Source organism: Streptomyces sp. NPDC004732 (assembly GCF_040609235.1).
Classification (GTDB): Bacteria; Actinomycetota; Actinomycetes; order Streptomycetales; family Streptomycetaceae; genus Streptomyces.
The window spans coordinates 1-40,581 of record NZ_JBEXJR010000027.1; the positions used below are offsets into that span (position 1 = coordinate 1).

A 40,581-nucleotide genomic window follows, 5' to 3' on the forward strand; every position below is an offset into this window, starting at 1 on the left:
CCGCCAGCCGCGAATACACCAACCCCATCGAACACATGCGCGCCCTCAGCATCGACACCCCCCACATCAAACGCGACTGGATCCCCTCCTGACCCACCCGCCGCACTGTGGCCGCGCATACGCGTGGGGGCCGCCGACCAACAGGTCGGCGGCCCCCATTCACCTGCGAGCCCGCGGGGGAGCGGGGGCTCAGAGCATCTCGCTGCGGCCTGCCTTCAGCGCGGCCGCGGTGTCCACCACGCGGCGCGCCTGGTGCCGGGCGGCCTGCAGCGCCACGTCGCCGGGCGCACCCTCGGTGGCCACGTGCGAGGTGCCATACGGGTTGCCGGACTGGAACTGGATGGGGTCGGTGTAGCCGGGGGGCACGATGATGCCGCCCCAGTGGTAGAAGGTGTTCGACAGCGCCAGGATCGTCGACTCCTGCCCGCCGTGGGCGGTGTTGCTGGCCGTGAACGCGGAGAACACCTTCCCGGCGATCTTGCCCGCGAACCACAGCGGGCCGGTGGTGTCGATGAACGCCCGCAGCTGGCTGGCCGGGTTGCCGAACCGGCTCGGGGTGCCGAACAGGACCGCGTCCGCCCAGGACAGGTCGTCGTGGGTGGCTTCCTCGACATCGGTGGTGGCCGCCCGGTGCTCGACCCAGGCCGGGTTGGAGCTGATCGCCGCGTCCGGGGCGGTCTCGGCGACCTTGCGCAGCCGCACCTGGGCGCCGGACTTCTCCGCGCCCTCGGCCACCGCCTGAGCCAACGTGTGCACGTTGCCGGTCGCGCTGTAATAGATGATTGCAACGTTCACAGGTTCCACAGCTGTTTCCTTTTCTTTGCGTGCTCTATCAGGTGGTGCCAGGGGCGGGCCGCCCGAACGGGACGAGGCCGCACCCCTGTTGGGGATATTCGACCGGCAGTGGCCGGCCGGTGGAGCAGTCGGTGAAACGGTAAAACGGTAAAAGCGGAGAAAAAGATTGCGGGGCCCGGCCGGGCCGCCGCGGTCCGGTTCGCGGGGCGCCGCCGGCTGTGCTGCACCGTCGGCGGCCCCCGCCAACCGGAGCCTGCACGGCCCTGGTCAGCCGCAGGCGCCCCGGCTCCGGGGCGAGGCCTTGCTCCCCGGGCGCCCGCCGCATACGGCGGGCCCCGGCCCGGCTGGTGAGCCGCGGATCGAGATCAGATGCACGGGAATTCTCCTTCGCGGACGGTGTGCGGCTTCGAAGAGCCCGAAGCCGCAGCGGAGAGCGGGGATTCCGGCACCGGACAACCGGGGGATGGGGCCCGGGAGGAATTCGATCTCCAGCCATACGACGACGCAGCCCGTTGTAATGTGAGGTGACGCGCGCCACCCTCAGGGCGACGCCTGATCGAACTGGTGAAGGCAGGGCGCAGCCAAGGGAGTTGGCGACACCATGAGCATGCATCTGGAGCCGGAGGACAGCCGGCTCGAACCGGGCCTGCGGGCCGTTCTCAGCGAGCGCCGGCAGCTGATCAACCTCGCATACCGCTTCCTCGGCTCGCTGGCCGACGCCGAGGACGTGGTGCAGGAGACCTACGCCCGCTGGTACGCGATGTCCGAGGAGCAGCGCGACGCCGTCGCCTCGCCCGGCGGCTGGCTGACCACCGTGGCCAGCCGCGTCTGCCTGGACCTGCTCGGCTCGGCCCGGGCCCGGCGCGAGCGGTATGTGGGCGAGTGGATCCCCGAGCCGCTGCCCGACCGCATGGAGTGGATCAGCGGGCCCGCGGGCGGCACCGGCGACCCGGCCGACCGCATCACCCTGGACGAGTCGGTCAACATGGCCTTCCTCGTCGTGCTCGACGCGATGACCCCGGCCGAGCGGGTCGCGTTCATCCTCCACGACGTCTTCCACTACTCCTTCGCCGAAGTCGCCGAGATCGTCGGCCGCAGCCCGGCCGCCTGCCGCCAGCTGGCCTCCTCCGCGCGCCGCCGCATCAGCGCCGCCCGCCGCCTCCCGGCGGCCGCCACGGCCCAACGCGCCGACCTGGTCCGCGACTTCAAGCAGGCCTGGGAGGCCAAGGACATCGAGGCCCTCATCGGGCTCCTGGACCCCGACGCCACCACCATCGCCGACGGCGGCGGCCTGGTCAGCGCCCAGCTGCTGCCGGTCACCGGCGGCGAGCAGATCGCCCACGTCTTCGCCGACGTGCTGGGCCGGGCCCCGGACCTGACGATCCTGGAGCGCACCGTCAACGGCCAGCCCGGCCTGGTCGCCCAGCAGGACGGCGTCACCGTCTCGGTGCTGGCCTTCGACTTCGACGGCGACCGCATCAAGCACATCTGGGCGGTCCGCAACCCCGAGAAGCTGCGCCCCTGGACGGCGGGCTGACCCGCCCTCAGCACATCCGGCACGGCCCCGGCCCCGGCACCACGCCGGGGCCGGGGCCGTGCCGGGGCCGCGCTCAGCCCTGCGGCGGCGGGGCCAGACTGACCTTGTAGCTCTCCAGGTGGCTGATCGCGTCCCCGACGAAGGTGAACACGTCGCAGAAGAGGAACTCCGCCTTGGCGCCGGTGGGCAGCGGCAGCGCCGCCCGCCCGGTGGCCACCACGGTGTCGCCCTCCTCGATCAGCCGGTCGACGGTGATCTCCGGCCGCTGCACGACGCCCTGGGCCGCGACCCCGTCCTTGTTCTGCACCACGCCCCGCAGCGCGTCCTTGCCCTGCACCCGGATCTGGCCCAGGCTCTCCCACACCACGTCGTCGCTCACCAGGGACAGGACCAGCTCGTGGTCACCGCTGAGGACCCCCTCGCGGTACCGCTCCACGATCGCTTTGTGTTTGCTCATGCCATATGACTATTTGATACGGCTAGGAGAGCGCTGGAATCCTGCCAGAAGGTCCGCCCCGCCGGGGCAGGGTGACCTCACATTCCCACCGGCTGTCTCGTCGTAGGGATGACGGCAGATTCCGGCCAAGGGAGCAAGCGAGACGATGAGGACGCAGACCGCGCCAGAGGACGATCGGCTTGAGGCGGACCTGAGTACGGTCCTGAGCGAACGGCGTCAGCTGATCAACCTCGCGTACCGCTTCCTGGGCTCGCTGGCCGACGCCGAGGACGTCGTGCAGGAGGCCTACGCCCGCTGGTATGCCATGTCGCCCGCCCAGCGCGAGGCCGTCGCCTCGCCCGGCGGCTGGCTCACCACCGTGGCCAGCCGCATCTGCCTGGACCTGCTCGGCTCCGCCCGGGCCCGGCGCGAGCGGTACGTGGGCGAGTGGATCCCCGAGCCGCTGCCCGACCACTCCGAGTGGATCAGCGGCCGCTCGGTGGGCACCGCCGACCCGGCCGACCGGATCACCCTGGACGAGTCGGTCAACATGGCCTTCCTGGTCGTCCTGGAGTCCATGACCCCGGCCGAGCGCGTCGCGTTCATCCTCCACGACGTCTTTCGCTACTCCTTCGCCGAAGTGGCCGAAAGCGTCGGCCGCAGCCCGGCCGCCTGCCGCCAGCTGGCCTCCTCCGCGCGGCGCCGCCTGCGCAGCGCCCAGCAGCCCCCGGCCGCCGCCACGGCCCGGCGCGCCGACCTGGTCCGCGACTTCAAGCAGGCCTGGGAGGCCAAGGACATCGGCGCCCTCATCGGCCTCCTGGACCCCGACGCCACCGGGCTGGCCGACGGCGGCGGCCTGGTCAACGCCGCGCCCCCCACCGGCGGCAGCGAGCAGATCGCCCGCTACCTGGTCACCATCACCGCCAAGGCGCCCGCCATGACGATCCTGGAGCGCACCGTCAACGGCGAGCCCGGCCTGGTGGTCCAGCAGGGCGGCGTCACCGTCTCCGTGCTGGCCTTCGACTTCGCCGGCGACCGCATCAAGCACCTGTGGGCCGTGCGCAACCCCGAAAAGCTCCGCCCCTGGACCACCGGCTGACCCCTGCCCCCTGCTGCAAGGTGCGGGGAAACGGGCAGGTCACCGGGGTGACTGTCACATCCGCGCGGGCCATCTGGTCTCAGCTGTGTACGCACCAGCACGGCAGAGGAGCCCACCATGGACGCTCGCTTGAACCTCTTCGACAACCCCGTCTCGGCCAAGTTCCTGAAGTACCTGGCCGCGGCGGGCAAGGCGGCCGCGGACTCGGAGCTGCCCGCCTCGACACAGGAACTGGTGCGGCTGCGCGCCAGCCAGATCAACGGCTGCGGCTTCTGCATCGACATGCACACCAAGGAGGCCGCGCACGCCGGGGAGAGCGCGGTGCGCCTCAACCTGGTCGCGGCGTGGCGGGAGGCGACGGTCTTCACCGAGGCCGAGCGCGCCGCACTGGAGCTGGCCGAGCAGGGCACCCGGGTGGCCGACGCGGCCGGCGGCGTGAGCGATGAGGCATGGGCGAACGCCGCCCGCCACTACGACGAGGACCAGCTCGCCGCCCTGCTGTCCACCATCGCCCTGATCAACGCCTTCAACCGGCTCAACATCCTGGCCCAGCAGCCCGCCGGGCACTACCGGGTCGGCCAGTTCGCCTAGCCGCCCCCGCACCCGGGGGGGAGCGGGGGAGCGGGCGGCCGCCCGCGGCCGGCCCGGCCGCGGGCGGCCCCACCTCAGCTGATCTTCATGGTGGCCATCATGCCCATCGCCGAGTGGTCCAGCATGTGGCAGTGGTACACGTACGTGCCCCGGTAGCTGTCGAAGGTCGCCTGCAGCTTGACCGTCTCGCCCGGCGCGACGATCACGGTGTCCTTCAGCCCCGACTCATTGGGCGCCGGCGGCTTCCCGCCCCGCTCCAGCACCCGGAACTGCACCAGGTGCATGTGGAAGTTGTGCGGCACCCGGGGGTTGGCGTTGGTGACCGTCCACACCTCGCTGGCCCCGAAGCGGATGCTGGAGTCGACCCGCGCCGGGTCGTACATCTTGCCGTCGATGTACCCCTTGGGGTGTGCGACGCCCTCCTCCATCTTCAGCACGATGGTGCGCTCGTTGGTCGGCGTGGGCAGCGCCGGCAGGGACCGCAGCACCGTCGGCACCGAGCTGGTGTCCACGGCCGTGCGCACCACGTCGAACCGCATCACCTGGCCGACCTGCTCGGCGGAGCCGGCGAAGATGATGGTGTTCTCCAGCACCACCTTGTCGCCCACCTTGTAGCGGGAGAAGTCGACGACGACATCGACGCGCTCGCCCGGCGAGAGGGTGACCGAGTTGGTGGCGTACGGGCGGGGCAGCAGACCGCCGTCCGAACCGATCTGGACGATCTCGCTGCCGTCCGCCAGCCGCAGCCCCAGGAAACGCTGGTTGGACATGTTCGCCAGGCGCAGCCGGTACTTGCGGGCGGCGACCTGGAAATAGGGGTAGGGCGCCCCGTTCACCAGCAGCGTGGAGCGCTGCTGGTCGTCCATGACGTACACGAGCTGCCCGGCCGCGTCGAAGTGCGCGTCGCGGATGGCGACCACCACGTCGTACTCGCCCTTGGGCAGCGGCAGCTTGTCCTCGATGCTGTCGGTGAGCAGGTAACTGCCGTGCAGCCCGCGGTAGACGTTCTCCGACTCCATGTGGTGGGCGTGGTCGTGGTACCACAGCGAGGCGTGCGGCTGCTTGTTGGGATAGGTGTAAAGACGGTCCCCGCCCGGGGCGAGGGTGTCCATCGGGTCGCCGTCGTTGTCCTGGGTGACCGAGGCGCCGTGCAGGTGCGACGAGGTGGGCACGTCCAGCTCGTTGCGGTGGCGCACGACCACGGTGCGGCCGCTGCGCGCCTTGATGGTCGCGCCGGGGAAGTTCCCCTCGTAGGTGAGCAGATCGGTCTGGATGCCCGGCAGGATCTCCTTGCGGACCCGGCGCATCGCGACGTCGTAGTGGTCGGTGGTCGCGGTGCGGAAGGTGGGTCTGAGCACCGGCATCTGGGGCATGGGTACGGCGAACAGCTCGGGTATCGCGGTGGCCGCGGCCGGACTGGCCTTGGCGCGGTCCACGCCGAGCAGGGGGGTGAATGACGCCCCGGTGAGCCCTACGCCCGCGGCGGCGAGTCCTGTGCCGAGCAGACGGCGTCGGGTGACCATGGTGCCCTCCTCTGTACGTGAGTGAAATGGGGGCATCCGCCGGGGCAGCCGCGTGCGTGACAACGAGCGCGGCCGCGTCAAGCCGTGCGGTGCCAGCGGTAGTTCACCAGGGGCAGCTAGAGATTCACTCGGATCCGCTTTGTACCCACCCGCCCCCCACGGCGCTGCGGTGACAGGAGCCCCTCGCTCCGGTGACGCCGGGACGGCCGCGGGAGGGCGAAACGGAACAGCAAGCGGAACAGCAAGCGGAACAGCAGGGCCGGGACAGGAAGCGGTACAGCAGCGTGAGCAGGAAAGAAGGACGGCGTATGCCCATGACCGAGCCCGGCGCCCCCGCCCCGGTCTTCCTCGGCCCCGAACAGACCGGCGCCCCGGGCCGCGGACCGGTCAGCCTGGTGTGGTCGCTGGGCGGCGACGCCCGCGACCTGGACGCCGCCGTCGTCCGGCTGGCACCCGGCGCGGACCTGGGCGAGCCCGCCGGGAGCGGGCACGGCATCCTGCTCACCGTGCTGGCGGGCAGCGGCGAACTCCGCCTGCCCGACGCCCTGTTGCCGCTCGCCCCCGGCGCCCTGGCCTGGCTGCCCGCCCGCACCGCCCACACCCTGCGCGCCGGTGCGCAGGGCCTGACCTACACCACCGCCCACCGCCGCCCCGCCCCGGCCGCCCCCGCCGCCGGTGAGCCCGTCTGCCTGCTCGACCGGGTCTGCCCGCAGTGCGGCCGCCTGGCGGCCGACCGCGAGGCCCGCTTCTGCGCCCGCTGCGCCACACCACTGGAGGGGGCCGGGTGAGCCCTGCTCTTCTCATCTGACGCGCTCGGCCCCACAATCACCCCGGCGCCCGCGCGTGCCGCGGCGCCGTGCCGTGTCGTGCCGTGTCCGGTGTTGGGTGAGGAGGCCCTGGTGGCGATGGAGAAGCGTGCCCGGCGGTTGCTGCTCGGCTGGCTGTGCGTGCTCGCCGTGCTGCTGCCGGCCGCGCCCGCCGCGACGGCCCAGGCCCCCGCGCCCCGGCCCGTGGTGTTCGTGCACGGCTACAACGCCGACCCCGGCGTGTGGGGGTCCCTGCGGGCGGACTTCAAGGCCGCCGGATACGGCGACGGCGACCTCTTCTCCTGGGGCTACGACACCAGCCGGTCGGTCAACGAGGACCTCGCGGGCCAACTGGCCGCCTACGTCGCCGAGGTGCGCACCCGCACCGGCGCCGACCGCGTCGACCTGGTGGCGCACTCCTTCGGCAGCCTGGTCACCCGCTGGTATGTGAAGTTCGGCGGCGGCGCGCCCGCCGTCGCGCACTGGGTCTCGCTGGGCGGGCCCAACCACGGCACCACCACGGCCTGGGCCTGCGCCCTGTGGTCGCAGGCCTGCCGGGACATGACGCCGGGCTCCTACGTCACCGACCGGCTCGCCCAGGGCGACGAGACGCCCGGCCCGGTGGCGTACGCGACCTGGGCCTCGGCCTGCGACGAGGTCATCAACCCCGACGACAGCGTCCCGCTGGCCGGGGCGGCCAACCACGGCGCCGGGTGCCTGGCCCACAACGACCTGCTGGGCGACGACGCCGTCTCGCAGGGGGTACGGGCCTTCCTCGCCGCCCCCGCCCCCTGAGGCGTGCCGCCCGCCGCTCCTTATGCGGGTGCGGGCTCGAAGACCAGGATGAAGAACCGGGCGCCGGGCGAGCCCAGCGGCACGGCCGCGCACATGGTGACCTGCCCGGCCCGGGAGGGCAGATGCCGCGCGCAGCACCGCTCGGCGCCGCCCCGCGGGTCCGGCGGACCGGTCCAGGGCATGCGCACCGGGCGGGTGGCCCCGCTGGGCTGGACGTAAGTGACCGGGTCCGTGCGGTAGATGGGACCGGCCACCGGGTCGGCCTCCACCTCCTTGTCCAGCTCCTGCAGGTCGCTGTTGCCCGGATACAGGGCCACGGCCTTGCGCAGCTGGGCGGCCAGCGGCCGGGCCCACTGCGTCTCCCAGTCCATCAGGTGGTGCTCGCGCGCCGCCTCCCGCAGCAGCATGTAGCGCATCAGGTTCCGGTCCGGCAGGGCGGGCGGGGCCCCCGGGGCGCGCGGGAACATGGCGAGGAACGCCTCGTTGCAGGCCAGCACGTTCCAGGCGACGTCGTTGACGTAGCAGGGCCGGGTGACGCTGCGCACCGCCTCGTGCCAGGCGCCGTGGATGTCCTGCCCGGCCAGCGGGTCCTGCGGCCGGGGCGGCTCGTGGCCCAGCGCATAGACGTACAGCGCCGTCCGCTCGCCCTCCTCCAGGCGCAGGACGCTGCAGACCCGGTCCAGGAAGTCGGCGGCGGGGGAGGGCATTTCGCCCCGCTCCAGCTGGGCGTAGGTGCGCTCGGAGACGTACAGGAGCTGGGCGACCTGCGCCTGGGAGAGCCCCGGGGCGCGCCGCCCGCGGCCGGTGCGCGGGCGCAGCCCCACGGACGCGGGCTCCAGCCGGCTCCGCTTCCACCGCAGCAGCTGCCGCAGGGCGGCCTTATTGTCCACCGCTTGCCCTCCTGCCTGCCCCGCCCGCGGCCGGTCCGCTTACCGGCAGGGCTATTTCCTGAAATTCGGCCACAGGAAGAAATCCGTCCTGGCACCGGCCCCCGGGCGGCCCCCACAATGACGGCCTGGATCTCGCCGTACGGCGACCGACGCGGCATTCCCCGGCCGCCGGGGGGTGTTGACGTTGTCGCAGCGCGCTCGTCGCGCACCGGCGGCGCACCCCGGCCGTGCCCCCGCACGCCGCCGGTACGCCCTGGCCCTGAACCAGGCACCGCATCCGTTCTCCACTTTCCCCCAAGGCTCCGCGCGCGCCCCAACCGGCCCGGGAGCCACCCCTGTTCGTACTGAGCGGATCAGCTTGCAGGCCGCTCCTCGAGCGCCGCTGGAGGCGCCGTGCCGCGCGGCATCACGCGCGGCGCGCAGAGTACCCCGACACCTGCAGAGAGGTCACCCGTGTCCCGTTCCGTCCTCGTCACCGGCGGCAGCCGCGGCATCGGCCTGGCCACCGCCCGCGCCCTGCAGGCCGCGGGCGACCGCGTCGCCGTCACCTACCGCAGCGCCGCACCCCCCGAGGGGCTGCTCGCGATCCGCTGCGACGTCACCGACACCGCCCAGGTCGACGCCGCCTTCAAGGAGGCCGAACAGGCCCACGGACCCGTCGAGGTGCTGGTGTGCTGCGCGGGCATCACCCGGGACCAGCTGCTGATGCGGATGAGCGAGGACGACTTCACCGCCGTCCTGGACACCAACCTCACCGGCACCTTCCGGGCGGTCAAACGCGCCAGCCGGGCCATGCTGCGCGCCCGGGCCGGGCGCGTGGTGCTCGTCTCCTCGGCGGTGGCGCTGCGCGGCGAGGGCGGCCAGGCCAACTACGCCGCCTCCAAGGCCGCACTGGTCGGCTTCGCCCGCTCCATGGCCCGCGAACTGGGCTCCCGCAACATCACCTTCAACGTCGTCACGCCCGGCCTGACCGACACCGACATGATCAGGACGCTCAGCGACGAGCAGCGCGCGGGCATGGTCGGCCAGATCCCGCTGGGCCGCCTGGGTGCCCCCGAGGAGACGGCCGCCGCCATCGCCTTCCTCGCCTCGCCGCAGGCCGGGTACATCACCGGCGCGGTCCTGCCGGTGGACGGCGGCGCCGGGATGGGGCACTAGGGCGCCCCGCCGCCGCCCTCCACGGATGAATACGGGCATATGGGTACGGTCGGGGCAGCGGGACGCCGGATGCGGTCCGCCCGCTGTCCCGACCCCACCGCTGCTCCCTTTCCCTCGTCCTGCCCGTGTGCTGCCGCCGCGCCCTCACCCGGAGGGCTCCTCCGGCGCCGGGTCCTGGGACGGCGCGCCCGTCTCCCGGGCGCTGCCGCGCCGGCCGGTGCCTGCCTCGTCGGTGTCGGGCACGTCCGTGTCCGCCCCGTCGTCCGCGTCCGCCGCGGAGGGCTCGCTCCGGGCCGCCTCCCAGGGGTCGGGCGCGCCGTCGGCCTGCTGGTCGGGCGGGTCCCTGGGCACGGGCGCGCTGCCGTCCGCGCCGGGGGATGCCGGTACCTGTCCGCTCACGATGTCTCCTCTCGACCGCCGGGCCCCGGAATGCCTTGCCTTCGGCCCGGCCGGGCCGCCCGGAGCTGGGGGGCAGGTACCCGCGCAGGGCGGGACGACTCGTCCTGATCACCGTGGACCACCCGCGGCGGACCGGCGACACGGCGGCCCTGCGGCAGGCATGTCCCGCGCGATCGGGGACAACCGGGACCTATGAAGATCCTCCTCGTCCTCGTCGTCCTTGCCGTCGCCGCCGCCTGGTACCTGAAGTCCCACAAGCGCCGCTGAGCCCCGCTGAGCCCCGCCGGGCCGGGCGGGGCCGGGCGGGTTCAGTCCTGCCCGATGCGGAAGCCCACCCCGTGCACGGTGACGATCCACTCCCGCGAGCCGAGCTTGGCGCGCAGGCTGCTGACGTGGGTGTCCACGGTGCGCCGGGACCAGGAGCCCGCCCACACCTCCCGCATCAGCCGGTCGCGCGTGATGACCGTCCCGGGCTGCGCGGCCAGCAGGTGCAGCAGGTCGAACTCCTTGCGGGTCACCGCGATCCGGCGCCCGCCCAGGCGGACCTCGCGCAGCGCCGCGTCGATGCGCAGCGCCCCGATCGACAGGACGGGGGAGGGCGGGCGGGGTCGCACCCGGCGCATCACCGCCTCCATCCGGGCCTGCAGCTCCCGCAGCCCGCACGGCTTGACCAGATAGTCGTCGGCCCCGGCCCGCAGGCCCCGCACCACGTCCAGTTCGTCCCCGCGGGCGGTGAGCGCGAGGACCCCGGTGCGCCCCGAGGCGCCCAGTTGGCGGCACACCTGCAGCCCGTCCACGTCCGGCAGATCCAGGTCGAGCAGCGCCACATCGACGTCGATCGCCTCGTACGTCTCCAGCGCGGCGAAGCCGTCGCAGGCCTGCTCGACCTGGTGCCCGTACCGGCGCAGGGCCTCGGCCAGCGGCCGGGCGTCCTCGGCGCGCGCGTCCACGAGCAGGATCCGCCAGGCCGGGTGCGCCGGGTCCCCGGCACTGGCCCCGGGCAGCGGCAGCTCTCGCCGCGGCACCGCGCGGGCGCTGGTCACGTCGGCCGGCGCCAGGCTCATGGCTCGCCTCCCAAGCGAAACAGACGTCAAAGACGGTTACGGGACGTCGGCCACCGTAGGAAACGCCGTGCCAGCTCCGGGTCAGCGCACCCACAGCACAACCCCAACTCCCCGCAGGGAACGGGCAACTGCGGGCACGGGTTCGGGCAGGTGCCGGGCCGGCCGCCCGATGTGGGGCACCGGGAAATTGCTGCCGCGCAGCTTGTGCCCGGCCCCACAACCGCCCTGAGCCCCCCAGTGCGCCGGACACTGACCCCTACAGCCAGGGGGGGGCGCAATGCTGCCAGTCGAACTCGAACGCGAGCCACAGTGGGGCCGGTTGCAGGAGGCATGGCGACGCTGCACGGCCGGGCAGACGGCCGTCGTGCTCGTCGAGGGCGCGGCCGGGTGCGGCACCACCCAGCTGCTGCGCCGCCTGACCCGGCACGCCGCCGACAGCGGCGCGCACATCCTGCACGCCCAGCCCGCCCCCGGCGCCGCGCCGCCGCCGCACGGCGTGCTGCGCCGCCTCCTGCACGCCCTGCCCGCCGGCCTGCTGCCCCCGCACGCCGCGGCAGCGCGCTGCACCCCCGAGGAATTCGGCACCGCCGTGCGGACGCTGGCCGCCCGGGCGCCCGTCGTGGTGTGCGTGGACGATCTGCAGGACTGCGATGCGGCCTCGCTGGAGCATCTGGTGCACCTGAGCCGGAGCCCGCACCGCGCGCCGGTGCTGCTCGCCCTGGGGCAGATCCTTGGCGTCCGCGGGCCCCACGCGCCCGCGCCGGGCGCCCCGTTCCTGCACCACGAGGACTTCTGCCGGATCCGCGTGGACCGACTGAGCCCGCGCGGCACGGCCCTGGCCGCCGCCGCCGCGCCCGGCCCGGCCCCGGCGCTGCCTGCCGCCCGCCTGTACGAGCTGACCGGCGGCAGCCCGCTGTTGTGCAAGGCCCTGCTCGACGAGGAGGCGACGCCGCCCGGCGAGGGCGGCGGGCCGGAACGGCCCGCCCCGGACGGGCCGTTCCTGCAGGCGGCCGCCGCCTGCCTGCGGCGCAGCGGCCAGGCGGCGGGCCGCCTGGCCGAGGCCCTTGCGGTACTGGGCCAGGACGCGAGCGCCGAACGGGTCGCCCAGACGGCCGGGATCACCTCCCGGACGGCCGCCCACGCCCGCGACGTCCTGGACAAGGCGGGCCTGGTCACCCAGTGGCACCTGCGCCACCCCGCCGTCGCGGCCGCGGTCCTGGCGGCAGCAACTCCCCACGCCCGGTCCGCCCTGCACGCGCGGGCCGCGCGGGTCCTGCACGCCCACGGCGCCCCGGCGGCCACCACGGCCCGCCGCCTCCTGCTGGCCCACGGCCCCTTATACGGTGCCGCCCCGGGTCACCCCGGCAGGCCGGAGCCGGACGGCTGGGCGGTGGCGGTGCTCGCCGAGGCCGCGCGGCAGGCGTTGGTGGAGGACGACAGCGTCGGCGCGGTGGACTGTCTGCGGCTGGCCCGCCGGCTGAGCGCGCCCGGCACCGGCCGCCGGGCCCTGGACCTGCGGCTCGCGGAGCTGGTGCGCCGCACCGATCCCGCCCGGGCCGAACAGCACCTCGCCGAGCCCCTCCAGGCCCTGGACCGGGGCGAGTTGGGCTACGGCCAGGCCGCCCTGCTCGCCCGCACGCTGCTCGCCCAGGGCCGCATCGAGCAGGCCGGAGCGGCGCTGGAACACGCCGAGCGGCGGCGGGCGGCGGGCGACCGGGGCGAGGACCCACTACGCGACCTGCTCCCCCTCACCCCAGCCCACGCCGGGACCTCCGCCCGCACCGCTGCCCACGTCCATGCCGACGCCCGCGCCGCTGCCGCTGCCCGCACCGATGCCCGCGCTGACGCTCGTGCTGACACCCGAACCCGCGCCGATGCCCGCGCCCGCGCCGCTGCCCACGCCCGCGCCGCTGCCCACGCTGACACTCGCGCTGACGCCCACGTCCACGCCGAGGCCCGCGCCCGCGCTGACGCCCACGTCCACGCCGAGGCCCGCGCCCGCGCTGACGCCCCCGCCCGCACCGACACCGATGCCCGCGTCCGCACCGATACTTACGCCGACGCTGACACTCGTGCTGACGTCCGGGCCCGCACCGGCACCGATGCCCGCACCGGCACCGACACCGATGCCCGCACCCACGCTGACCCCCGCACCCACGCTGACACCCGCACCCGCGCCGACGCCCGCCCCCAAGCCCCCGCCGACGTCCACGCCGTACCCGCCCCGGACACCGCCCGCCTGCGCGCCGCCACCGCCGCCCTGTGGCCTCCCGCGCCCGCCGGGCGGGACGAAGCGGTCGTCGAACGTGTCCTGAAGGACACCCCGTTGACGCACCACACCCTCGACCTGGTGCTCCGCGAGATCCGCAGCCTCGTACACGCCGATCACAACGACCGGGCGCTCGTGTGGTGTCAGAAGCTGCAGGCCGAGGCGGACCGCCAGCGTGCCCCGGGCTGGTTCGCCGCCCTCGGGCTGCTGCACGCGCAGGCCCTGCTGCGCCTGGGCGATCCCCGAGGGGCCCGGCAGGCCGCGGCCGCGGCCGCCGAGGCCGTGGAGGAGCGCGGCGGGCTGCTGCGGTCCGCACTGACCGCGGTGGAGATCGCCGCGTACACGGCCACCGGGGAGTACGACGAGGCCGCCCGGCGGCTCGAACCGCCGCTGCCCGACGCGCTGTTCGACAGCGTGTACGCGCTCGACCAGCTGCGCGCCCGCGGCCACTACTACCTGGCCACCCACCGCCACACCGCCGCCCTCGCGGAGTTCCTCGACGCCGGCCAACTCGCCCGGCGCTGGGGTCTTGACCACCCCCGGCACCTGCCCTGGCGCAGCGACGCCGCCCGCGCCCTGGTGCACCTGGGCGAGCGCGAGCGGGCCGCGCGCCTCATCGCCGAGCAGGCGGACCTGCCCACCGGGCGCGACCCCCGCCCGCAGGGCGCCGCCCTGCGGCTGCGCGCCGCCCTGGCCCCCCTGGCCGAGCGGCCCGCGCTGCTCTCCCGCGCCCTGGAGGAACTGCGCCGCTGCGGCGACCGGCTGGAGCACGCACACGCCCTGGCCGACCTGGCCGACGCCCTGCAACTGGCCGGGGAGGGCAACCGGGCCGGGATCCTGGCCCGCCGGGCCTGGCACCTGGCGGCCGACTGCGGGGCCCTGGCGCTGTGCGAGCGCATCCTGCCGGGCCGCACCGACCTGCGAACGGCCCGCACCACGGGCCCCGGCCCCTCGCCCGCCGGGTCGGCCCGGCTCACCGCACCCGAGCAACGGGTCGCGGCGCTGGCCGCGTTCGGCTACACCAACCGGGAGATCTCGGCGAAGCTGTACGTCACCACCAGCACCATCGAGCAGCATCTGACCAAGATCTACCGCAAGCTGGGCATCAGCCGCCGCAGCCAGCTGCCGCCGGATCTGGAGTACGACGGGTCGTGAGCGGGCCCGCGGACCAGGCGCCGGGGCGGACCTCGGCCCAGGCGGGGTGGGGCGGTCCGGCCGCGTGCAGCCGGTCGAGCCAGCGCCGCGCATAGGCCTCCAGCCGGCGGTCGCCCAGGACGCCCGCCAGCGCCAGGCAGTGCTGGAAGTGGGGGCGGGCCGCGGCGCTGCCGGTGGTGTGCAGGGCGTGCAGGGCCAGGACGCGGCGGGCCTCGTAGCAGCCGCGGGTGTCCTCGGGCGTCTCGCGCAGCACGGGTGTGACCAGGCGGGCGGCGCTGGCGGCGGCCCCCGCCTCCAGGTGCAGGTCCGCCAGGCCCGCCAGGATGCGCCCGCGCTCGTGGGGGGCGGCGCCGCTGTCCGCGGCCCGCAGGGCACGCCGGTAGAAGTCGCGGGCGGCGGACGGGCGGTGGCGCTGCCAGGCCAGATCGCCCAGCGAGCGCAGCAGCCCCGCCGCCGCGCCCTGGTCGCCCAGGCGGTCCGCGGCGTCCAGGGCCAGGGTGTGGGTGTGCTGCCAGGCGTCCCAGGCGGCCGAGGTCTCCAGGAAGGCGGACATGGCGGCGGCCAGCCGGACGGTCTGGGCCCACAGGCCCGCCGCATGGGCCTGGCCGGTCAGGGCGGCCAGCGCGTCCCGGCGGTCGGCCGACCAGGCGGGCGCGGGCAGTTCGCCGTGCCCGGCGGGCCGTGCGGCCAGCGACCGGACGGCGGCCGCGCACAGGCGGGCCAGGGCAGCGCGCAGCGGGGCGCCGGGGCTCTCGGCCGCGCGCCGCTCGGCGGCCAGCAGCCGGGTCAGGGCGGGGAACTGGTGGCCGTGGCCTTGTGGCCCGGGCCCCAGCAGGCCCGCCCGGGTCAGGGAGTTCAGGGTGTGCTCGGCGGCCTCGGGCCGGATGCCCAGCACGGTGGCGGCGTCCTCGCGGGTGAAGGTCCCGGCGGGCAGCAGGCTCAGCAGCCGGGCCGCGCGCAGGTCGGCCTCGGGCGCCGCGTCGTACACCGCGCACAGCTGGCGGTGGCCCGCCTCGTCCAGGGCGTGCAGCTCGCCCAGGCGGGTGCTCTCCGGGCGCAGCCGGGTGGCCAGCAGGGCGGGGGAGTGGTGGGGGTGGGCGGCCAGGTGCCGGCCCAGGGCGCGCAGCGGCCCGGGGAAACGCCCGCACAGTGCAGCCAGTTCAGCCAGTTCGGAGTGCTCGGAGTGTTCGGCCGGGGGCTCGGCCGGTGCCGCCCGTCCGGTGTGCTCGGGGTCCGGGGCGGGGGCGCCGGGCGGCGGGGTGCCCGCGGCCGTCAGCAGCTGCCGGGCCTCCGGGGCGTCGAGCGCGTCCAGGGCCAGCGCGGGGCCCGGCAGGTCGGGCAGGGCGGGGCGGCAGGTGACCAGGAGCACGCTCTGCCCGACCAGCGGGGTCAGGGCCCGCAGCGGCCCGGCATCGGCCGCGTCGTCCAGGACCAGCAGGATCCGCCGCCCGTACGTCAACTGCCGCACCGCCTCGCGCAGTTCCTCGCCGGAGCGGGGCGCGGGCCCGGCGGCGCCCAGCGCGGCCAGGAGCTGGACCAGCACCTGCGTGCTCTCCAGCGGCCGGCCGTCGCCGCCGCGCAGCCGCACCAGCACCCGCCCGTCGGGAAACGCGGTCCGGGCCCGGTGCGCGGCGGCCACGGCCAGCGCGGTCTTGCCCGCCCCGGCCGGTCCGGAGATCTGCAGACAGCCGCCGCCGGGCCGGGCCAGCCACGCGCCGAGCCGCGCCAGCTCCGCGGCCCGCCCGGTGAACCCCCCGTCCGCGGCGGGCAGTTGCTCCACGGGCGCCGGGGCCGGGGCGGGCGCCGCGGCCGCGGCCCGCGGCAGGTCGGCGGCGGCCGGGCGGGCGGCGCCGGGGCGCAGCAGGGCCCGGTCGCCCGCCAGGACGCGGTGCTGCAGCCGCCGCAGCCGCAGGCCCGGCTCGATGGCCAGCTCCTGGACCAGGGTGTGCCGCAGCCGGCCGAACACGTCCAGGGCGTCCGCGGGCCGCCCCGCCCGGTACAGGGCCACCATCAGATGGGCGTGGAACTCCTCGTGCAGCGGCAACTCGGCGGCCAGCACCTGCAGTTCGCCCAGCAGCTCCTTGTGGTGGCCCAGCTGCAGCCCGGCCCGCATCCGCTGTTCCAGCGCGGCGATGCGCACCTCGTGCACCCGCACCGCCGCGGCGGCCAGCACGGCGCCGTGCGCGGTGTCCGGCAGCAGCGGGCCGCGCCACAGGGCCAGCGCCCGGCGCTGCAGCGCGGCGGCGGCCGCGTACTCGCCGCGGTCCAGCGCCTCCCGGCCGCTGTGGTGCAGCGTCTGGAAGGCGGCCAGGTCCAGCTGGGCGGGGTCGACCTGCAGCAGATAGCCCGGGGCGCGGGTCAGCAGCGCCGCCCCGCCGGACTCCGGCTCCACCTGCCGCAGGAGCTTGCGCAGCTGCGAGATGTAGACCTGCAGGGTGGTCAGCGCGGTGCGCGGCGGATGCTCGCCCCACAGCTCGTCGACGAGGGTGTCCACCGACACCACCTCACCCGCCCGTACCAGGAGGGTCGCCAGCACACCGCGGACCTTGGCCGCGCCCGGCGTCACCGGGTGGCCGTCGGCCGCGCGGCGCACCTCCAGTGGTCCCAGCACCCTGAACCGCATCCGCCCCCCGCCCCCTTGCCCGCCCGGCGCGGGACGCCCGGCCCGGCGGGGGGCCACCGTAGCCGGGCCGGGCCCCCCGGCATCGGACGCCGGTGCCCCTGTCCGCCCGCCGGGAGCCCCCTGACCCCGGGCGCGGCAGCCGACGCGGGCGTGCCGTGCCGCAGGGCGCCCCCAACCTCCACAAGCCTCCCTTTAGCCGAACTGGGCAGGGTACGGAACGTCACCACCAAAGTGCCCGGCCCCGGCCGGGCAGCTCCGCGGGGGCCGGTGGGCCGTGGGCCGGCCGACGGGCACGCCGCGGCCCCGGTGGCGCCCGCGACCCGGGGGCGCGCACGTGGCACCGGGCAGGGCCGCCCGCCCCGGCCCGCCGCCCGCCTCTGCTGCCTCCCGCCGCAGCCGGGATCCGAGGAGTTCACCGAAGGAGACACCGGCCCATGACCACACCGCCGCGGCCCTCGCCCGCCCAACGGCTGCACGCCCTGCACACGGACGGCCGGCTGGCCGCCCGCTGGCCCGAGGTGGCCCCGCTGCTCGCCGAGGCCACCGACCCCGGCGGCCGCGACAGCGCCGAGGTCCTGGAGGAACTGCTGGCCTGCGGCCGGATCCTGGCGGCCGTGGACCCGGCCGAGATCCTCGCCCGCCACCCGGGCACGCCCCTGGCCACGATCACCCTCACCGGCCACGCCGCCCTGCCCGACCTCGGCGGCCCGCTCGCCGCCGAACTGGCCCGGCACGGCATGCCGCTGCGCCTGGTCACCGGCGAGCGCGGCGCCTATCTGCGCGACCTGGGCGATCCCGGCGGGCAACTCACCCACGTACGCGCCGATCTGACGCTGTGTCTGCTGGATGCCGGTGCCGTCTTCGACGAGCTGGGCGTGCCCTGGAGCCTGGAGGACGCCGAACCGGCCTGCGCCCGGCTGGCCGCCCGGCTGCGGGCGCTGGCCGCGGCCCACGCGCAGCACGGGCAGGGCACCCTCGTCCTGAACACGCTGCCGCTGCTGCGCCACCACACCCACCAGCTCACCGACGAGCGCCAGCGCACCCAGCTCTCGGCGATCTGGCGCGACCTCAACGCCGGGCTGCTGCGGCTCGCGGCCACCCATCCCCGGCTCGCCGCCGTGGACCTGGACCCGCTCATCGCCGAGACCGGCCCGGCCCGCGACGCCCGCACGGCCGCCCGGACCGGCACGCCCTTCACCGACGCGCTGGTGGCCGCCTACGCCCGCGAGGTCGGCCACCTGCTGCGCGCGCGCCGCGGCCCGGCCCGCACCTGCCTCGTCCTGGACGGCGCCCTGTGGGCCGGACTGCTCGACGAGCCGACGGGCGGCCCCGGCCCCGGCGGTGCTCCCCACGCCGCGCTGCACTCCACCCTGCGCCAGCTCGCCGCCCAGGGCGTCCTGCTCGCCGTCACCGGCCGGGGCGAGCAGGGGCCGGACCGCCAACTCCCGCCCGCGCGGCCGGACCTGCACCCGGACGGGGGCGAGCCCGCTGCCACCGAGGCGGGTGCGCGGCCCCGGGACGCCGGTGTGCGCGAGGTCGCGCGGCGGCTGGGCATCGACATGGCCGGTCTGGTCCTCGCCGACCCCTGCGAGAACGCCTGCGCCCGGGTCCGCGACCGCCTGCCCGCCGTCGCCGTCATTCCCCTGGGCGCCGACCCGGCCCTGCACGTCGAACGGCTGCTGCAGGACGGCTGGTTCACCGCCCCACTGCCCGCCCCGCCGGGCCCCACCGGCGCACGCCGCGCCCCCGAGGGCCCGGAGGCACCAACCGGCAGCCCCCGCCCGGCCACACCCGCCCGGCCCCGCCCGCCGCGCACCACCACGTCCCGCCCGTACGAGGCAACGCTCCCCACCCTCCGCCCGGTTCGCCCCGCCCCGGCCGACGGCTGAGCGACCGGCCACCGGCCCGTCCGGTGGGCCCCGTCCCCGCGGCCGCCGGGCTGTGCGCCTTCGCCCGCGCGGCACCGCGTCCCGCCCCAGGTAGCAACGCCGCACGTCCACCGCCCGGTTCGCCCCGCCCTGGCCACTGGCCTGCCCGCCGGGCCCCGTCCCTGCGGCTGCCGGGCCGTGTGCCCTCGCCCTGCGCGGCACCGCGTCCCGCCCCCCAGGTGGCAACGCTCCACGTCCACCGCCCGGTTCGCCCGGCCCCGGCCGACGGCTGAGCGAGCGCCACCGGCCCGCCCGCCGGACCCCGCCCCCGCGCCCGCCGGGCTGTGCGCCCTCGCCCCGCGCACCGCCACGTCCCGCCCCCAGGTGGCAATGCTCCACGTCCTGCGCCCGGTTCGCCCTGCCCTGGTCACCGGCTTGCCCGCTGGACCCCGCCTCCGCGGCCGCTGGGCTGTGCGCCCTCGCCCGACGCAGCACCGCGTCCCGCCCTCATGTGGCAATGCTCCACGTCCACCGCCCGGTTCGCCCCGCCCTGACCACCGGCCGCCCGCCGGGCCTCGTCCCCATGGCCGCCGGGCCGTGCGCCCTCGCCCCGCGCAGCACCGCGTCCCGCCCCCCCAGGTGGCAACGCTCCCCGCCCTCCGCCCGGTTCGCCCCGCCCCGGCCACCGGCCTGCCCGCCGGACCCCGTCCCCGCGCCCGCCGGGCCGGGCGCCGTCAGAAGTCCTCCACCACCGTGACGACCGCCTCCAGGACGGCCCGGCCCGTCTGTGCCAGCGTCAGGGTGACGGGCACCTGGCGGCGGCCCTGGGCGTCGCGGTCGCACGGCCCGGCCACCGCCGCGCACCGCATCGGTGCCGCGGGCTCCGCGTAGCCGCGGAAGTGGACCTCCAGCGAGGACAGGGCGCAGCGGTCCGGGGCGAACCGGTGGCTGCGCCCGGCGCACAGCAGGGCCGTCTGGCGCAGCGCCTCCAGCTGCACGGCGGCCGGTACATGGCCGTGCTCGGTGACGCGGGGCAGCGGCCAGTGCGCCGGGGGGCGGATGCCCGCCGACAGCCGCCCGTGGGCCGCCTCGGACGGTGCGTGCACCAGGACGTTGCCCGGGGCGGCGCGCCCCACCTCGGCCGGGTCCACCGAGGGCGGGTCGGCCGAGGGCGGGTCCTCTGCCGTCCGCCCGGCGCCGCCGGTCGCGGCCGGTTCCCGCGGCGGTGAAGTGCGGCCGCGAGCCTGGTGGTTGCGGTACACCACGGGGGGCAGGAAGACGACGTTGGCGGTGCCCGCCCCGCACGGCCTGTCGTCGAGCTGCAGATCGGTGCGGAACTCCAGGGCGCGGGGCACCCCGTCGATGACCTTGTCGGGGCGCACCCGCAGGAGTGTGGTCAGCAGCGCGGGGGAGCCGGTGCCGGTGTCGCGCCAGGCGGCGATGTCGGGGGTGCGCACGGCGAAGCGGTAGAAGACGCCGGTGCGGTTGGCCGGCACCCCGAACAGGCTCTGGCCCAGGAGCTCGCCGATCTCGCGGACCATCTCGGCGCCCGCCTGCAGATCGTGGAAGCGCCGCGGCCCGTCGCCGAACACCGGGTGGCCGCGCGGCAGTTCCCCGGTGAGGGCGAACTCCGCCTCGCCGCCCGCCGGTCCTGCCGCGTCCGGAGGCTCCCACGACGGCGTCCGCTGGACCAGGCGCAGCGTGCCGTGTTCCCGCCCCGGTGCACCGGCCGGCCGGTCCTGGTCGTCGCGCACGCGCTCACCCCCTCCCGCGGCCCCGGGGCGGCGCGCTGCCACGTCGCCCCTCCCGTGGCGACAGCGTCGCCTCGCGCGACCGGACAGAGCCAGGAAGATCAGCTGGCAGCAAGCTGTACGGCATCAAGTCCCCGCCCCCGCCGGGCCCGTGGCGCCGCTCTGGGCATCGCCGGGGTGCGGCCGGCCGACGGCCTCGTCCAGCGCCCCCGACAGGGCCACGTTCACCCCCGCCTGGAAGCGGCTGGTGGCATCCAGGTCGTCCATGATCTCGGCGATGTGGCGGCGGCAGGTGCGCACCGACATGCCCAGGCGGCGGGCGACCATCTCGTCCTTGTAGCCCTGGGCCATCAGCTTGATGATGGACCGCTGCACGTCATCGGTGATCGCGGTGTTCTCCTCCGCGTCCGGCTCGAAGACCGTCCCCCTGGCCCACTGCTGGTCGTAGAGCTTGCACAGGAACGCCACCAGGGTGGGTTCGCGCACGACGATGGCCCCCGGGCGCCGGTCCAGCTCGCCCTGCTCGGGCAGGAACACGATCTCCCGGTCATAGATGATCATCCGGTCGATCAGCTGGTCGGTGGTGCGCACCTCGGCTCCGGCCGCACTCACCTCGCGGATGTAGGCCGTCGAGGCCGGGTCGTTGCGGACGGTGTGCTGGTAGAGATGCTCGACCCGGATGCCGCGCGCGAGCCGCTCCAGGGTGCGCCGGCGGGCGCCTTCGAGCAGGTGCGGGGGGCGGGGGCCGCCGGGCTGGACGGTCAGGGCCTGCGTCTGGCAGCGCGCCCCGAAGTCCTCGATCATGACTTCCAGGACACTGATGTTGGTGATGACGTCGAAGGCCTCCATGCGATTGCGGCTTCTGCGGCTCTCGAAGTACACCGGCAGCAGGGACAGCAGGCTGCTGCGCGTACCGGAGACCGACTGCTGCAGTTCCCTGATCCGCTGTTCGGCGGGGCCGACCAGATCCGCGGCCGCGGCGTCCGGGCTCGCCGGGGCCAGCGTGTCCCCGTCCCCCGGCACGGGGTGGAGCAGCCGCAGGTCAAGCAGGGTGCGCGAGATCCGCGCGGTCTCCTCCTGCGTCAGCCCGAGGGCGGCCGCGATGGCCTGGGGCGCGTACTGGCCCGCCTGCACCGCGGTGCGGTAGGCCGCGATGGCCCGTTCGTCCAATTCATGGAGACGGGGTTCAGAAGGGGAACATTCAGACATAGCCGTAACAGCCCCCGTCGGAAAGAGAATTAGTTGCCATGCAACTTTACGCCACTGGCTGAGTCATAGCCGAGAATGGCCGGTGTGTGCAGACTGGTCGGCGGCCGGACAACTCAGCATCGACTTGGGGGATAGTCATGAGGATTTCCGGAATGCGGAGAGAGGTTGTTGGGGTGCTCGTGGCCATCGGCGTTTTGGGGGTGCCGGCCGCGGGGGCCGCACACGCCCACACCGCGCCCGGTGGCACCGTCGCCGCGGTATCGGCGCAGGAGACGGCACAGGCGGTCGGGCCCGGGGACGACGGATGGGGCTGACCTCGCGCTGATGTCTGCGGACGACTGAAGGGGCAGGCCACCGGAGTACGCGGTGGCCTGCCCCCTTCGTCTGCGCCACGGAACCCGGGGCCGCCGCGGGGGTGCGGGTCCTACGTTTCTCCCGTCCGCGCCGACCGGTGGTCCAGCGATAATCCACTGGTTCTCGAGTGCGGGGATGCGCTGCCGGTGCCCATGGGCGGCGGGTGCGGGCGTCGGGTGTTTGCCGTGTATTCCGCTCCCCGGAATGAGGCATTCTTCTCCGGTGTTCAACCGGGGCCCCAAATGATCAGTCAACTGCTTCTTTCGGGAGGTAATAACCGACGGCCGCCGGGATTTTCCGCAGAGTGCGGCGGAAAGCATTCCGGATAGCGTCCCGTGGCGGCCGCCCAACGAAATGGCAGAGCCCTGCCGTGCCCGGCATGACCAGCGCCTTCACCGCAGGACCGGGCCGCTTTCCCCGGCCCGGCCGGCCGCGCCGCACCGTTCCGTGTGCGCCGCCGCGCCGCGCACGGCGCGCGCCGTGGTGCGGTGGCCGGAAGCTGCCGTTGTCTCCCCGGCGCCGCCACCGCGCGCCTTCCGCGCCCGCGCCTCCCGCGCCCGCCGCCGTCAAAGCCCCCGCGGCCCCTTCCGCCGCGCCGCCTCACCGCCTTGCCGTCTCGCCGTCGCGCGCGGGTGCGTCCGCCCGCTCAGGCCAGCCGGGCCGGTGCCTGCGCCGCGGCCTCCAGCGCCACCGGCCTGCCGCCCTCGGGCACCAGGACGACCGGGTCGGGGCCCGGCCGCACCACCTCACCGACCACGGCCGCCTCGCGCCCGCACGGATGCGCCCGCACCGCGGCGAGCAGCGCGTCGGCGGCCTCGGCGGCGACCACCACGAGCACGCAGCCGGCGGTCGCCGCGTGCACCGGCTCGACGCCGAGCGCGTCCAGGGCGACCCGCGCCTCGTACTGCACCGGCAGCGCCGCCTCCCAGATGCGCAGCCCCTGGCCCGTCTCGTCCGCGTACGCCCCCAGCGCGGCCGCGAGCCCGCCGCGGCCCACGGTGCGCACCGCCCGCAGCGCGCTGTGGTGCACCGCGCCGCGCGCCCGGTCGAGCAGCCCGGTCAGCGGGACGCAGCCGCCCGGGATCACGCTCTCGTGGCCCAAGCGGGCCCGTACCGACAGGACATGGGCGCCGAAACCGCCGAGCGGGGCGCTGACCACGAGCCGGTCGCCCGCCCCGGCCGGCACCGCCCGCGCGGCGGGGGAGCGGCGCACGCCGATCCCCGTGGTGTGCAGGTAGAGCTGGTCGGCCTCGCCCGCCCGCACCACCCGCGCGTCGACGTCCACGACGCGCACCCCGGCGGCCTGCGCCGCCGCCCGTACGGAGTCCGCCACCTGCCGCACCCGCCCCAGCGCGAGCCCCGCCTCCACGACCGCCGACAGCGACAGCCCCACCGGCACCGCACCGGCCGCCGCCAGCTCGTTGACGGTCCGGCACACCGCGGCGTGGCCGATGTCGCCGTCGCCGTAGAAGGGCGGATCCACGACATGGGCCCCCGACCACACCACCGGCACCCCGCCCTCCAGCGCCGGGCACGGCCCGTACACCTCACCGAGCGCCTCGCGCAGAAACAGCCGCAGGCTGCCCGCTCCGCCCGCACGGTCGTCGGCGAGCCGCACCTGGGCCGTCCGGCTCCGGGCCGCGGCTGAGGTTGAGGTTGAGGTCGAGGTTGAGGTTGAGGTTGAGGCTGAGATTGAGGTCGAGGTCAAAAGGGTCACCTCTCTACTCCTACGGGGCCCCGGCTCCTGCGGCAGGGGCACGGCCGCCCCGGTGGGGTGAGGGCGGCGCGGACAGGGGGAGGGGCGGGGCATCCCGGGGGCGGGCCGCCGGGGATGATCCGGCGCCCGCGTGATGCCGGGCCGGTCGGGGCGCGGGCCCCGGCCCATCGCGCGGGCGCGGCCAAGCAGGGCGCGACGGGCCGGTCCCACGGGCTGGTCCGACGGGGCGTCGCGCCCCGCTGCGGGCGGTCGCCCGCCCGGGTACCGGCGCGTCCGGCACCCGTACGCCAAGGACCGCCACGGCACGTCACCGTCTCCGGCGCCACGCCCGAGCAGACCCGGAACCGGGGGAGTCACGGACCTCTTCCACGGTGTCCCCGGCGCGCGGCCGCGCACCGAGGGTCTCGCTGTCATCGAGCCCGTCACCGACGGGGCGCCGGTTGGGGCGGGCGGCCGGCGGGGCCGGGGAGCTGCGGGCCGTCCCCTCCGACGGCGGGCAGGTGCGGTCGCACGCCAAGGACCTTGCCGCCATCGAGCCCGTCACCGACGGGCGGACGGCCTGGCCGGGGCGCTGCGGGCCGTCCTGTCCGGCGGCGGACAGGCGTGGCCGCACGCCGAGGGTCTCGCTGTCATCGAGCCCGTCACTGACGGGATGCCGGTTGGGGCGGGCGGATGGCGGGGCCGGGGTGCTGCGGGCCGTTCTGTCCGGCGGCGGGCAGGTGCGGTCGCACGCCGAGGGTCTCGCTGCCATCGAGCCCGTCACCGACGGGCGGACGGCCTGGCCGGGGCGCTGCGGGCCGTCCCGTCCGACGGCGGACAGGTGCGGCCGCACTCCGAGGGCCTCGCCGTCATCGAGCTAGTCACCGACGGGACGCCGGTTCGGGCGGACGGGCGGCCGGGCCGGGGAGCCGCGGCCCGTCCCCTCCGGCGGCGGACAGGCCCGAACACCGCACCCACAAGCGGCGCTTTAGTCCTCCTGGCGAGGCTGGCGGCACCCCCGACCGGCAGTTGTCCGAGGAGCCCCGGCCATGACGACCCGTATCTCCGGGCAGACGGCGTACGCCACCGAGCTGCGCGGCTGGCTCACCGCCCGGCTCGCGGTCTATCTGGCCCGCCCGGAGAGCTCCATCGACCACGACACCCCGCTCGCCCACTACGGCATGGACTCGGTGTGGGCGCTCAGTCTCTGCGGCGACCTGGAGGAGGAGAAGGACCTGATCGTCGACCCGACCCTGGTGTGGGACCACCCCACGGTCACCGACATCGTCGCCCACCTCGTGCCCCGCCCCGCGCCCGCCCGGGCCGTGGACGGACAGTCACGGCACCCGGGTGAGCCCGCCCCGGCCCGCGGCGGACAGCAATCCGCGCCCGCCCGGGTCCGCGGGCAGGCCCCCGGACACCGGGGCGGCCCGCACGACGCCCGCTGACCCGCGTACTTGGGGCGGAGCGGCAACACCACGCACCACACAGCACCACCGCCCGCCCGGCCCGCGGGGCAGCGGGCGGCCGGTGGCTTCAGGACGGCTTAAGTCACAGTCCGTAGCTTCCGGGCGCACGCCGTGCGGGGCCCGAGCGGGGCCCCTGCGCGGTGCCGGTCAGTCATGAGGGGGAACATGTCGACGGATCTGCAAGCGTTAGGCACGGCGGCCGAACTGGTGGGCCGGGAACTCGATCTGATCGCGGTTCAGGGCAGACTCCAGGACCCGGCCGCCCGCCTGATCACCCTGACCGGGGCCGGCGGAGTGGGCAAGAGCCGGCTGGCCGCCGAGGCCGCCCGCGCCACCGCCGCCCTGTTCCCCGGCGGCATCCACCCGCTGGACCTGCCCGCCTGCGCGGACCTGGAGACGGCCCTCACGCACATCGAGCAGCTCGCGGTCGGTACGGCCGGTGCCAGCGGGCGCACCCTGCTGCTGCTCGACGGCGTCGAGCACGTCGCCGCGCGGCTGGCCCCCGTCCTGGCCGAACACCTCACCGCCGCCCCGGCCCTGACCGTCCTGGCCACCGGCCAGGAGGTGCTGCGCCTCTACGGCGAGCAGGTGGTGCCCGTGCCGCCGCTGCCCACCCCGGGGCCGCTCCTGGCCCCCGACGTCGCCGACGTGCAGGACAACCCGGCCGTGCGGCTCCTCATCTGCTGCGCCCACGAGGCGAACCCCGCCTTCGCGCTCACCGCCGAGAACGTCGAGGCCGTCGTCGACATCTGCAACCTCCTCGAAGGCGTGCCGCTCGTCCTGGAACTCGCCGCCCGCCGCCTGCGCCTGTATCCGGCGCAGGAACTGCGGGCGTGGCTGCGGCGCGGCGGCGACAGCCACCTGCCCGGGCCCGTCGACGTACCGGCGCGCCAGCGCTCCACCCCGGCCATTGCCGAATGGAGCTGCCGCGGCCTGAGCCAGGGACAGCGTGCGCTGCTGGCCCGGCTCGCCCTGTTCCAGCACGGCCTCACCCTCGCCACCGCCGAGAAGGTCTCACCGCTGGACGCGGGGGAGACCGCCGTCGCCCTGGAGGCCCTGCTCGACCGCAACCTGCTCACCCTGGAGGAGAATCCGCGCACCGACAGCCGGCTGACCATGTCGCGCACCCTGCGCGCCTGGGGCCTGACCCTCCTGGACGCGGCGGGCGCCGCCCAGGCCGCCACCGCCCGGCAGGCCCACGCCCGCCACTACCAGAAACTGCTGCACACCCTGGAGGGCCGCTTCCAGGGCTCCGAGCAGCAGCGCTGGCTGCGGGCCGCGGCCGCCGAGCACGCCAACGTCCTGGCCGCCCTGCACCACCTCAAGGACGAACACGAGCGGCGCACCGCCGCCCGGGGCCGGAGTTCCGAACGGGAGCGCCCCGTGGCCCTGCTGGAGCGGGCCGCGCTGGTCTGCGCCAGCCTGTACCCGTGGCTCATCCGCGGCGAACTCACCGAGGGCCTGCGCTGGTTCGACGCCACCGAGCGGGCCCTGCAGGACGAGGGCGCCGAGGACGGCGAGGAGCACGGGGAGCGGCTGCGGGCCCGCGCCCGGCTGTGCGCCGGCGCCGGTGTCCTGGCCGCGGCGCTGGGCGACCACGACGGCGCCGCCCACCGCCACCGCCGGGCCGTCGACATGTACCAGCGGCTGCGCGACCCGGGCCCCGGCGCGCTGGCCTCCGCCCGCCGCGGCTACGCCCTCTTCCGCTGCGGCGACCGGGCCGCGGGGCAGTCCCTGCTGTCCGCCGCCCGCACCACCCTCAATGTGCAGGGCGACACCGCCGGATCCGCCGAAGCGGCCACGGCCCTGGCCGACGTGCTGCTCGCGGGCGGCGAGAGCGAGCCGGCCAGGGCCCTGCTGGAGCGGGCCGAACGCATCCAGCGCCAGCACGGCGCCATCCGCGACCTGGCCCGCACCCGGTCCACCACCGCCCGCCTGCACCTGCACACCGGCGACGAGGCCGCCGCCCGCGCCGCGCTGCGCGAAAGCCTCACCCTGTACGAATCGATCGACGAGCGCACCGAACTGCCCGCCGTCCTGGACCTGTTCGCCCTGCTCCTGGTGCGCACCGCGGGCCAGCCCCAGCGCGCCACCCGCCTGCTGGCCGCCGCCGAGGCACTGCGCTCGCGCACCGGGGCCACCACCACCGGCGCGGACCGCGACCTGCTGCAGGGCACCGTCACCGAGCTGCGCCGCCAGCTGGGCGCCACGCTCTTCACGGCCGCCTGGGCGGAGGGGCTGCGGCTGCGCCCGGCGGCGATGGCCGGCGAGGCGCTGGCCACCGCCGAGCCCGGCCGGGCCGAGGAGCGCACCGAGGCCGGCGCCCTGACCCCCCGCCAGCTGCAGGTCGCGCTGCTGGTCGCGGACGGCCTGACCAACCGGCAGATCGCCCACCAGCTGGACATCGCCGAGTGGACCGTGGTCAACCACGTCCGCCACGTGATGCGCAAACTGGGCTGCAACTCACGGGTCCAGGTCGCCTGGGCCGTCGGCAGGAGGCAGTGATGGCGCACCACCGCACCGAAAACCCCCTGCCCGGCCCACACCCGCACCCGGATCCGCAGCCCGACACCCGCACCCCGCTGGCCCCCCGGCTCGCCGCCCTGCGCCCGCCCGCCGAGACCACCCGCACCTTCTACCGGCAGGGCCACTGGCGCGCCGAGACCGTCCTGCACGACCTGTACCGCGGCGCGGCCCGCCACCCGCACCGCACCGCGATCGTCGCCCACCGCGCCCACCGCCCCGCCCGCAGCCGCATCGTCCGCATCTCCTACGGCCAGCTCGCCGCCCACACCGACCGGTTCGCGCTCGCCCTGGACGCCCTGGGCGTGGGCCCCGCCGACCCGGTCGCCTTCCAGCTGCCCAACCGCTGGGAGACCTGCGCGCTGCTGCTCGCCTGCCTGCGCACCGGCGCCGTGGCCGTCCCGGTCATGCCCGGCTACGGCGCCCATGACCTGGCGGCCGTCCTGGGCGCGGCCCAGCCCCGGCTGTGCGTCGTCCCCGACCAGTGGGAAGGCATCGCCCCGGCACAGATCCTCACCGACCTGGCCCCCCAACTGCCCTGGCTGCGCCACCGGGTGGTACTCGGCGACGCCACCACCGCCGCCGCCGGGGCCGTGGACTTCACCGCGCACTTCCTGCGCACCCCCCACGAGCGCCACCGCTGCGCCGCGCTGCCGCTGCCCCCCGACCTGGCCGACCGGCCCTGCCTGGCCATCACCTCCCTGGGGCTGCACGGCGCCCACCGCATGAGCCTGCACACCCCCAACTCCCTGCACGCGGGCCTTGCACCGGACCCCGGACCGGGCGCCGCCTGCTTCTCCGCGCTGCCCCTGGCCACCCTGCCCGCCCTGCTGCACGCGGTGCTCGGCCCGCTCACCCGGGGCGGCACCGCCGTGCTCCAGGACCGCTGGGACGCCGAGGACGCCCTGGACCTGATGGCCGCCGCCGACGTACGGCAGGCCTGCGCCACGCCCGCCCAGTGGGCCGAGCTCGCCGCCGCCCAGCACCGCCGCCCGCGCGCGCTGCCCGCCCTGCGCCACGCCGTCACCTCCGATGCCGCAGGCACCTCCGCCGCCCTGGCCCAGCAGGTCCACCACCTGCTCGGGGCGCCGCTGCGCCCCACCGCGCCCGGCGGCGCGGCCCGGCCGGGCGCGGCGTCCGCGCCGCTGGCGGTGTGGCGGCGCGAGAGCGGCGCCCTGGCCGCGGCCTGGCAGCCGCCGGGACGGTCCGGCACCGGCGATCCGGCGGACCCGGACGAGGGGGGCCGGCCGCGGGCGGCCGCCGAGGAGATCGGCGGCCTTTTCCTCGTCCCGGTCACCGAGATCGAGGAACGCCTCCTGGCCCACCCCCGGGTCGCCGAGGCCGCCGTGGTGGCCTGCACCGACCCCCAGCACGGCGAACTGGCCTGCGCCGCCGTGGTCCCCGACGGCGACCCGCCCACCCTGCTCGAACTCCGCGACCACCTGCTCGGCCAGGGCGTCCCGCCCGCGCACCTGCCCGCCCGGCTGGAACTCATGGGCGGCCTGCCCCGGGCCGCGACCGGCGAACTGCACCGCAGGCGCCTGCAGGGGGCCTTGGCCCGCCGCCCCACTCGCTCGGCCTGAGACAGAAAAAGCGGCCCTTCCGGTGCATCCCGTCAGGGGGTGCACCGGAAGGGCCGGGGCCGGGCACGGTCAGCGGCGGCCCGCGGCCACCGGGCCGGACGGCTGCCGCGACAGCGCGGCGGCCGCCGGGCGCCACACCGCGGCCGCCAGCAGCAGGGCGAACGCGCCGACGGCCGCGACGACCCGCACCAGGTGCGCGTTCTGCCAGTCGTCGCGCACGTCCGCCCAGTCCGCGGGCGGCGCCGCCACGTTCCAGTCGTTCTGGTCGCCGTTGATCGGCAGATTGATGGTCAGCGTCACCACCAGGACCACCAGCATCAGCGCGAGCGCCGCCACCGGCAGCCACAGCGCCGGGCCCCGCGAGCGCCGGACGGCGACGATCAGCAGGACGGTGGCCAGGATCGCCGGGATCAGGGTGGCCGAGGCCAGGGTGTCCAGGGAATCCAGCTCGACCTGCCGCACCTGCGCGTACACCTTGCCGTCGTAGGCGCGCAGCGAGTTCTCCAGGACGAGGACGGCGACGAGGAATCCGGCGAAGATCCCCACGAAGATCAGGCCCGCGAAGCGCGCGGCGGTGGCCAGGGGGCTGTGTGTCATTCCAACTCCTTGCAGGGGGCGGCGGGTTCGGCGGCGGTGTCGGTCAGGGAGGCGGCCACGGCACGGCCCACCACGGCCGTGAACTCCTCGGCGGACCAGGGCCAGCCGCCCGGCGCCACCTGGGTGAACGTGGCCCGCTGGAAACAGGCGCCGAGCAGCAGCGCACCGGCCGCCCGCACATCCGCGTCGGCCCGGATGCGCCCGCGCCCGCGCAGCGCCCGCAGGTGCCCGACCACCGCCTCCAGCAGCTCGTCGGGGGCCGCGGCGGTGCCGTAGGGCAGCGGGCGCAGCCCGGCCAGCAGCGCGTGGTCGGCGAACAGCGCGCCGATCAGCGGCACGGACTGCTCGTAGTACCACAGCAGTTGGCGCACCAGACGGACACAGCACGCCTCGGCGTCCTCGTCGCGCACCGGGCCCGCAAGGAGCGGGCCCGCCGCCGGCAGCCGCTCGCGCAGCAGCGCGCCGAGCAGCTCGCCCTTGCCGCTGAAGTGCTTGTACAGGGCGGCCTCGGAGCACTCCGCGTCGGCGGCGATGGCCTTCGTGGTGGCCCCGGCCAGCCCCCGCTCGCGCAGCAGGTGCTCCGTGGCGTCCAGAAGACGGGCACGGGTGGAGTAGCCGCGTACCGAAGTGGACATTCACTCACCCTTCCGCGAGCGGGCACCGGCCGGCCGGTGCCCGGGTGGTGCCGTCAGCCGGCCGTCTTGGCGGCCGGCGCCTGGCCGGACTGCCACACCAGGTCGAACACGAACCGGCGGATGCGCCAGCCGCGTTCGGTGCGCACGGTGCGGGCCTCCAGGTGCCCGCCGATGTCGAAGTGCCCGGCCGGCTCGTCGCCGTCCGGCACGTGCACGGCCATCAGGTGCGAGCGCACCCGGGCGCTGTCCCCGTCCACCTCCACCACGTGGTTGGCGCACAGGTGGTGGGTGCGGGCGAAGGTGGTGCGCGCCATCTCCTGGAACCCGGCCAGCCCCTCGATGCCCCTGAACTCCCCGAAGGGAAAGGTCAGATGCACATCGTGGGTGAACACCGAGTCCAGCCAGCCGTCCTGGGAGCGGTCCCGGTCCAGGTGCATGACGTAGCGGTCACACAACTGGGCCACCTCCAGACGGTCGTTGAGCAGTCGCAGCTGATCGTGCAGCGCCACCACGGTGGCGTCGTCCTCCAGCAGGGACATGGTCGGTCCTTTCTCGTACGGGCGTAAGGCCCGGGAGCGCCGGGCAGGGGGTGCCCCCGGTGATCCAGGGGGTGCGGGGGCGGCTTCAGGCGGCACTGCGGTAGGCGCTGCTGCGCCAGGCGCGCGGCTCGAACGGGGTGGGCTGCGGCCGGTACCAGCGCGCCGGGGCCCGCAGCCGGGGCGCAGGCTGCGCCGGGCGGGCGGCCAGGCGCTGCTGCACCACCGCGATCAGCGCGGCGAGTTCCTCCGGGGTGGGATCGCCCCGGACGATGCGCACCAGCGGTGCGGGCGGGGCCGGGGTCGGGTCCGGGGCCTGGTGCGGGGCCGTGCTCTGGAGCGGGGTCGATGGCATCGCGGTGTCCTCACTGCGGCGGGTTGCCGTGCTTGCGGCGGGTCAGGCCCGCGTCCTTGGCCTCGAGCATGGCCAGGGCGCTGATCAGCACCGCGCGGGTGTCGGCCGGGTCGATGACGTCGTCGACCAGGCCGCGTTCGGCGGCGTAGTAGGGGTGGACGAGCTCGCGCCGGTACTCCTCGATCTTGTGGGCGCGCATCGCCTCGGGGTCCGCCGCGGCGTTGATCTCCCGGCGGAAGACGACGTTGGCGGCGCCCTCGGCGCCCATCACGGCGATCTCGTTGGTGGGCCAGGCCAGCGCGACGTCGGCGCCGATGGAACGCGAGTCCATGACGATGTAGGCGCCGCCGTAGGCCTTGCGCAGCACCACCGAGACCCGCGGCACGGTCGCGTTGCAGTACGCGTACAGCAGCTTGGCGCCGCGCCGGATGATGCCCTCGTGCTCCTGGTCCACGCCCGGCAGGAAGCCGGGCACGTCCACGAGGGTGACCAGGGGGATGTTGAAGGCGTCGCAGAACTGCACGAACCGGGCGCCCTTCTCGCTGGCCCGGATGTCGAGCACCCCGGCCATGGCGGCGGGCTGGTTGGCCAGGATGCCCACCGTGCGGCCGTCGAGCCGGGCGAGCGCACACACCAGGTTGGGCGCCCAGGCGGCGTGCACCTCCAGGTACTCGCCGTCGTCGACGACCTCCTCGATCACCTCGCGGATGTTGTACGAGCGGTTGCCGTCGGCCGGCACCACCTCCAGCAGGGCCGGGCACTGCCGGTCGGCGGGGTCCTCGCCGGTGGCGTGCGGGGGCAGTTCACGGTTGTTGGAGGGCAGCAGTGAGAGCAGGTAGCGGACCTCGGCCAGGCAGGTCTCTTCGTCGTCGTAGGCGAAGTGGCACACCCCGGAGGTCTCGGCGTGCACGTCGGCGCCGCCGAGCCCGTTCTGGGTGATCTCCTCGGCGGTGACCGCCTTGACCACGTCGGGGCCGGTGATGAACATCTGGGAGGTCTCGCGGACCATGAACACGAAGTCGGTGAGGGCGGGCGAGTACGCCGCGCCGCCCGCGCACGGGCCGAGCATCACCGAGATCTGCGGGATGACGCCCGAAGCCTTGGTGTTGCGCTGGAAGATGCCGCCGTATCCGGCGAGCGCCGCCACCCCCTCCTGGATGCGGGCGCCCGCGCCGTCGTTGAGCGAGACCAGCGGGGCTCCGGCCGCGATGGCCATGTCCATGATCTTGTGGATCTTGGTGGCGTGGGCCTCGCCGAGCGCGCCGCCGAAGATCCGGAAGTCGTGCGCGTAGACGAAGACCGTGCGGCCCTCCACCGTGCCCCAGCCGGTGATGACACCGTCCGTGTACGGCTTCTTGGCCTCCAGGCCGAAACCGGTGGCCCGGTGCCGGCGCAGCGCCTCCACCTCCCGGAAACTCCCCTTGTCCAGGAGCAGGCCGATCCGTTCACGGACGGTCAGTTTGCCCTTGGCGTGCTGGCGTTCGGTGGCCGCCGGATCCGGCCCCTGGGCCACCTGTTCCTTGAGCTCCCTCAGGTGCTCGACGGCGTTGTGCGGGCTCTCCATCGCTTCACTCCTCCCGTGCGGGCCGACTCGGTGCTCCCGTTGGGCGTCATCTGGGTGTCATCGCACGGTGACGCCCGCCGCGGCCGCCTCCTGCGGCCGCGCCACCTCCCGGGCGAGCAGCGCCGCCAGCTGCGCGAGGGTGGCCTCGCGCAGCTGGTCGTGCGCCACGGTCCGTACCTGCAGGGCCCTCTCCAGCTGCTGCTTGAGGTGCAGGGCGAGCAGCGAGTCCACGCCCAGGGCGCGCAGCGGCCGGTCGGCCGGGATGCGGTGGGCCGGGGGCACGCCCAGGGCGTGCCCCAGCGTCCGGCACAGCCGGCTCTCCAGGACCTGGGCCCGCACGCCCAGGTCCAGGGCGCGCAGTACGGACCCGTCGTGGGGCAGGGCGAACAGCGAAGAGGGATCGAGGACAGCCATGATCAGGTCGCTTCCGTCGTCGAGAGGCACAGGACTGTGCGGGCCGGGCACGCGCGGGATGCCGGTGGCCGGGGTCAGGCCGCCGCCTGCCGGGGTGCGGGCGCCGCCTCGCGGCGGGCCAGGCACTCCTCCAGGAAGGCCAGGGCCCGCAGGTGGTAGGTGCGGGCGCACCAGCCCAGGCTGATGTTGTGGCCCGCGTCCGTCTGCTGGTCCACCACCAGGCGCCGGACCCCGGTGAAATGGGCGCGCAGCTCGGCCAGGGCCGCCTCGTCGTGGCGCCACCACGCCTCGTGCTCGGCGAAGGTCAGCCGGGTGGGCACCCGCACCCGCGGCGCAAGGCGTGCGAAGGAGGCGGGCCAGCGGCCCGCCTCGGCCCGCTCCAGCGCGGGCATCGGGGCGACCAGGTCCGCGCTGGCCCGGAAGGTGTCCGGCGGATACAGCCGCAGCGCACCCCAGTTGAGCCGCCAGTGCCCGGGCCCGCCCGCCGAGGGCAGCCGGGCCGCGGGCACCGCGAACCGGTGCCCGCAGCCGGAGATGTCCAGGCCCAGCAGCTCCACCGGCAGCGGGGCACCGGCCGCGCACGTCAACGCCAGCTTGCCGCCGAAGGAGTGGGCCAGGACGAACACGCCCGCCCCCACCTCGTGTCCGGCGGCGAACCGGGCCAGCGCGGCGTGCACGGTGCGGGCCTGCCCGGCCAGCGTCCGGCCGTCCGGCAGCGCCCCGGCCGACGCCCCGTAGCCGGGCCGGTCCAGGGCCAGCACCTGAAAGCCGAGCCGGGTGCCCAGGGTGAACAGGGACTGGCCGGGGTGGGCCTGCCCGTCGAAGTAGGCGGCGCTCATCCCGCCGCCGTGCAGCGCCAGCACGGTGGCCCGCGGCGGAGCGCCCTGCACCGTGCCGAGCAGGCCGGACAGGGCAATGCCCGCGGCGTCCAGGGTGATGGCCCGCACGCCCGGGGAGCGGGCCGCGCCGCTCACCGGGACCGCGCGGCGCCGGCCGCCCGCACCCCGCCGCCCCCGGCCGCATCGGCCGCGGGGGTGTGCGGCGCACCGAACCAGCGGTGCAGGGCGGCCTGCAGCGCCTGCGGTGCCTGCGGGTCCCCGGCCCGCTCGGCGACCCAGGCCACATAGCCGTCCGGGCGCACCAGCAGCGCCGCCGCGTCCTGGAGCCCGGCCTCCTGGGCATCGGGCCGCACCCGCGCGGTGACCACCTGCTCCCGCCAGGGCGCCGCCGCCTCGCGCAGCGCGCCGTCCCCGGCCAGGTCGAGCAGCACCCCGCGCGCCGGATGCAGCAGCTCCATGGTGCTGGTGCGGCCCCCCTCGCCGTGCAGGGCGCGCGGCGGAAGGCGCCGCCCCAGCAGCCGGTGGCCGCCCGCCATCGTGTCGTAGCGGATGTCGACGCCGCTGACCAGCCCGGCGAGGTGGCGCTTGACGTCGTCGTAGCGGATGAGCTCGGCGAACAGGGCGCGCAGCGGGTCCATTTCGGGACCGCCGACGAAGAGCATGCCCTGCGCCTGGGTGTTCATCAGCAGCCGCGCACCGGCCGCGTGCCGCTCGGCGTGGTAGGTGTCCAGCAGCCCCCGCGGCGCCGTCCCGCGCGCCACGGCGGCCAGCTTCCAGCCCAGGTTGGCGGCGTCCTGCACGCCGGTGCTCAACCCCTGGCCGCCGGCCGGCAGATGGATGTGCGCGGCGTCCCCGGCCAGCAGGACCCGCCCGCGCCGGTACTCGGTGACCTGCCGCGTCGCGTCGGTGAACGAGCTGACCCAGTGGGCCGTGCCGTGGCTGATGTCCTCCCCGGTGATCCGCCGCCAGGCCGCGGCGACCTCGGCGAAGGACACCGTCCGCTCCCGCTCGTGGTCCGGGGCCCGGTCCGGCACCACGATGATGCGGTCCACCCCCTCGCCCAGCGGCGCGGCCATCACCATGCCGTGCTCCATGCGCTCGCCCAGGAACCGCGGCCGCAGCCCGCACCCGGCCACATCGGCCAGATACATGGTGCGGGTGGCACCGGTGCCGGGAAAGGAGAACCCGGCGGCCCGGCGCACCGCGCTGCTGCCGCCGCCGCAGCCCACCAGATAGGGGGCGCTCAGCCGCTGCACCCCCCGCGGCGTGGCCACCGCGATCTCCACGCGGTCGGGGTGCTCCTCCAGTTCGAGGAACTCCCAGCCGCGCCGCAGATCGGCGCCCAGGGAGATCACCCACCGCTCCAGGACCTCCTCGGTGTGCGACTGCGGGATGCCGCGCGCACCGAAGTGGGCGTCCTCAAGGACGGTGTAGTCGAACTGCACGCCGCCGAAGTGCCCCAGCGGCGCCACCTCCAGGCCCTCGAAGTGCGCCAGCAGCCCGCGCTGGTCGAACACCTCCATGGCGCGGGCGGTGAAGCCCAGCCCGCGGGACTGCCCGGTGGGCTGGGCCAGGCGCTCCACCACCAGCACGCGCGCCCCGCCCAGGCGCAGTTCTCCGGCGAGCATCAGCCCGGTCGGACCCGCCCCGACCACGATCACGTCCGCGTCCATGCTGGACCTTCCTTCCAATCCGGTGGCCGACTCCTTCAGGGACATCAGCCGAAGAGCTGCGCAATGTGCTGCGGGGCCTGGGTCCTGCCCCACTCCACGGCCTGCCCCAGCAGCTCGGGGGTGGCCTCGAAACAGCGGGTGGCCGGGTCGCCGAGCGCGAACGGCGCGGGCAGGAACTCCGCCTCCCGCACCCGGGCGAAGATGCGCCGCGCCGCCTCGGCCGGCGCCACCTCGCCCGCCTCGACGGCCTGGCAGGTGGTGCGGGTGAAGGTGAGCAGCGCCCGGATGTCCTCGCCCACCGGGGCGGGCAGACCGGGCGTGGTGGTCTGCTCCAGGTCCCGCAGGATCTGCTCGTCCCGCCCGGCCATGAAGCGGCGGTAGGCCCGCTCGACCGTCATCGTGGGCAGGATGCTCGTCGACTCCCACACCCGCAGCACCGCGTTCCACAGGTCGTAGTGGCCAAAGCCCACGAACGAGCTGTAGACCAGATCGTCGTGGACGTCGTACAGGCCCTGCTGGAGCCGGTCGATGTAGGCGAACCGCTCGGTGGACCAGTCGCCGTCCCCGGCGGCCTCGATCAGCCGCCAGGCCAGGGAGTTGACCACCTCGAGGGTGTTGGTCAGCCCGCGCGAGTACAGCGCGTCGGTGAACCCCGCGGCATGCGCGGTCAGGCAGTAGCGCTCGCCGACGGTGTGCGTGGAGGAGTACTGCAGCCGCCCGGTGCTCACCCACGGGCGGACCGTGCGGGCGCCGGTGAACTGCTCGGCGATCTGCGGGAAGCGCGCCAGGAACGCCTCGAACTCCTGCTGCGGCTCCAACGCGCCCTTGGGATGGGCCCGTTCGTCCAGGGTGAGCCCCACACTGCACAGCGGGCTGAGCGCCCCCTCGTGGTTGTCGAAGGGGATCACCCACAGCCAGCCGCCGTCGAAGACGTGGTGCAGGGTGCCGTGGTGCCAGGGGCTGGGCTGCTTGTGCCCCGCCGCCGAGGGCGCCTGGTCATAGGGCGTGACGCCGACCATGTGCGTGAACATCGAACGTGAATGGTGGCGGGCCCGCGTCGGCTCCTCGCGCAGCGCGAACTTCTCCGCGACGGGCGAGCGGAAGCCCCCGCAGTCCACCAGGTAGCGGGCCCGGTGCTCACGGCCCTTGTCGCAGCGCAGCAGCACCCCCTCGGGCCCCGTCTCGATGTCGGCGATCCGGGTGCCCAGCAGCGGCGTGGCCCCGTAGCGCACCGCCAGATGGAACAGGAACGCGTCGGTGTCCTGCCGGAACAGATGGCTCTCGGTGCGCTGCCACTCGGGCACCACCAGCTGGTTGATCTCCTCGGGGTCCTGGTCCTGTCCCTCGCGGTGGTAGACGAAGCCGAAGTTCTGCTTGCGCCCCGACAGCGGGGAGATCTTGTCCTGGATGCCGCGGAAGGAGGCCAGCGCCTCGATCTCCGGCACCCGGTAGCGCTCGGCGACGATCCGGGTCATGGCCGAGGTGTAGGGGATCGTCGACTCGCCCACCGCGAACCGCGGATGGACACCGGCGTCGATCAGCAGCACCTTCACACCGTTGCGGGCCAGGACCGCGCCCAGCATGCCGCCCGCCATGCCCGCGCCCAAAATGGCCACGTCATAGAGGTCGTCCGGTCGGTCGGTCGGGTTCATGAGTCACTCTCCGAAAACAGCGGGGGACAGGGCGGGGGAGCGGTCGTCGGCCGCACCGGGCACCGGCCGCGGCGCACCGAACCAGCAGGTGAGCGCCTCGCGCAGGGAGGCCGTCGAGCCCGGCCGCACCCAGGCGACGTGTCCGTCGGGGCGCACCAGCAGCGCGTCGACGCCGTGCAGGGCGCCCTGGACGCCGTCGGCGCACCGCGCCGCCACACAGACCACCCGCTCCGGCCAGGCCGCGGCCTCCTCGTGCAGGGCGGCGGCCGCCGGGCCCAGGGTGAGCAGCACGCCCCGCCCCGCGCGCAGCAACTGCGCGCTGGAGCGCACCTCGTGGCCCACCGCGAGGCGGGCGTGCGGCAGCCGGGCGCCCAGCAGCGGATGCTCCCCGGGCCCCATGGCATGCCGGACGTCGACGCCGGAGATCATCCCCGCCAGGTGGCGGCGCACGTCCTCCTGCTGCAGCAACTCCTCCATCAGCGCGCGCAGACTGGCCGCCTCGGCGCCGCCGAGCAGCAGCCGCGCCTGGGTGCGGATGTTGTCAAGGACTCGTCGGCCCACCGGGTGCCGCTCGTCGTGATAGCTGTCCAGCAGCGTGTCCGGCGCCGTTCCGCGGGCCACCGCGGCCAGCTTCCAGCCGAGGTTGACCGCGTCCTGCAGGCCCAGGTTGAGGGCCTGTCCGCCGATGGGCATCTGCTGGTGCGCGGCGTCCCCCGCGTACAGCACCCGGCCCTGCCGGTAGCGCGCCACCTGCCGGCAGGCGTCGCCGAAGGCATTGACCCACAGCGGGGTGCCGGTGCTGATGTCCTCGCCGGTGACCCGCTGCCACACCTGGCACACCTCGGCGAACCCGGGCTCCCCGGTGCGGGCCGGGGCCGGGACGCCGAACGCGTGGACCATCACCCGGGTCACGCCGTCGGGGCGCCGGGCCGCGATCGCCAGGCCGCCCGGCAGCCGCTCGAAGCGCCGGTCGGGGATGTCCAGACCGGCGACGTCGGCGCGCAGCAGTTCACGCTCGGCGTCCTGGCCGGGGAAGTCGGCGCCCAGCAGGCGGCGCACCGTGGAGTCCTGGCCGTCGCAGGCCACCAGGTAGCGGGCGCGGACCCGCACCGGACCGCCGGGACCGGCGGCCACCACCTCCACGCCCAGGGCACCGGCCCGCACCGCGCGCACCTCGTGCAGGCGCCGCACCCGGGCGCCCAGGGCGCCCGCCCAGTCGCCCAGCAGCTCCTCGGTGCGCATCTGGGGCACCTTCCACTGCCCCGGATGCGCCCCGGGCAGGGTCAGATCCAGCGGCAGCCCGCCGAAGTGCCCGCGCGTCTCGCACGGCGGGGTGCCCAGCGCCCGGAGCAGGCCGCGGCCGTCGAAGATCTCCATGGTGCGGGCGTGCAGCGTCGAGGCCCTCGACTGCGTGGTGGGGCCCTCGCGCCGGTCCAGTACGACCACGTCGGCGCCGCCCAGGCGCAGTTCCGCGGCGAGCATCAGCCCGGCCGGTCCCGCGCCCACGACGACGACATCGCTTTCGAGCCGCTGCACGGTCATGACCGGTGCTGCTCCGCGTAGTCCTTGGCATGGCCCAGCGTGGCGCGGCTGTTGGCGGACAGCGCGCCCTGCACGTACTGGCGGGCATCGGCGACGGTGGCGTCCGCGCCCAGCACACCTGCGATGTTGGCGGTGTTGAGCACCACCGTGTGCTGCGAGGCGGCGGTGGTGGTGCCGTCGGCGTCCTCGGTGAACGTCCAGTAGCCGGTGTGCAGGGTCATCAGGGCGGGCAGTGTGACCTGCTTGTAGGCGATCTTGTGGTGCGGGAAGCAGACCCGGTAGGACTTGGTGGTGTGTACCGAGCCGTCCTTGGCGCGGGTGTCCATCTCCAGGCTCTGCAGTCCCGGGGCGGGTTCCTCGAAGCGCACGGTGGCCACGTGCGGCAGCCGTTCGGGCCAGTGCCCGGCCTCGTTGACGAAGTCGAAGACGTCCTTGGCGGCGCCGTTGACCTGGACACTGTCCTCGAAAGAGAACGTCAGCTCCGCGGCGGCCACCGTGCGTTCCACGTTGTCCTTCAGGGCGGCCAGCTCCGCGCGGGAGTTGCGGTCCACCGCCTCCTCGATCCACTGCAGGTCCGCTGGGTCGTCGTCGATGGCCCGGTAGTCGTGCAGCAGGCGTATGCGGGCGCGGTCGGCGCCGAGGGGTTCCACGATCCAGGTGCCGCCCATCGCGGCGACCGGGGCGGTGGTGACCTCCTGGCGGAAGCCGATCCGCAGGCCCTGGGGGTCCAGGGTGCGGCGCGACGTCCAGTTCTTGGGCTCGCCGTTGGCGGTCGCCCAGATGCGGATGCGCTCCTCGCGCTCGCCCTTTTCCACGTGGTCGACGTGGATGGTGGGCGGGAAGATCTGCGGCCAGTTCTCCACCTGGGAGATCAGCCGGTAGACGGTCCCGGCCGGGGCCGCCACCGTGATCTCGTGCTCGACCTCACGCGTCGTCATGGTCAACTCTCCTTGTCCTGTTGGCTGGTGGGGTCCGGCCCGGGGCGGGTCAGAAGTTGCCGAGTCCGCCGCAGACGTTGAGGGCCTGGGAGGTGATGGAGGCGGCGGTGTCGGAGGCCAGATAGCCGATGAGCCCGGCCACCTCGGCGGGGGTGCTGTAGCGGCCCAGGGGGATCTTGGCCTGGAACTTGGTGAGGATCGCCTCCTCGGTGCTCGCATAGGCGGCCGCATAGCCCTGGCGCA

34 protein-coding genes are annotated in these 40,581 nt (G+C 75.4%); 12 read left to right on the forward strand and 22 right to left on the reverse strand.

Annotated elements, in window-relative coordinates:
- On the forward strand, window positions 1–92 hold a 92-nt coding region (locus ABZV77_RS41925; RefSeq protein WP_356250083.1), incomplete at its 5' end, for a PhzA/PhzB family protein.
- 97 nt (window positions 93–189) lie between these two features.
- On the opposite strand, the gene wrbA is transcribed toward ABZV77_RS41925, so the two are convergent.
- The gene (wrbA, locus tag ABZV77_RS41930; RefSeq protein WP_356268546.1) at window positions 190–804 is read right to left on the reverse strand and encodes an NAD(P)H:quinone oxidoreductase; all 615 of its coding nucleotides are present in this window, start codon (window positions 802–804) and stop codon (window positions 190–192) included.
- A 592-nt stretch (window positions 805–1,396) separates the two neighbouring features.
- On the opposite strand from wrbA, the gene sigJ (ABZV77_RS41935) reads away from it, so the two are divergent.
- Window positions 1,397–2,332: an RNA polymerase sigma factor SigJ gene (gene sigJ / locus ABZV77_RS41935; protein WP_356268548.1), complete on the forward strand. Its 936-nt coding sequence runs from the start codon at window positions 1,397–1,399 to the stop codon at window positions 2,330–2,332.
- Window positions 2,333–2,405: 73 nt separating this feature from the next.
- Here the strand turns inward: sigJ (ABZV77_RS41935) and ABZV77_RS41940 are convergent, their stop codons facing one another.
- Window positions 2,406–2,789 carry a nuclear transport factor 2 family protein gene (locus ABZV77_RS41940; RefSeq protein ID WP_356268550.1) on the reverse strand — a complete coding sequence of 128 codons (384 nt, stop codon included), beginning with the start codon at window positions 2,787–2,789 and terminating at the stop codon, window positions 2,406–2,408.
- Window positions 2,790–2,934: 145 nt separating this feature from the next.
- Between ABZV77_RS41940 and sigJ (ABZV77_RS41945) the strand changes: the two genes are divergently transcribed.
- Together sigJ (ABZV77_RS41945) and ABZV77_RS41950 are read left to right on the forward strand one after the other, a co-directional pair.
- Window positions 2,935–3,867, forward strand: coding sequence for an RNA polymerase sigma factor SigJ (sigJ, locus tag ABZV77_RS41945; protein WP_356268552.1), 933 nt, complete (start codon window positions 2,935–2,937; stop codon window positions 3,865–3,867).
- A 117-nt stretch (window positions 3,868–3,984) separates the two neighbouring features.
- Complete coding sequence (locus tag ABZV77_RS41950; protein WP_055569372.1) at window positions 3,985–4,458, forward strand: carboxymuconolactone decarboxylase family protein; 474 nt, start codon at window positions 3,985–3,987, stop codon at window positions 4,456–4,458.
- Window positions 4,459–4,532: 74 nt separating this feature from the next.
- On the opposite strand, the gene ABZV77_RS41955 is transcribed toward ABZV77_RS41950, so the two are convergent.
- Window positions 4,533–5,981 (reverse strand): multicopper oxidase domain-containing protein, encoded by a 1,449-nt coding sequence (locus tag ABZV77_RS41955; protein WP_356268554.1) that lies wholly within the window; start codon window positions 5,979–5,981, stop codon window positions 4,533–4,535.
- A gap of 308 nt (window positions 5,982–6,289) precedes the next feature.
- Between ABZV77_RS41955 and ABZV77_RS41960 the strand changes: the two genes are divergently transcribed.
- Together ABZV77_RS41960 and ABZV77_RS41965 are read left to right on the forward strand one after the other, a co-directional pair.
- Window positions 6,290–6,769: a hypothetical protein gene (locus tag ABZV77_RS41960; protein WP_356268556.1), complete on the forward strand. Its 480-nt coding sequence runs from the start codon at window positions 6,290–6,292 to the stop codon at window positions 6,767–6,769.
- Between the two features lie 117 nt (window positions 6,770–6,886).
- On the forward strand, window positions 6,887–7,582 hold the full coding sequence (locus ABZV77_RS41965; RefSeq protein ID WP_356268603.1) for a triacylglycerol lipase: 696 nt from the start codon (window positions 6,887–6,889) through the stop codon (window positions 7,580–7,582).
- Between the two features lie 20 nt (window positions 7,583–7,602).
- On the opposite strand, the gene ABZV77_RS41970 is transcribed toward ABZV77_RS41965, so the two are convergent.
- Window positions 7,603–8,472 (reverse strand): helix-turn-helix domain-containing protein, encoded by an 870-nt coding sequence (locus tag ABZV77_RS41970; RefSeq protein WP_356268558.1) that lies wholly within the window; start codon window positions 8,470–8,472, stop codon window positions 7,603–7,605.
- 453 nt (window positions 8,473–8,925) lie between these two features.
- On the opposite strand from ABZV77_RS41970, the gene fabG reads away from it, so the two are divergent.
- Window positions 8,926–9,630, forward strand: a complete 705-nt coding sequence (gene fabG, locus ABZV77_RS41975; protein ID WP_356268560.1) for a 3-oxoacyl-ACP reductase FabG — start codon at window positions 8,926–8,928, stop codon at window positions 9,628–9,630.
- A 144-nt stretch (window positions 9,631–9,774) separates the two neighbouring features.
- On the opposite strand, the gene ABZV77_RS41980 is transcribed toward fabG, so the two are convergent.
- On the reverse strand, window positions 9,775–10,029 hold the full coding sequence (locus ABZV77_RS41980; RefSeq protein WP_356268562.1) for a hypothetical protein: 255 nt from the start codon (window positions 10,027–10,029) through the stop codon (window positions 9,775–9,777).
- A 308-nt stretch (window positions 10,030–10,337) separates the two neighbouring features.
- Window positions 10,338–11,093 (reverse strand): response regulator transcription factor, encoded by a 756-nt coding sequence (locus tag ABZV77_RS41985; RefSeq protein ID WP_356268564.1) that lies wholly within the window; start codon window positions 11,091–11,093, stop codon window positions 10,338–10,340.
- A gap of 277 nt (window positions 11,094–11,370) precedes the next feature.
- On the opposite strand from ABZV77_RS41985, the gene ABZV77_RS41990 reads away from it, so the two are divergent.
- Window positions 11,371–14,517 carry a LuxR family transcriptional regulator gene (locus tag ABZV77_RS41990; RefSeq protein WP_356268566.1) on the forward strand — a complete coding sequence of 1,049 codons (3,147 nt, stop codon included), beginning with the start codon at window positions 11,371–11,373 and terminating at the stop codon, window positions 14,515–14,517.
- Here ABZV77_RS41990 and ABZV77_RS41995 read toward each other — a convergent pair.
- Window positions 14,468–17,140: an AfsR/SARP family transcriptional regulator gene (locus ABZV77_RS41995; protein ID WP_356268568.1), complete on the reverse strand. Its 2,673-nt coding sequence runs from the start codon at window positions 17,138–17,140 to the stop codon at window positions 14,468–14,470. The two genes, ABZV77_RS41990 and ABZV77_RS41995, sit on opposite strands and share 50 nt — an antisense overlap.
- A gap of 434 nt (window positions 17,141–17,574) precedes the next feature.
- On the opposite strand from ABZV77_RS41995, the gene ABZV77_RS42000 reads away from it, so the two are divergent.
- Window positions 17,575–19,029 (forward strand): methoxymalonyl-ACP biosynthesis protein FkbH, encoded by a 1,455-nt coding sequence (locus tag ABZV77_RS42000; RefSeq protein ID WP_356268570.1) that lies wholly within the window; start codon window positions 17,575–17,577, stop codon window positions 19,027–19,029.
- A 713-nt stretch (window positions 19,030–19,742) separates the two neighbouring features.
- Here ABZV77_RS42000 and ABZV77_RS42005 read toward each other — a convergent pair.
- The 3 genes from ABZV77_RS42005 to ABZV77_RS42015 form a co-directional block, all read right to left on the reverse strand.
- The gene (locus ABZV77_RS42005; protein ID WP_356268572.1) at window positions 19,743–20,762 is read right to left on the reverse strand and encodes an AfsA-related hotdog domain-containing protein; all 1,020 of its coding nucleotides are present in this window, start codon (window positions 20,760–20,762) and stop codon (window positions 19,743–19,745) included.
- 123 nt (window positions 20,763–20,885) lie between these two features.
- The gene (locus tag ABZV77_RS42010; RefSeq protein ID WP_356268574.1) at window positions 20,886–21,929 is read right to left on the reverse strand and encodes a helix-turn-helix transcriptional regulator; all 1,044 of its coding nucleotides are present in this window, start codon (window positions 21,927–21,929) and stop codon (window positions 20,886–20,888) included.
- Between the two features lie 1,039 nt (window positions 21,930–22,968).
- On the reverse strand, window positions 22,969–23,940 hold the full coding sequence (locus ABZV77_RS42015) for an AIR synthase-related protein (protein WP_356268576.1): 972 nt from the start codon (window positions 23,938–23,940) through the stop codon (window positions 22,969–22,971).
- Between the two features lie 1,127 nt (window positions 23,941–25,067).
- On the opposite strand from ABZV77_RS42015, the gene ABZV77_RS42020 reads away from it, so the two are divergent.
- The 3 genes from ABZV77_RS42020 to ABZV77_RS42030 all read left to right on the forward strand — a co-directional run bounded on the left by ABZV77_RS42020 (window position 25,068) and on the right by ABZV77_RS42030 (window position 29,593).
- A complete protein-coding gene (locus ABZV77_RS42020; RefSeq protein ID WP_356268578.1) occupies window positions 25,068–25,466 on the forward strand; it encodes an acyl carrier protein in 399 nt (132 codons plus the stop codon).
- A gap of 186 nt (window positions 25,467–25,652) precedes the next feature.
- Window positions 25,653–27,992 (forward strand): LuxR C-terminal-related transcriptional regulator, encoded by a 2,340-nt coding sequence (locus ABZV77_RS42025; protein WP_356268580.1) that lies wholly within the window; start codon window positions 25,653–25,655, stop codon window positions 27,990–27,992.
- Entirely contained in the window at window positions 27,992–29,593 is a 1,602-nt protein-coding gene (locus ABZV77_RS42030) for an AMP-binding protein (RefSeq protein ID WP_356268582.1), read from the forward strand. The genes ABZV77_RS42025 and ABZV77_RS42030 overlap by 1 nt, the downstream gene beginning before the upstream one ends.
- Before the next feature lie 69 nt (window positions 29,594–29,662).
- Here ABZV77_RS42030 and ABZV77_RS42035 read toward each other — a convergent pair whose 3' ends face one another.
- The 12 genes from ABZV77_RS42035 to ABZV77_RS42090 form a co-directional block, all read right to left on the reverse strand.
- A complete protein-coding gene (locus ABZV77_RS42035; protein WP_356268584.1) occupies window positions 29,663–30,190 on the reverse strand; it encodes an anthrone oxygenase family protein in 528 nt (175 codons plus the stop codon).
- Window positions 30,187–30,825 (reverse strand): TetR/AcrR family transcriptional regulator, encoded by a 639-nt coding sequence (locus ABZV77_RS42040; protein ID WP_356268585.1) that lies wholly within the window; start codon window positions 30,823–30,825, stop codon window positions 30,187–30,189. The genes ABZV77_RS42035 and ABZV77_RS42040 overlap by 4 nt, the downstream gene beginning before the upstream one ends.
- 53 nt (window positions 30,826–30,878) lie before the next feature.
- Complete coding sequence (locus ABZV77_RS42045; RefSeq protein WP_356268587.1) at window positions 30,879–31,364, reverse strand: nuclear transport factor 2 family protein; 486 nt, start codon at window positions 31,362–31,364, stop codon at window positions 30,879–30,881.
- 85 nt (window positions 31,365–31,449) lie between these two features.
- Window positions 31,450–31,644, reverse strand: coding sequence for an acyl-CoA carboxylase subunit epsilon (locus ABZV77_RS42050; RefSeq protein WP_356268605.1), 195 nt, complete (start codon window positions 31,642–31,644; stop codon window positions 31,450–31,452).
- A gap of 82 nt (window positions 31,645–31,726) precedes the next feature.
- Window positions 31,727–33,280: an acyl-CoA carboxylase subunit beta gene (locus tag ABZV77_RS42055; protein WP_356268589.1), complete on the reverse strand. Its 1,554-nt coding sequence runs from the start codon at window positions 33,278–33,280 to the stop codon at window positions 31,727–31,729.
- Between the two features lie 57 nt (window positions 33,281–33,337).
- Window positions 33,338–33,694, reverse strand: a complete 357-nt coding sequence (locus ABZV77_RS42060; protein ID WP_356268591.1) for an acyl carrier protein — start codon at window positions 33,692–33,694, stop codon at window positions 33,338–33,340.
- 74 nt (window positions 33,695–33,768) lie between these two features.
- A complete protein-coding gene (locus ABZV77_RS42065) occupies window positions 33,769–34,641 on the reverse strand; it encodes an alpha/beta fold hydrolase (RefSeq protein ID WP_356268592.1) in 873 nt (290 codons plus the stop codon).
- A 23-nt stretch (window positions 34,642–34,664) separates the two neighbouring features.
- Window positions 34,665–36,206, reverse strand: a complete 1,542-nt coding sequence (locus ABZV77_RS42070) for an FAD-dependent monooxygenase (RefSeq protein WP_356268594.1) — start codon at window positions 36,204–36,206, stop codon at window positions 34,665–34,667.
- A 44-nt stretch (window positions 36,207–36,250) separates the two neighbouring features.
- Window positions 36,251–37,858 (reverse strand): tryptophan 7-halogenase, encoded by a 1,608-nt coding sequence (locus ABZV77_RS42075; RefSeq protein WP_356268596.1) that lies wholly within the window; start codon window positions 37,856–37,858, stop codon window positions 36,251–36,253.
- Window positions 37,859–37,861: 3 nt separating this feature from the next.
- The gene (locus ABZV77_RS42080; protein WP_356268597.1) at window positions 37,862–39,400 is read right to left on the reverse strand and encodes an FAD-dependent oxidoreductase; all 1,539 of its coding nucleotides are present in this window, start codon (window positions 39,398–39,400) and stop codon (window positions 37,862–37,864) included.
- Window positions 39,397–40,338 carry an aromatase/cyclase gene (locus ABZV77_RS42085; protein WP_356268599.1) on the reverse strand — a complete coding sequence of 314 codons (942 nt, stop codon included), beginning with the start codon at window positions 40,336–40,338 and terminating at the stop codon, window positions 39,397–39,399. The genes ABZV77_RS42080 and ABZV77_RS42085 overlap by 4 nt, the downstream gene beginning before the upstream one ends.
- Before the next feature lie 49 nt (window positions 40,339–40,387).
- A partial coding sequence (locus tag ABZV77_RS42090) for an SDR family oxidoreductase (RefSeq protein WP_356268601.1) occupies window positions 40,388–40,581 on the reverse strand: 194 nt, incomplete at its 5' end.

What these genes read in the sequence shown, in the direction of transcription:
- ABZV77_RS42045 (WP_356268587.1), bottom strand. Translation starts at nt 31,364, where the DNA reads ATGTCCCTGCTGGAGGACGACGCCACCGTGGTGGCGCTGCACGATCAG.
- ABZV77_RS42035 (WP_356268584.1), bottom strand. Translation starts at nt 30,190, where the DNA reads ATGACACACAGCCCCCTGGCCACCGCCGCGCGCTTCGCGGGCCTGATC.
- ABZV77_RS41985 (WP_356268564.1), bottom strand. Translation starts at nt 11,093, where the DNA reads ATGAGCCTGGCGCCGGCCGACGTGACCAGCGCCCGCGCGGTGCCGCGG.
- ABZV77_RS42055 (WP_356268589.1), bottom strand. Translation starts at nt 33,280, where the DNA reads ATGGAGAGCCCGCACAACGCCGTCGAGCACCTGAGGGAGCTCAAGGAA.
- ABZV77_RS42075 (WP_356268596.1), bottom strand. Translation starts at nt 37,858, where the DNA reads ATGAACCCGACCGACCGACCGGACGACCTCTATGACGTGGCCATTTTG.
- ABZV77_RS42080 (WP_356268597.1), bottom strand. Translation starts at nt 39,400, where the DNA reads ATGACCGTGCAGCGGCTCGAAAGCGATGTCGTCGTCGTGGGCGCGGGA.
- ABZV77_RS41940 (WP_356268550.1), bottom strand. Translation starts at nt 2,789, where the DNA reads ATGAGCAAACACAAAGCGATCGTGGAGCGGTACCGCGAGGGGGTCCTC.
- ABZV77_RS42085 (WP_356268599.1), bottom strand. Translation starts at nt 40,338, where the DNA reads ATGACGACGCGTGAGGTCGAGCACGAGATCACGGTGGCGGCCCCGGCC.
- ABZV77_RS41955 (WP_356268554.1), bottom strand. Translation starts at nt 5,981, where the DNA reads ATGGTCACCCGACGCCGTCTGCTCGGCACAGGACTCGCCGCCGCGGGC.
- ABZV77_RS42000 (WP_356268570.1), top strand. Translation starts at nt 17,575, where the DNA reads ATGACCACACCGCCGCGGCCCTCGCCCGCCCAACGGCTGCACGCCCTG.
- ABZV77_RS42040 (WP_356268585.1), bottom strand. Translation starts at nt 30,825, where the DNA reads ATGTCCACTTCGGTACGCGGCTACTCCACCCGTGCCCGTCTTCTGGAC.
- ABZV77_RS41990 (WP_356268566.1), top strand. Translation starts at nt 11,371, where the DNA reads ATGCTGCCAGTCGAACTCGAACGCGAGCCACAGTGGGGCCGGTTGCAG.
- ABZV77_RS42030 (WP_356268582.1), top strand. Translation starts at nt 27,992, where the DNA reads ATGGCGCACCACCGCACCGAAAACCCCCTGCCCGGCCCACACCCGCAC.
- ABZV77_RS42020 (WP_356268578.1), top strand. Translation starts at nt 25,068, where the DNA reads ATGACGACCCGTATCTCCGGGCAGACGGCGTACGCCACCGAGCTGCGC.
- ABZV77_RS42025 (WP_356268580.1), top strand. Translation starts at nt 25,653, where the DNA reads ATGTCGACGGATCTGCAAGCGTTAGGCACGGCGGCCGAACTGGTGGGC.
- sigJ (WP_356268548.1), top strand. Translation starts at nt 1,397, where the DNA reads ATGAGCATGCATCTGGAGCCGGAGGACAGCCGGCTCGAACCGGGCCTG.
- ABZV77_RS41995 (WP_356268568.1), bottom strand. Translation starts at nt 17,140, where the DNA reads ATGCGGTTCAGGGTGCTGGGACCACTGGAGGTGCGCCGCGCGGCCGAC.
- ABZV77_RS42070 (WP_356268594.1), bottom strand. Translation starts at nt 36,206, where the DNA reads ATGGACGCGGACGTGATCGTGGTCGGGGCGGGTCCGACCGGGCTGATG.
- ABZV77_RS41960 (WP_356268556.1), top strand. Translation starts at nt 6,290, where the DNA reads ATGCCCATGACCGAGCCCGGCGCCCCCGCCCCGGTCTTCCTCGGCCCC.
- sigJ (WP_356268552.1), top strand. Translation starts at nt 2,935, where the DNA reads ATGAGGACGCAGACCGCGCCAGAGGACGATCGGCTTGAGGCGGACCTG.
- ABZV77_RS42060 (WP_356268591.1), bottom strand. Translation starts at nt 33,694, where the DNA reads ATGGCTGTCCTCGATCCCTCTTCGCTGTTCGCCCTGCCCCACGACGGG.
- ABZV77_RS41965 (WP_356268603.1), top strand. Translation starts at nt 6,887, where the DNA reads ATGGAGAAGCGTGCCCGGCGGTTGCTGCTCGGCTGGCTGTGCGTGCTC.
- ABZV77_RS41950 (WP_055569372.1), top strand. Translation starts at nt 3,985, where the DNA reads ATGGACGCTCGCTTGAACCTCTTCGACAACCCCGTCTCGGCCAAGTTC.